The sequence below is a fragment of the Streptomyces sp. NBC_00442 genome, assembly GCF_036014195.1.
Lineage (GTDB): Bacteria > Actinomycetota > Actinomycetes > Streptomycetales > Streptomycetaceae > Streptomyces.
Map to the genome: position 1 here is coordinate 1,597,882 of NZ_CP107918.1, position 57,671 is coordinate 1,655,552.

40 protein-coding genes, 1 tRNA gene and 3 rRNA genes (2 of these 44 only partly in view) are annotated in these 57,671 nt (G+C 69.1%); 12 read left to right on the plus strand and 32 right to left on the minus strand.

What is annotated here, in order from left to right; genetic code table 11:
- Positions 1 to 167 carry the end of a hypothetical protein gene (locus OG432_RS07045; protein WP_328308824.1) on the plus strand. It extends 766 nt beyond the left edge of the window, so only the last 167 of its 933 coding nucleotides appear in the window; the start codon falls outside the window, past its left edge; it ends in the stop codon at positions 165 to 167.
- A 27-nt stretch (positions 168 to 194) separates the two neighbouring features.
- On the opposite strand, the gene OG432_RS07050 is transcribed toward OG432_RS07045, so the two are convergent.
- From OG432_RS07050 to OG432_RS07060, 3 genes are all read right to left on the minus strand, one after another.
- Complete coding sequence (locus OG432_RS07050) at positions 195 to 503, minus strand: AzlD domain-containing protein (RefSeq protein ID WP_328308827.1); 309 nt, start codon at positions 501 to 503, stop codon at positions 195 to 197.
- Positions 500 to 1,318, minus strand: a complete 819-nt coding sequence (locus OG432_RS07055; RefSeq protein WP_328315033.1) for an AzlC family ABC transporter permease — start codon at positions 1,316 to 1,318, stop codon at positions 500 to 502. The genes OG432_RS07050 and OG432_RS07055 overlap by 4 nt, the downstream gene beginning before the upstream one ends.
- 73 nt (positions 1,319 to 1,391) lie before the next feature.
- Positions 1,392 to 2,255, minus strand: coding sequence for an AraC family transcriptional regulator (locus OG432_RS07060; protein ID WP_328308829.1), 864 nt, complete (start codon positions 2,253 to 2,255; stop codon positions 1,392 to 1,394).
- Positions 2,256 to 2,311: 56 nt separating this feature from the next.
- Here OG432_RS07060 and OG432_RS07065 point away from each other — a divergent pair, with 56 nt between their 5' ends.
- The 3 genes from OG432_RS07065 to OG432_RS07075 all read left to right on the plus strand — a co-directional run bounded on the left by OG432_RS07065 (position 2,312) and on the right by OG432_RS07075 (position 8,732).
- Positions 2,312 to 6,937, plus strand: a complete 4,626-nt coding sequence (locus OG432_RS07065; protein WP_328308831.1) for an ATP-dependent helicase — start codon at positions 2,312 to 2,314, stop codon at positions 6,935 to 6,937.
- Positions 6,938 to 7,077: 140 nt separating this feature from the next.
- Positions 7,078 to 7,845 carry an Fpg/Nei family DNA glycosylase gene (locus OG432_RS07070; protein ID WP_328308833.1) on the plus strand — a complete coding sequence of 256 codons (768 nt, stop codon included), beginning with the start codon at positions 7,078 to 7,080 and terminating at the stop codon, positions 7,843 to 7,845.
- A 122-nt stretch (positions 7,846 to 7,967) separates the two neighbouring features.
- Positions 7,968 to 8,732, plus strand: a complete 765-nt coding sequence (locus tag OG432_RS07075; RefSeq protein WP_328308835.1) for an SDR family NAD(P)-dependent oxidoreductase — start codon at positions 7,968 to 7,970, stop codon at positions 8,730 to 8,732.
- On the opposite strand, the gene OG432_RS07080 is transcribed toward OG432_RS07075, so the two are convergent.
- The 10 genes from OG432_RS07080 to OG432_RS07125 all read right to left on the minus strand — a co-directional run bounded on the left by OG432_RS07080 (position 8,680) and on the right by OG432_RS07125 (position 23,534).
- Positions 8,680 to 8,910: a hypothetical protein gene (locus OG432_RS07080; protein WP_328315034.1), complete on the minus strand. Its 231-nt coding sequence runs from the start codon at positions 8,908 to 8,910 to the stop codon at positions 8,680 to 8,682. The genes OG432_RS07075 and OG432_RS07080 overlap by 53 nt on opposite strands.
- Before the next feature lie 168 nt (positions 8,911 to 9,078).
- Entirely contained in the window at positions 9,079 to 9,549 is a 471-nt protein-coding gene (locus OG432_RS07085) for a Dps family protein (protein ID WP_328308837.1), read from the minus strand.
- A 246-nt stretch (positions 9,550 to 9,795) separates the two neighbouring features.
- Complete coding sequence (locus tag OG432_RS07090; protein WP_328308839.1) at positions 9,796 to 10,185, minus strand: helix-turn-helix domain-containing protein; 390 nt, start codon at positions 10,183 to 10,185, stop codon at positions 9,796 to 9,798.
- 109 nt (positions 10,186 to 10,294) lie between these two features.
- Positions 10,295 to 10,804, minus strand: coding sequence for a CinA family protein (locus OG432_RS07095; RefSeq protein ID WP_328308841.1), 510 nt, complete (start codon positions 10,802 to 10,804; stop codon positions 10,295 to 10,297).
- The gene (pgsA, locus tag OG432_RS07100) at positions 10,801 to 11,469 is read right to left on the minus strand and encodes a CDP-diacylglycerol--glycerol-3-phosphate 3-phosphatidyltransferase (protein WP_328308843.1); all 669 of its coding nucleotides are present in this window, start codon (positions 11,467 to 11,469) and stop codon (positions 10,801 to 10,803) included. The genes OG432_RS07095 and pgsA overlap by 4 nt, the downstream gene beginning before the upstream one ends.
- Positions 11,466 to 12,935: a 30S ribosomal protein S12 methylthiotransferase RimO gene (rimO, locus tag OG432_RS07105; RefSeq protein ID WP_328308845.1), complete on the minus strand. Its 1,470-nt coding sequence runs from the start codon at positions 12,933 to 12,935 to the stop codon at positions 11,466 to 11,468. Before rimO ends, pgsA begins: the two co-directional genes overlap by 4 nt.
- A gap of 60 nt (positions 12,936 to 12,995) precedes the next feature.
- The gene (locus tag OG432_RS07110; RefSeq protein WP_328308847.1) at positions 12,996 to 13,850 is read right to left on the minus strand and encodes a helix-turn-helix domain-containing protein; all 855 of its coding nucleotides are present in this window, start codon (positions 13,848 to 13,850) and stop codon (positions 12,996 to 12,998) included.
- 317 nt (positions 13,851 to 14,167) lie between these two features.
- On the minus strand, positions 14,168 to 16,948 hold the full coding sequence (locus OG432_RS07115; protein ID WP_328308848.1) for a DNA translocase FtsK: 2,781 nt from the start codon (positions 16,946 to 16,948) through the stop codon (positions 14,168 to 14,170).
- Positions 16,949 to 17,071: 123 nt separating this feature from the next.
- Positions 17,072 to 17,746, minus strand: coding sequence for a response regulator (locus tag OG432_RS07120; RefSeq protein ID WP_328308850.1), 675 nt, complete (start codon positions 17,744 to 17,746; stop codon positions 17,072 to 17,074).
- A 283-nt stretch (positions 17,747 to 18,029) separates the two neighbouring features.
- Positions 18,030 to 23,534 carry a HAMP domain-containing protein gene (locus OG432_RS07125; RefSeq protein WP_328308852.1) on the minus strand — a complete coding sequence of 1,835 codons (5,505 nt, stop codon included), beginning with the start codon at positions 23,532 to 23,534 and terminating at the stop codon, positions 18,030 to 18,032.
- Between the two features lie 303 nt (positions 23,535 to 23,837).
- On the opposite strand from OG432_RS07125, the gene OG432_RS07130 reads away from it, so the two are divergent.
- Positions 23,838 to 26,540 (plus strand): SpoIIE family protein phosphatase, encoded by a 2,703-nt coding sequence (locus OG432_RS07130; protein ID WP_328308853.1) that lies wholly within the window; start codon positions 23,838 to 23,840, stop codon positions 26,538 to 26,540.
- Positions 26,541 to 26,605: 65 nt separating this feature from the next.
- On the opposite strand, the gene OG432_RS07135 is transcribed toward OG432_RS07130, so the two are convergent.
- The 8 genes from OG432_RS07135 to thyX form a co-directional block, all read right to left on the minus strand.
- Positions 26,606 to 26,678 (minus strand) — tRNA-Thr (locus OG432_RS07135).
- 88 nt (positions 26,679 to 26,766) lie between these two features.
- The gene (locus OG432_RS07140; protein WP_328308854.1) at positions 26,767 to 27,444 is read right to left on the minus strand and encodes a DegT/DnrJ/EryC1/StrS family aminotransferase; all 678 of its coding nucleotides are present in this window, start codon (positions 27,442 to 27,444) and stop codon (positions 26,767 to 26,769) included.
- Between the two features lie 98 nt (positions 27,445 to 27,542).
- Positions 27,543 to 27,659, minus strand: a 5S ribosomal RNA gene (rrf, locus tag OG432_RS07145).
- A 90-nt stretch (positions 27,660 to 27,749) separates the two neighbouring features.
- Positions 27,750 to 30,874: ribosomal RNA gene (locus OG432_RS07150) — 23S ribosomal RNA — on the minus strand.
- A 287-nt stretch (positions 30,875 to 31,161) separates the two neighbouring features.
- Positions 31,162 to 32,687 (minus strand): 16S ribosomal RNA (locus OG432_RS07155).
- The 16S, 23S and 5S rRNA genes sit together here, the layout of an rRNA operon.
- Before the next feature lie 531 nt (positions 32,688 to 33,218).
- Complete coding sequence (locus OG432_RS07160; protein WP_328308855.1) at positions 33,219 to 34,904, minus strand: ribonuclease J; 1,686 nt, start codon at positions 34,902 to 34,904, stop codon at positions 33,219 to 33,221.
- Positions 34,905 to 35,030: 126 nt separating this feature from the next.
- On the minus strand, positions 35,031 to 35,930 hold the full coding sequence (dapA, locus tag OG432_RS07165) for a 4-hydroxy-tetrahydrodipicolinate synthase (protein WP_328308857.1): 900 nt from the start codon (positions 35,928 to 35,930) through the stop codon (positions 35,031 to 35,033).
- Positions 35,931 to 36,151: 221 nt separating this feature from the next.
- Positions 36,152 to 36,892 (minus strand): FAD-dependent thymidylate synthase, encoded by a 741-nt coding sequence (gene thyX / locus OG432_RS07170; RefSeq protein ID WP_328308859.1) that lies wholly within the window; start codon positions 36,890 to 36,892, stop codon positions 36,152 to 36,154.
- Between the two features lie 199 nt (positions 36,893 to 37,091).
- On the opposite strand from thyX, the gene OG432_RS07175 reads away from it, so the two are divergent.
- Both OG432_RS07175 and OG432_RS07180 read left to right on the plus strand, forming a co-directional pair.
- Positions 37,092 to 37,331: a hypothetical protein gene (locus OG432_RS07175; RefSeq protein WP_328308861.1), complete on the plus strand. Its 240-nt coding sequence runs from the start codon at positions 37,092 to 37,094 to the stop codon at positions 37,329 to 37,331.
- 126 nt (positions 37,332 to 37,457) lie between these two features.
- A complete protein-coding gene (locus OG432_RS07180; protein ID WP_328308863.1) occupies positions 37,458 to 38,033 on the plus strand; it encodes a hypothetical protein in 576 nt (191 codons plus the stop codon).
- Between the two features lie 54 nt (positions 38,034 to 38,087).
- Here OG432_RS07180 and OG432_RS07185 read toward each other — a convergent pair whose 3' ends face one another.
- From OG432_RS07185 to eccD, 6 genes are all read right to left on the minus strand, one after another.
- Positions 38,088 to 38,540 carry a hypothetical protein gene (locus OG432_RS07185; RefSeq protein ID WP_328308865.1) on the minus strand — a complete coding sequence of 151 codons (453 nt, stop codon included), beginning with the start codon at positions 38,538 to 38,540 and terminating at the stop codon, positions 38,088 to 38,090.
- Positions 38,541 to 38,557: 17 nt separating this feature from the next.
- Positions 38,558 to 39,310: a 4-hydroxy-tetrahydrodipicolinate reductase gene (gene dapB / locus OG432_RS07190; RefSeq protein WP_328308867.1), complete on the minus strand. Its 753-nt coding sequence runs from the start codon at positions 39,308 to 39,310 to the stop codon at positions 38,558 to 38,560.
- Between the two features lie 33 nt (positions 39,311 to 39,343).
- Positions 39,344 to 40,723, minus strand: coding sequence for a M16 family metallopeptidase (locus OG432_RS07195; protein WP_328308868.1), 1,380 nt, complete (start codon positions 40,721 to 40,723; stop codon positions 39,344 to 39,346).
- Entirely contained in the window at positions 40,720 to 42,939 is a 2,220-nt protein-coding gene (locus OG432_RS07200) for a polyribonucleotide nucleotidyltransferase (protein WP_328308870.1), read from the minus strand. Before OG432_RS07200 ends, OG432_RS07195 begins: the two co-directional genes overlap by 4 nt.
- A gap of 380 nt (positions 42,940 to 43,319) precedes the next feature.
- Entirely contained in the window at positions 43,320 to 43,610 is a 291-nt protein-coding gene (gene rpsO / locus OG432_RS07205; RefSeq protein ID WP_328308872.1) for a 30S ribosomal protein S15, read from the minus strand.
- 213 nt (positions 43,611 to 43,823) lie between these two features.
- Positions 43,824 to 45,323: a type VII secretion integral membrane protein EccD gene (gene eccD / locus OG432_RS07210; RefSeq protein ID WP_328308874.1), complete on the minus strand. Its 1,500-nt coding sequence runs from the start codon at positions 45,321 to 45,323 to the stop codon at positions 43,824 to 43,826.
- A 285-nt stretch (positions 45,324 to 45,608) separates the two neighbouring features.
- On the opposite strand from eccD, the gene eccCa reads away from it, so the two are divergent.
- The 5 genes from eccCa to OG432_RS07235 all read left to right on the plus strand — a co-directional run bounded on the left by eccCa (position 45,609) and on the right by OG432_RS07235 (position 53,660).
- Entirely contained in the window at positions 45,609 to 49,583 is a 3,975-nt protein-coding gene (eccCa, locus tag OG432_RS07215) for a type VII secretion protein EccCa (protein ID WP_328308876.1), read from the plus strand.
- A gap of 162 nt (positions 49,584 to 49,745) precedes the next feature.
- The gene (locus OG432_RS07220; RefSeq protein ID WP_328308877.1) at positions 49,746 to 50,195 is read left to right on the plus strand and encodes a hypothetical protein; all 450 of its coding nucleotides are present in this window, start codon (positions 49,746 to 49,748) and stop codon (positions 50,193 to 50,195) included.
- Positions 50,195 to 52,495: a DUF6571 family protein gene (locus OG432_RS07225; RefSeq protein ID WP_328308879.1), complete on the plus strand. Its 2,301-nt coding sequence runs from the start codon at positions 50,195 to 50,197 to the stop codon at positions 52,493 to 52,495. Before OG432_RS07220 ends, OG432_RS07225 begins: the two co-directional genes overlap by 1 nt.
- A gap of 4 nt (positions 52,496 to 52,499) precedes the next feature.
- Positions 52,500 to 53,213, plus strand: coding sequence for a hypothetical protein (locus OG432_RS07230; RefSeq protein ID WP_328308881.1), 714 nt, complete (start codon positions 52,500 to 52,502; stop codon positions 53,211 to 53,213).
- Positions 53,214 to 53,357: 144 nt separating this feature from the next.
- A complete protein-coding gene (locus OG432_RS07235; RefSeq protein ID WP_100578027.1) occupies positions 53,358 to 53,660 on the plus strand; it encodes a DUF397 domain-containing protein in 303 nt (100 codons plus the stop codon).
- Positions 53,661 to 53,766: 106 nt separating this feature from the next.
- Here OG432_RS07235 and OG432_RS07240 read toward each other — a convergent pair whose 3' ends face one another.
- From OG432_RS07240 to OG432_RS07260, 5 genes are all read right to left on the minus strand, one after another.
- Complete coding sequence (locus tag OG432_RS07240; protein ID WP_328308888.1) at positions 53,767 to 54,069, minus strand: WXG100 family type VII secretion target; 303 nt, start codon at positions 54,067 to 54,069, stop codon at positions 53,767 to 53,769.
- A gap of 76 nt (positions 54,070 to 54,145) precedes the next feature.
- Complete coding sequence (locus tag OG432_RS07245) at positions 54,146 to 54,511, minus strand: WXG100 family type VII secretion target (protein ID WP_328308890.1); 366 nt, start codon at positions 54,509 to 54,511, stop codon at positions 54,146 to 54,148.
- A 49-nt stretch (positions 54,512 to 54,560) separates the two neighbouring features.
- The gene (locus OG432_RS07250) at positions 54,561 to 55,763 is read right to left on the minus strand and encodes a S8 family serine peptidase (protein ID WP_328308892.1); all 1,203 of its coding nucleotides are present in this window, start codon (positions 55,761 to 55,763) and stop codon (positions 54,561 to 54,563) included.
- A gap of 125 nt (positions 55,764 to 55,888) precedes the next feature.
- Positions 55,889 to 57,604, minus strand: a complete 1,716-nt coding sequence (locus tag OG432_RS07255) for a hypothetical protein (protein ID WP_328308894.1) — start codon at positions 57,602 to 57,604, stop codon at positions 55,889 to 55,891.
- Between the two features lie 2 nt (positions 57,605 to 57,606).
- Positions 57,607 to 57,671 carry the 3' portion of a hypothetical protein gene (locus tag OG432_RS07260; protein WP_328308896.1) on the minus strand. 364 nt of this gene lie beyond the right edge of the window, so the window shows 65 of its 429 coding nt (coding positions 365-429); the start codon falls outside the window, past its right edge — the gene reads right to left on this strand; its stop codon occupies positions 57,607 to 57,609.

Sequence of the window (57,671 nt, forward strand, 5' to 3'; positions counted from 1 at the left end):
AGGAGATGGGGCGCTCGCTGGATCATCTGGAGGCGGAGCAGCGGGAGGACGGCGGCTGGCCGATCCGTTGGCGGGCGTGGGCGCCGGGTACGGCTCTGGAGTGCCGTCCCATGGTGACGATCGAGGCGTTGCGTACGCTGCGCGCCTACGGCCGCGGTGTCGGCTGACCGGGGCCGGGCCGCGGCCGGTGGGGGTCATCCGCCCAGGGCCCGTACGCCCGCGGTGACGAGTACGGCGGCGCCGACGATCACGAGGAACGGGGCGCGGATCACGAGGGCGACGGCGGCCGCCGCGAGTCCGGCGGCGCGGGCGTCGAGCTGGACGTGGTGGCCGGTGCTGAAGGTCTGCTGGGCGGTGAGCGCGGCGAGCAGTGCCACGGGCAGCAGCGCGGCGAGTCGTTTGACCAGCGGGCGTTCCAGGGTGCCCGCGGGGATGAGCAGGCCGAGGAGTTTGACGAGGTAGCAGCCGACGGCGGTGGCCGTGATGGCGATCCAGATGGTCAACGTGTGTCTCCCTTGGGCGAGTTCCCGTCCGTGGGGTGGGGGCGCCGGTCGTCGGCGGTGTCCTGGGGTGCGGGGCGGGGGCCGGTCGCGGCTCGGGCGGCGCGGCCTTTGAGGAAGAGCACGGCGGGTGCGGCGAGCGCGGCGGCCAGGACGGGCACTCCGGCGGGCAGCACCGGCACGAGGCCCAGGACGAGGGCGACGGCGAGGGCGGCCGTGACGCGTTCGGTGGTGGTCTTGAGCATGGGTGCGAGCAGGGCGAGGAAGACGGCGGGGCTCGCGGCGTCGAGTCCCCAGGCGCCGGTGTCGCCGAGGGCCCGGGTGCCGAGGGCGCCGGCGAACGTGGTGAGGTTCCACAGCGCGTAGAGGCTGAGGCCGGTGACGGTGAAGCCGATCCGTGCGGCTCTGCGGGTCGGCTGGGCGAGGGTGACCGCGGTGGTTTCGTCGATCACCCATTGGGCGGCGAGGGGGCGCACCATGGGGGGCAGGTTGAGCAGTTGCGACAGGCGCAGTCCGTAGAAGGCGTTGCGTACGCCGAGGAAGAAGGCGCCGGCTGCCGCGGTGTAGGGGTTTCCGCCGGCGGCGAGGGCGCCGACGAGCGCGAACTGGGATGCGCCGGTGAAGACGAGCAGGCTGAGCGCGCACGTCTGGAGGAGGCTGATGCCCGATCCGGCGGAGGTCACGCCGAAGGCGAAGCCGGAGAGGCCGACGGCCACGCCGACGCCGAGGGCGTCGCGGACGACGGCCGCGTCGGGCCGGCCGGCGCTCTCGCCGGCCGCTGCGGTCCCGCCGCTCTCGGCGGTCCCGCCCGCCTCCAGAGGCTCTGCGGCCTCTGCGGTCTCTGCGGATATGTCCGGGGGTGCTGTCTGTTCTGCTGCCACGACGTGGACGTTAGAAGAAGGCGGTGTCGTCGTTCTTGTACGTTCTTGCGCGCTCGCGGCGGTAGGCGCCGGGTGTGACGCCGACGATGCGGGTGAAGTGGCGGTTGAGGTGGGGCTGGTCGCTGAAGCCCACGGCGACGGCGGTCTCGGCGGGCGCGGTCCCGGCGTCCAGGAGGAGCCGGGCGCGGCGTACGCGTTCGCCGGTGAGCCAGGCGTGCGGCGGGAGTCCATACTCCGCTTTGAAGGCGCGCAGCAGCGCGAAGGGGCTCGTGCCGAGTTCGTTGGCGAGTTGTTCGAGGGAGGGCGGGGCGGCGAGGCGCTGCTCCAGGAGGAGTCTGGCCGTGGCGGCCGCGGCGGCGCCCGCCGACCGGGCGGTCCGTTCGGGCAGGGCGCGGCCGTGGCGGCGCAGCAGCCGGGCGACGGCGATGCGGAACACGCTGTCGGCGGCCAGGGCGTTGCCGTGTTCGGCGGCGCGGTGCACTTCCTGGATGAGCAGGGCGGTGTCGGGGTCCTCGACGATGGTCTCGGCGAATCCCGGGGTGCCGCGCAGGGTGGTGGTCTCGGCGGCGATGTCGGTGATCAGCTGGGCCGAGGGGTAGAGCGTGGCGTACGTCCAGCCTTCGGGGGTTCCGGCGTGGGCGGCGTGCGGGACCTCGGGGTTGATCATGACGACGGTGCCGGGTTGTGCCCTGATCGTTTCGCCGGGCAGGACCACGTCCTCGATGCCGGTGCGTACGGCGCCGAAGACGAATCCTTCGTGGGAGTGGCGGGGGAAGGCGTGGCGCACGTATCTGGCGCGGAGCAGGTCGAGGCCGGGCAGCTCGGCGTGCTGCCAGTGCCGTGCCCACTCCTCGATTGCGTCCACACCGTCCACACGTTCATTTTCGCAGCTCCGGGCCATTGTCAGTGGGTGGGTGCACGATGGGGACCATGGCACGGACAGCGCTGGACTCCTTCTCGCCCGCGACGCGCGGCTGGTTCACGGGGGCTTTCACCGCGCCCACCGCGGCTCAGGAGGGGGCCTGGAGGGCGATCGCGGAGGGTTCCGACGTCCTGGTGGTCGCTCCGACGGGCTCCGGCAAGACGCTCGCTGCTTTTCTCGCCGCGCTCGACCGGCTGGCCGCGGTTCCCGCGCCCGCGGAGGCGAAGAAGCGGTGCCGGGTGCTGTATGTGTCTCCGCTGAAGGCTCTCGCGGTCGATGTGGAGCGCAATCTGCGGTCGCCACTGACGGGGATCCGTCAGGAGTCGGTGCGTCTGGGGCTGCCTGAGCCGGAGGTCCGGGTCGGTATCCGCTCGGGTGACACGCCGCCCGCGGAGCGGCGTGCGCTGTCCACGCGGCCGCCGGACATTTTGATCACCACGCCCGAGTCGCTGTTCTTGATGCTGACGTCGGCCGCGCGTGAGGCGCTGGCGGGTGTCGAGACGGTGATCCTGGACGAGGTGCACGCGGTGGCCGGCACCAAGCGGGGCGCTCATCTGGCGCTGTCCTTGGAGCGGTTGGACGAGTTGCTTGCCCGGCCGGCGCGCCGGATCGGGCTGTCGGCGACGGTGCGTCCGGTGGACGAGGTGGCGCGGTATCTCTCTCCGCAGCGCAAGGTCGAGATCGTGCAGCCGCCGTCGGCGAAGGAGTTCGACCTGTCGGTGGTGGTGCCGGTGGAGGACTTGGGTGAGCTGGCCGGTTCTCCGGCGGCCGACGCCGGTGAGGGGGCGGAGAAGCCGTCGATCTGGCCCCATGTCGAGGAGCGCATCGTCGACTTGGTGCAGGCGCACCGCTCCACGATCGTGTTCGCCAACTCGCGTCGTCTCGCGGAGCGTCTGTGCAACCGGCTCAATGAGATCGCCTATGAACGTGCGATGGGCGTGCCGCTGCCCCAGGAGCATTCGCCGGCGGATCTGATGGGTGGTTCGGGTGCGGCGGCCGGGGCGCCCGCGCTGCTCGCCAAGGCGCACCACGGTTCGGTGTCCAAGGAGCAGCGGGCCGTCGTCGAGGAGGATTTGAAGGCGGGCCGCATTCCGGCGGTGGTGGCCACGTCCAGTCTTGAGCTGGGTATCGACATGGGTGCGGTCGATCTGGTGGTGCAGGTCGAGTCGCCGCCGTCGGTGGCCTCCGGGCTGCAGCGGGTGGGGCGGGCGGGCCATCAGGTGGGTGCGGTGTCCACCGGTGTGGTGTTTCCCAAGTACCGGGGGGATCTGGTCCAGTCGGCGGTGGTGACGGAGCGGATGCGGTCGGGGGCGATCGAGTCGTTGCGCGTTCCGTCCAATCCGCTGGATGTGCTGGCTCAGCAGCTGGTCGCGATGACCGCGCTCGACACGTGGCAGGTGGACGATCTGCTGGCGCTGGTGCGGCGGGCCGCGCCGTTCGCCTCGCTTCCCGAGTCGGCGTTCACGGCGGTTCTGGACATGCTGGCGGGCCGCTATCCCTCCGACGCGTTCGCGGAGCTGCGTCCGCGGGTGGTGTGGGACCGGGTGGGGGGCACGGTGACCGGCCGTCCCGGGGCCCAGCGGCTCGCCGTCACGTCGGGCGGCACCATTCCCGACCGTGGCCTGTTCGGCGTGTTCCTGGCGGGGGCGGACCCGAAGAAGGGCGGCGGCCGGGTCGGGGAGCTCGATGAGGAGATGGTGTACGAGTCGCGGGTGGGCGACGTCTTCACGCTGGGCACCACGTCGTGGCGGATCGAGGACATCACCCGTGACCGGGTCCTGGTGTCGCCGGCGCCCGGGGTGCCGGGCCGGCTGCCGTTCTGGAAGGGCGACCAGCTGGGGCGGCCTTTGGAGCTGGGCCGGGCGCTGGGTGCGTTCTTGCGGGAGGTCGGTTCGATGGCTCCCGACGATGCGAGGCTGCGTCTGTCGAGCGCGGGCCTCGACGCGTGGGCGGCGGACAATGTGATCGGCTATCTCGACGAGCAGCGCCGTGCCTGCGGTCACATTCCCGACGACCGGACGATCCTGGTCGAGCGGTTCCGTGACGAGCTCGGTGACTGGCGCGTCGTCATCCACTCCCCTTTCGGGGCGCAGGTGCACGCCCCTTGGGCGCTGGCTCTGGGCGCCCGGCTGGCGGAGCGGTACGGCATGGACGCGCAGGTGATGCACGCGGACGACGGCATCGTGCTGCGGTTGCCGGACGCCGACATGATGGGCCTCGACCTCCTCGATCGCGATCCGGCGCACCTCGATTCCACGTATGACGGCGAGCAGGCCCCGGTGGGGGCCGCGGACACGGTCTTCGACAAGGGGGAGATCGAGCAGATCGTCACCGATCAGGTGGGCAGTTCCGCGTTGTTCGCCTCCCGGTTCCGTGAGTGTGCCGCTCGGGCGCTGCTGTTGCCGCGGCGCAGTCCGGGCAAGCGGACCCCGTTGTGGCAGCAGCGGCAGCGGGCGGCTCAACTGCTGCAGGTGGCGAGCGAGTTCGGGTCGTTCCCGATTGTTCTGGAGGCGGTGCGCGAGTGCCTTCAGGACGTCTTCGACGTGCCTGGTCTGACCGAGCTGATGGGTGATCTGGAGGCGCGCAGGGTGCGCCTGGTGGAGGTCACCACGCCGGAGCCGTCGCCGTTCGCGCGTTCTCTGCTGTTCGGTTATGTCGCGCAGTTCCTGTACGAGGGTGATTCGCCGCTGGCCGAGCGGCGGGCCGCCGCGCTGTCCCTGGACTCGCGTCTGCTGGCCGAGCTGCTCGGCCGGGCGGAGCTGCGTGAGCTGCTGGACGCCGATGTCCTGTCCGAGCTGGAGCGGGAGCTTCAGTGGCTCACCGAGGATCGTCGCATCAAGGACGGTGAGGGTGTCGCCGATCTGCTGCGGGTGCTGGGGCCGCTCACGGACGCCGAGTTGGCGGCCCGTGGCGCCGAGCCGGGCTGGGCGCCCGAGCTGGAGGCCGCGCGCCGCGCGTTGCGGGTGCGGATCGCCGGCTCCGACCACTGGGCGGCGATCGAGGACGCGGGCCGGCTGAGGGACGCGCTCGGCACGGCTCTGCCGGTCGGTGTCCCGGAGGCGTTCACCGAGCCGGTGAAGGATCCGCTGGGCGATCTGCTGTCGCGCCATGCGCGCACGCACGGCCCGTTCACGTCGGCGGACGCCGCGGCCCGGTTCGGCCTCGGCGCGGCGGTCACGGACGGCGCTCTGCAGCGTCTCGCGGCGTCGGGGCGGGTCGTGCAGGGCGAGTTCCATCCGGCGGGCATCGGGCAGGAGTGGTGCGACGCGACGATCCTGCGCAGGCTGCGCCGGCGTTCTCTGGCGGCGCTTCGTCAGGAGCTGGAACCGGTGCCGCCCGCGGCGCTCGCCAGTTTCCTGCCTTCCTGGCAGCACGTGGGCGGCAGTGCGCTGCGTGGCATCGACGGGTTGGCGCGCGCCGTGGAGCAGTTGCAGGGTGCCGCCGTGCCGGCGTCGGCGCTGGAGAAGCTGATCCTGCCGTCGCGGGTGTCCAACTACGGTGCGGCGCTCTTGGACGAGCTCACCACGACGGGCGAGGTCGTGTGGGCGGGGGCGGGCGCGCTGCCCGGCAAGGACGGCTGGATCTCCCTCTACCTCGCCGACACGGCCCCGCTTCTGCTGCCGCCCGCTCATCCGCTGGAACTGACCGCGCTCCACGAGTCGGTGCTGGCCGCGCTGGCGCCCGGTTACGGCCTGTTCTTCCGTCAGCTCGCCGACCAGGTCCGCGCCACCACCCACCCGGAGGCGAGTGATCCTCAACTCGCCGACGCGATCTGGGACTTGACGTGGTCGGGCCGGCTCACCAACGACACGTTGGCGCCGCTGCGCTCGGTGCTGGGGTCCGGACGCACCGCGGGGTCCACCGCGCACCGCGCCAGGCGGCCCGTGCCGCGCGGCCGTTACGGCACTCTGGCGTCCGCGGCCCGCACGGCTTCGCGTAGCGGGCCGCCGACCGTGTCGGGCCGCTGGTCGCTGCTCCCGTCCCGCGAACCCGATCCGACGCACCGCGCCCATGCCCTGGCCCGAGCCCTTCTGGACCGGCACGGTGTGGTCACCCGGGGCGCCGTGCAGGCCGAGGGGGTGGAGGGCGGTTTCTCGGCGACGTACCGGATCCTCGCCGCGTTCGAGGACAGCGGTCAGGCTCGGCGGGGCTATGTGGTCGAGGGGCTCGGCGCCGCCCAGTTCGCGATGGACGGTGCGGTCGACCGGCTGAGGGCGGCCGCCGCCGCGCGGGACCGCGGCAGCGACGCGCAGACCGCTCCGCAGGCGATCGTCCTGGCGGCCGCCGACCCGGCCAATGCGTACGGTGCGGCGCTGCCCTGGCCCGAGCCGCCGGGGGGCGCCGGGCACAAGCCGGGCCGCAAGGCGGGTTCCATGGTCGTTCTCGTCGACGGCGAGCTCGTGCTGTATCTGGAGCGGGGCGGCAAGTCGCTGCTCGCCTGGGCGAGCGAGCCGGACGATCCGGCGCTGACCGCCGCGGCGCAGTCCCTCGCGGGGTCGGCGCGGGCGGGGCGGCTGGGCACCGTCACCGTGGAGCGGGCCAATGGGGATCCCGCGCTGACGTCGCCGATCGCCCGCACCCTGGAGGCGGCCGGCTTCGTCGCGACCCCGAAGGGGCTGCGCCTGCGCCCTTGAGCCCACCGGGCACCGGCCCGCCCGGCGCAGGCACCGGCCACCGGCCACCGGCCACCGGCACCCGCACCCGCACCCGCACCCGCACCCGACATCCCCGGCACAGGCGAGCCCCCCGCCGTCATTCCCGGCACAATTGACCCATGCCCGAAGGCGACACCGTTCATCAGGCCGCGGGGCGACTGCACGCCGCGTTGGCCGGCCAGGTCCTCACCCGCTCCGACCTGCGGGTGCCGCGATTCGCCACGGCGGATCTGACCGGGCGCGGCGTGCTGGACGTGACGCCGCGAGGAAAGCATCTCCTGGCGCGGATCGAGGGCGGTCTCACCCTGCACTCCCACCTCCGGATGGACGGGTCCTGGCGGATCTTCACGCCCGGCGAGCGGTGGAACGGGGGGCCCGCGCACCAGATCCGGGCGATCCTGGGGAACACCGGGCACACCGCGGTCGGCTACCGGCTGCCCGTGCTCGAACTGCTCCGCACCAGGGACGAGGCCAGGGCGGTCGGCCACCTGGGTCCCGATCTGCTCGGCCCCGACTGGGACGCGGACGTCGCCCTGCGCAACCTCCTCCAGGACCCCGCCCGCCCCGTGGGTGAGGCCCTGCTCGACCAGCGCAATCTGGCCGGCGTCGGCAATGTGTTCAAGTCGGAGATCTGTTTCGCGCTGCGGGTGGTGCCGTGGCTGGCGGTCGGCGCGGTCCCCTGCCCCGAGCGCCTGGTGGCGACCGCGAAACAGCTCCTGGAGGCCAACAAGGACCGGCCGGTGCGTCAGACGTACATCTACGGCCGGGCCGGCCGGTCGTGTCCGCGCTGCCGCACCCCGATCCGTACCGCCGCGCAGCGCGACCCGGCCGGCCGCGAACGCCCCACCTACTGGTGCCCCAAGTGCCAGCCCGCGCCCGCCCTTTGACGGTCCGCCGTCGCCGCGGACCCGCGGTGCTCCTCCGCTGCCCCGCCGGCGTCCCGGGCGGCCCCGGGGAGAGCCCCGCACACTTATTGACGGCCCGTCAGATCCGGTCGTACCGTCCCGGCATGGCTCTCACGGCGTACGACCTCAGCGACCGCACGGCCTTCGTCACGGGCGCGGCCAGCGGGATAGGGCGCGCGAGCGCGGTGCTCCTGGCGGAGGCCGGCGCCCGGGTGCACTGTGCGGACCGCGACGAGGTGGGCCTGGCCGAGACCCGCGCCCTGATCGCCAAGGCGGGCGGCACCGCCTACGTCCACCCGCTCGACGTCGCCGACCGCGCCCAGGTCAGGGCCGCCGTGGAGGCGGCCGGCCCGGTCCATGTCCTGGCCGCGATCGCGGGCGTCATGCACACGAGCACGGTCCTCGACACCGAGGACGACGACCTGGACCGGGTGCTCGCCGTCAACTTCCGCGGGGTGCTCCACGCCTGCCAGGAGGCGGCCCGCACGATGATCGCCCACGGTGTCCGGGGCTCCATCGTCACCATGGCCTCGGGAGCCATGGACTCCGCGCGGCCCGGCCTGTTCTGCTACAGCGTCTCCAAGGCAGCGGTGGTGCAGCTGACCAAGACCCTCGCCTCGGAGCTCGGCCCGCACGGGATCCGCGTCAATGCCGTGGCCCCCGGCTGGGTCCGCACCCCGATGACCGACCAGCACGCGGCCGCGCAGCAGGAGCGGGTCGAGTCGATGATGGTGCGCCTCTCCCCGCTCGGCACGCTCGGCCGTCCCGAGGACGTCGCCCACGCCGTGCTGCACCTCGCGGCGGACGCGTCGGCGTTCACGACGGGGCAGATTCTGCGTCCGAACGGCGGCGTCGCGATGCCCTGGTAGGGCGCGGCCGCGTGGCCGGCAGGGCCGCCACATGCACCGGCAGCAGGCTCAGCCCCCATCCGCCGGCGACCATCGCCCCTTCGGCGAATCCGGTCTGGCCGGGCACGAGGACGAGCCGCAGCGCGGCCCACCACCACAGCGCCGCGACCACCAGCGCGGGCACCCAACGCACCACCACCGTCATGGGCCGCCTCCTCGGGCCGACGCTAGACCGCCGGGCAACGCGCCGGGAGGGCGCACCGGGTGCAGGCCCGGCGCGCTCCATGTCCCCTCACGCTTCACTGCGGACGTCCCCGCCCTTGTGCGGTGCGGCCGCCTGCGGCACCGCACGGCCGCGTCCCGCGGCTCAGACGGTCTCGGCCTGGAACATCCAGGCGTGCTTCTCCAGGTCGGCGGTGAGGCCGATGAGGATGTCCTGGGTGATCGGGTCGGGCTCGTCGGTCGCCGCGATGCGTTCGCGCATCCGGCCGATCACCACGCCGAGGGCGTCCACGAGGACCTTCACGGCCTGGGTGTCCTTGGTCCAGCCTTCCGGCACGGTGGTGATCGCGGTCGACTTGGCGACCGTCCCCGACCGTCCGTCGGGGCTGACGCCGATCGCGGAGGCGCGCTCGGCCACGGTGTCCGAGTGGAGCCGCGCGGTGGTGACGACCTCGTCGAGCTGGAGGTGGACGGAGCGGAAACGCGGACCGACCACGTTCCAGTGCACTTGCTTGGCCACCAGCGAGAGGTCGACGAGATCCACCAGCGCACCCTGCAGAGCGTCGCCGACCACCTTGAGGTCGGCGTCGGACAGCGGGCTCTTGATGTAGGACATGCTTTTCCTCCACGTGGACGGGACGCACTCGGACGGAACGCCCGCGACCCCCGCACGAGGGGAAACACCCGTACGGGACATCCGGACGTATGCGCGATCTCCTACCACCCTGCCACAGAAGCCCCGAATCGGGCGCGGCGGGAAGACGACGGGACAGGGGCGGGGAAGGGGCGGGAAAGGGCTGAGCCCCGGCCGGTCACATGGACCGGCCGGGGCTCAGTGCAAGCCTGTGCGCGAACCCGAAGGTCAGGCCGCGACGACGTCCACCGCTTCCGCGGGCGCCTTGATCGTCACCCGCTCGGTCGGCACACCGGTCACCGACGTCACGGAAATCGAATTGAGCATCGGACGTACCGGCGCACGCACCGGCATCGGATCACTCGCTGCCGCAGAGGCAGCGAGCTCGGCGAGTGCCAGCTCGTCGCTCACTTCCCGCATGAGCTCGGACATCCGTACGTCAAGCGCGTCGCAGATCGCGGAGAGCAGCTCGGAGGATGCCTCCTTCTGCCCCCGCTCCACCTCGGAGAGATAGCCGAGTGAGACTCGGGCGGACGAGGAGACTTCGCGCAGAGTACGGCCCTGGCGCTGGCGCTGCCGACGCAGCACGTCACCCAGCAGGCGACGGAGCAGAATCATCGGTGGCTCCCTCCTCGGACCGCGTAGCCGCATCCTTCACGCCCCACCGTACCGCCTCGCGCCGCGGCCGTGCGGGGAGCGATGTCGTGTTCACTCAGGGCTGCAAACATCAAATCCCCCCGTTCTGTTCCGTATCCTGTGCCCGCCCAGCCTTGCGGAGTTCACTGGAGAGCAGTTCGAGCACGCTGCGTACACTCTCTCTACGAATTTCCGCCCGGTCGCCGTTCAACCTCAATGGGACGGTTTTCTTGGCCCCCGCCGGGCCAACGGCCGAAACGTATACCGTCCCGACCGGCTTGCCGTCCTGCGGTTCGGGCCCGGCGACGCCCGTGGTCGCGATGCCCCAGTCCGCGCCGAGCGCCTCGCGCACCCCCGCCGCCATCTGCAGCGCAACGTCGGGATCGACCGCCCCGCGCTCGTCGAGCAGGGCCGCGTGCACGCCCAGGACGTTCGCCTTGAGCTCGGTGGCGTACGCCGTCACGGACCCGCGGAAGGCGCGCGAGGCGCCGGGCACCGAGGTGAGCTCGGCCGCCACGAGGCCGCCCGTGAGGGACTCCGCGACCGCCAGCGTCTGGTCACGCTCCGTGAGCAGTCGCAGGATCCGGGGCGCTTCGCTCACGACGCCGGTCCTCCGTCGGCGCGCTGCGCGGCGAGCCCCTGGCGCCTCAGGACGATCGCCTGGCGCACGTAGTCGAGCCCCGTGACGACCGTGAGGACCACGGCGAGGGCCATCACCCAGAACCGGAGGGTGGCCAGGGGGCCGGTCAGGGCGAGGACGTACATGCCGGTCGCGGTGCCCTGGGCCAGGGTCTTGAGCTTGCCGCCGCGGCTGGCCGGAATCACACCGTGCCGAATGACCCAGAAACGCATGAGCGTGATGCCCAGTTCCCGGAAGAGGATGATGCCGGTGACCCACCAGGGCAGGTCGCCGAGGAGGGAGAGGCAGATCAACGCGGCGCCCATGATCGCCTTGTCGGCGATCGGGTCGGCGATCTTCCCGAAGTCGGTGACCAGGTTGTACGTGCGCGCCAGGTGTCCGTCGAAGATGTCCGTGATCATGGCGACGGCGAAGGCCGCCCAGGCCCAGGCCCGCATCCCCGGGTCGTATCCGCCGTCCGCGAGGAGCAGCATCACGAAGCCGGGCACCAGGACGAGCCGGATCATGGTGAGGATGTTGGCGATGTTCCAGAGGCTGGCCTGGTTGACGGCCGCAGCACCCAGCTTGCCGCCGGGCGCCGGCGCACGGCCGGTACCGCCCGCCGTCGACGCCGGGACTCCGGTCATCTGCCCGCCTCCTCAGCCCCGTCAAGCAACTCGACCACGAGGTCGACACCTTCGGTAGCGACCACCTTGGCCTCGACGATACGGCCGGGTGCAAGTCCCGCGCTCCCGGTGAAGATCACTTGGCCGTCGGTCTCGGGTGCCTGGTGCTCGGCGCGGCCGACCGCACCGTCCTCGTCGTCGATGCTTTCGACCAGGACGCGCACGGTGTCGCCGATGCGTTCCTCGGCGCGCTGCGCGGTGAGCTCCTCGGCCAGGCGCGACAGGTGGGCGAGTCGCTCGGCGATGGTGTCCTCGTCGAGCTTGTCGTCGTAACCGAGCGCTTCGGTGCCCTCTTCGTCGGAATAGCCGAAGACGCCGATCGCGTCGAGGCGGGCCGAGGTGAGGAAGCGTTCCAGCTCCTTGAAGTCCTCCTCGGTCTCTCCGGGGAAGCCGACGATGAAGTTGGAGCGCACGCCGGCGGTGGGGGCCTTGGCGCGGATCGTGTCGAGCAGTTCGAGGAACCGCTCGGTGTCGCCGAAGCGGCGCATCGCGCGCAGCACGGCGGGCGCCGAGTGCTGGAAGGAGAGGTCGAAGTAGGGCACGACCTTGTCGGTGGAGGTCAGCACGTCGATGAGGCCGGGCCGCATTTCGGCGGGCTGGAGGTAGCTGACCCGTACACGCTCGATGCCGTCGACGGCGGCGAGCTCGGGCAGCAGGGTCTCCAGGAGCCGGATGTCGCCGAGGTCCTTGCCGTAGGAGGTGTTGTTCTCGGAGACCAGCATGACCTCCTTGACGCCCTGCTCGGCCAGCCAGCGGGTCTCGCCGAGCACGTCGCTGGGGCGGCGCGAAATGAACGAGCCGCGGAAGGAGGGGATCGCGCAGAACGAGCAGCGGCGGTCGCAGCCGGAGGCGAGCTTCACGGAGGCGACGGGGCTGGTGTCGAGCCTGCGGCGCAGCGGGGCGCGCGGCCCGGAGGCGGGTGCGAGGCCTTCGGGGAGGTCCTCGGGCGGGGTGTCCTGCGCGTGTCCGGGCAGCGCCACGTCGGGGGCGCTCTGGCGGTCGGCGGGGCTGATGGGGAGCAGTTTGCGCCGGTCGCGCGGGGTGTGCGAGGCGTGGATGCCGCCGTTGAGGATGGTCTGGAGGCGGTCGGAGATGTCGGCGTAGTCGTCGAAGCCGAGGATGGCGTCGGCCTCGGGGAGCGCCTCGGCGAGGTCCTTGCCGTAGCGCTCGGCCATGCAGCCGACGGCGACGACGGCCTGGGTCTTGCCGTGATCCTTCAGATCGTTGGCTTCGAGGAGGGCGTCGACGGAGTCCTTCTTGGCGGCTTCGACGAATCCACAGGTGTTGACGACGGCGACGTCCGCGTCCGATGCGTCCTCGACGAGCTCCCAGCCGTCCGCTGCCAAGCGGCCTGCGAGCTCCTCCGAGTCCACCTCGTTACGGGCGCAGCCAAGAGTGACAAGGGCGACGGTGCGGCGTTCGGGCATGGACTCAAGACTACTTTGTCCTGGCCCACGCCCCCGCCGCGAGGGTCGTGGGCCCGTGGATCAGCCGGCCTGGGGGTCGCCCTTGGTGTAGCTGAGGCGCTCGACCTGGCCGTCGTCGAACTTGCTGTCGATCTTCTTGCCGTTGACGTAGAGCTCGATCGCTCCGGCGTTGCCGAGGATCAGGTCGACCTTGTCGGCGTCCTGGAACGTCTGGGCCTCGCCCTTCTGGAGCAGGCCGTCGAAGAGCATCTTGCCGGTGTGGTCCTTGGCGGAGATCCAGCTCTTGTCGTTGACCGCGGTGACCTTGACGGTGACCTTGTCGGCGGGGACGGCTGCGATCGCGCTGTCGGAGGGGGTCGGGGAGGGCGGGGGGACGGCGGGCTTGGAGGGGGTGGCGGCCGCCGATTTGCTGGGCTTTTGCTGGGCGGGGCCTTCGGCGACCGAGGGGTGGCCCTTGCCGTGGTCGTTGCCGCTGAACATGGTGAAGCCGACGAAGCCGACGACCACGACGATCGCGGCGACCATGGCGGCGGTCCAGTTGGGCCGCCGGGCCTCGGGGCGGATCCGCTCCGCCTCGAACAGGGGCGCGGCGGGGGTGGGCTCGGGCCGGCCGCCGTGTTCGTCGTCGTACTGGGCGACGAGGGGGGCGGGGTCGAGGCCGACGGCCTGGGCGAACGTGCGGATGTGGCCGCGCGCGTACACATCACCGCCGCACCGCGAGAAATCGTCCTGTTCGATCCCGTGCACGATGGGGATGCGCACCCGGGTGGAGGAGCTGACCTCGTCGACCGTCAGTCCCGCGGCGATGCGGGCCTGCTGGAGTACACGACCGATCGAGGGCCCGTCGTTGGCGATCGCCGGCCCGTCGTCTTCGATCGGAGGCCGGTCGTCTTCGGGAGAGTTGCCGATGGACACGGGGGCGCCTTTCGAGCGTGAGCCACCTGCTGGGTGTTCAGTCTAGGGGGGGTACGAAAGAGTGGGGCAACCGGGAGCGCGGACTTTGTACGCCATCGGTATGGCCGGTGCCCCTGACAGCGGGGCGTCGGCCGCACGTGCTTCCACGTCTCCCTCAACTTGACGTACGGCCAGGGGAAACGGTTGCTCGGTCATCCCGTACGAGTGCTGTTTGGGCCGGCCGGCCCACAGCCGGCCGGGTCGGTGCGGCTGCGGCCCGCGCGTCGGGGCCGTCCGCCGGCCGGTCCGCTCCACCGCTGGGTCTTCGCCGCACACACTCAGGGAGTCTCCCCGCGGATCACGGCGAGCACTCCGTCGAGTTCGTCCGGCTTGACCAGGACGTCGCGGGCCTTGGAGCCCTCGCTGGGCCCGACGATGCCGCGCGACTCCATCAGGTCCATCAGCCGGCCCGCCTTGGCGAAGCCGACGCGGAGTTTGCGCTGGAGCATCGACGTCGAGCCGAACTGGGTGGACACCACCAGTTCGGCGGCCTGGCACAGCAGGTCCAGGTCGTCGCCGATCTCCTCGTCGATCTCCTTCTTCTGTTTGGTGCCGACGGTGACGTCGTCCCGGAAGACCGGGGCCATCTGGTCCTTGCAGTGCTGGACGACGGCCTGGATCTCGGCCTCGGTGACGAAGGCGCCCTGCAGGCGGGTCGGCTTGTTCGCGCCCATCGGCAGGAAAAGACCGTCGCCCTTGCCGATGAGTTTCTCGGCGCCCGGCTGGTCGAGGATGACGCGGCTGTCGGCGAGCGAGGACGTCGCGAACGCGAGCCGCGAGGGCACGTTCGCCTTGATGAGGCCGGTGACGACGTCGACCGAGGGCCGCTGGGTGGCGAGCACGAGGTGGATGCCGGCGGCGCGGGCCAGCTGGGTGATGCGGACGATGGCGTCCTCGACGTCGCGCGGCGCGACCATCATGAGGTCGGCGAGCTCGTCGACGATCACCAGGAGGTACGGATACGGCGTCAGTTCGCGCTCGCTGCCCTCGGGCAGTTTCACCTTGCCGTTGCGGATGGCCTCGTTGAAGTCGTCGATGTGGCGGAAGCCGAACGCCGCCAGGTCGTCGTAGCGCAGGTCCATCTCGCGCACGACCCACTGGAGGGCTTCGGCGGCCCGCTTCGGGTTGGTGATGATCGGCGTGATGAGGTGCGGGATGCCCTCGTAGGCGGTGAGTTCCACCCGCTTGGGGTCGACGAGCACCATGCGGACGTCCTCGGGCGTGGCCCGCACCATGACCGAGGTGATGAGGCAGTTGATGCAGGAGGACTTTCCGGAGCCGGTGGCTCCGGCGACCAGGACGTGGGGCATCTTGGCGAGGTTGGCCATCACGTAGCCGCCCTCGACGTCCTTGCCGAGCGCCACCAGCATCGGGTGGTCGTCCTCGGCGGCGTCCGCGAGGCGCAGCACATCACCGAGGTTGACCATTTCGCGGTCGGTGTTGGGGATCTCGATGCCGACCGCGGACTTTCCGGGGATCGGCGAGATGATCCGCACGTCGGGGCTGGCGACGGCGTACGCGATGTTCTTGGCGAGGGCGGTGATCCGCTCGACCTTGACGGCCGGGCCGAGCTCGACCTCGTAGCGCGTGACCGTCGGGCCGCGGGTGAAGCCGGTGACGTTGGCGTCGACCTTGAACTCCATGAAGACGTTCTGCAGCGAGGCGACGACGGCGTCGTTGGCGGCGCTGCGCGTCTTGCCGGGTCCGCCCTTCTCCAGGAGGTCGAGCGAGGGCAGCGCGTACGTGATGTCGCCGGCGAGCTGGAGCTGTTCGGCGCGCGGCGGGAGCGCTTCGGTGGCCTCGCGCGGGGGCTTCGTCAGGTCGGGTACGACGGGGGGCGCGCCCGGTGTGGCCTTGGGCGCCGCCGGGCTCTGGGCCCTGGCCCCGGCCTGGGGGGCCTGGGCGGTGCGGGCGGTCGGCAGCGGGGTGGCCGGGGTCTGTTCGGGTTCCCGGTCGGTGGAGACGCCCTGGGTGAGGTCGGCGACGACGGGCGAGGGGGGCAGCCCGTTCATGACGGCGCCGTCGAGGGCGGCTGCCGCCGCTGCGGCCACGTCGACCGGGTCGAGCCCGTTGTCGAAGGCCGGCTGCACGGAGCCGCGCCGGGGCCGCCGGCGCCGCGTCAGGGCCTCGTGCTCGGCGCTCTCGGGGTCCTGCTCGAACGCGGTGGCGGGGCGGCGCCGCGAGCGCGGGGCGGGCTCGGCCTCGCGCCATTCGTCGTCGTAGGGCTCCTCGTCGGCGAGTTCGCCGGGGAGCGGTTCGAGGATGCCGAGCCTGACGCCCAGCAGCCGCAGTCGCTGCGGGATGGCGTTGACCGGTGTCGCGGTGACCACGAGCAGGCCGAAGACGGTGAGCAGCACGAGCATCGGCACGGCCAGGACGTCGCCGAGGGTGAATTCGAGCGGTTTGGAGGAGGCCCAGCCGATCAGGCCGCCCGCGTCCTGCATGGCGTCGGTGCCGGCGTCCCGGCCGGGTGAGCCGCACGCGATGTGGACCTGCCCGAGCACGCCGAGCACGAGCGCGGACAGGCCGATGACGATGCGCCCGTTGGTCTCGGGCTTTTCGGGATAGAGGATGAGCCGGATCGCGACGGCGCCGAGCAGCAGCGGCACCACCACGTCGAGGCGGCCGAACGCGCCGGTCACCAGCATCTGTACGAGGTCGCCGACGGGGCCGCGCAGGTTGGACCACGTGCCGGCGGCGACGATCAGGGCGATGCCGAGCAGCAGCAGGGCGACGCCGTCCTTGCGGTGGGCGGGGTCGAGTCCCTTGGCGCCGCGTCCTATGCCGCGGAACACCGCGCCCACGCCGTGGGCCGCGCCGAGCCAGACGGCGCGCGCGAGCCGGTACAGGCCGCCGGTCGGGGACGCGGCGGCTCTGGGGACGGGCCTGGGGGCCGCCGCCTTCTTCGCGGGCGCCCGCTTGGCCGCGGTCTTCTTCGCGGGCGCCTTGGGAGCCGCGGCTTTCTTCGCGGGCGCGGCGTTCCTCGCCGGGGTACGGCCGGTGCGCTTCGCGGTGCCCGCCGTGCCCTGGGAACCCTTGCCGGACGTACGTGAGGCCATGGTGCTGAGGTTACCTGGGTCGGCGGCGGTGGACACGTGTGCCTACGCCTTCACCCGTCCGTGTCGTATGCCGCACGGCTGCTGACGCCGCGTCAGCCGGACGCGGCGTCAGGCGGGGGGCCGTCAGTTCTGCGACGGCAGGGTGGGCGCGCCGCCGGTGCCGGGCTCCAGGGCGTCCAGGGCCCGCCGCAGGCCGGTGAGCTTGCGCTCCAGGTGGGCGGCGGTGGCGACCGCGGCGGCGTCGGCGGATTCGTCGTCGAGCTGCTTGGACAGGGCCTCCGCCTGCTCCTCAACTGCCGCGAGCCGTGCGGACAGTTCGGCCAGCAGGCCGGCGGACTCCTTGGCCGGGCCGCCCTGCGGGCCGCCTTCCAACTGGAGCCGCAGCAGCGCCGCCTGCTCGCGCAGCTGGCAGTTCTTCATGTAGAGCTCGACGAAGACCGACACCTTGGCGCGCAGCACCCAGGGGTCGAACGGCTTCGAGATGTAGTCCACGGCGCCCGCCGCGTAGCCCCGGAAGGTGTGGTGGGGGCCGTGGTTGATGGCCGTGAGGAAGATGATCGGGATGTCCCGTGTCCGTTCACGCCTCTTGATGTGCGCCGCGGTCTCGAACCCGTCCATTCCGGGCATCTGGACGTCCAGCAGAATGACCGCGAAATCGTCCGTAAGCAGCGCTTTGAGCGCTTCCTCCCCTGACGATGCCCGCACCAGTGTCTGATCGAGCGCAGAGAGGATGGCCTCCAGCGCCAGCAGATTCTCCGGCCGGTCATCGACCAGGAGGATCTTGGCCTTCTGCACCATGGCCCGTCCTCCTCGCCCCGGCAGTGCACCGGGCGCCGCCCCAGGGGACGACTCCCTTGCGTCGCCCGTCCTTGTGCCGGTCATGGTAGCCGCACCCCGCCTGTCGCCACACCCTGTCACCGCGATGTCACTGTGCACGTAGCAGAAACGTAGTGGGAGACCAGAAGGTTCCCCGAATACCGCTCTCCCACACGCCCTCGGCCACCGTCAGTCATCCCGGGTCCGCATCCCGGGCCCGGGATGCGGACCCGGGAACGACCCGGGATGCGGACCCGGCCGGCGATCACTTGCCCCGCATCCACTGCTCCATCACGGAGAGCAGGTGATCGGGGTCGACCGGCTTCGTCACGTAGTCGGAGGCGCCCGACTCGATGGCCTTCTCGCGGTCTCCCTTCATCGCCTTCGCGGTGAGCGCGACGATCGGCAGACCGGCGAACTGCGGCATCCTGCGGATCGCCGACGTCGTCGCGTAGCCGTCCATCTCCGGCATCATGATGTCCATCAGGACGACCGCGGTGTCCTCGTGCTGTTCGAGGACCTCGATGCCCTCCCGCCCGTTCTCCGCGTACAGCACCGAAAGCCCGTGCTGTTCGAGGACGCTGGTGAGCGCGAAGACGTTGCGTACGTCGTCGTCGACGATCAGGACCTTCTCGCCGGCGAAGTGGAAACTCCTCGTGGGAGCCCGCTCCGGTTCGGCCGAGGCCCAGTCCTCGTCGGCCCCGGACGGCTGCCCCGGGGCGGGGGTTTCCTGCCGGCCGGCCGCCTCGAGTGCCTTGCGGCGCCGCCGGAACAGCCCTGCCGCCCCGGACTGCGATCCCTGGGAGGCGCCGCGCTGCCCGCCGTCGTGCTGCGTGACGTCGGGGTGGTGGACTGCCGCGTCGATCGCGAGACCCGCGGCGCCCTCGGCGCCGCCGGGGGCAAGCTGCGGATAGCCCTGCGGCGGCAACTCGCTCAGGTGCAGCGGGAGGTAGAGCGTGAACGTGGACCCGCGGCCCGGCTCGCTGGCCGCGTGGATCTCGCCGCCGAGCAGCCGCGCGATCTCGCGGCTGATGGACAGGCCGAGACCCGTTCCGCCGTACTTGCGGCTCGTCGTGCCGTCCGCCTGCTTGAACGCCTCGAAGATGACCCGCATCTTGCTGGCCGCGATGCCGATGCCGGTGTCGGTGACCGAGAACGCGATCAGGCCCGCGTCCGCGTCGCGCAGCGAACCGGCCTCCAGGAGCTGTTCCCGGATGGCGTGCGGCACGTCGGTGCCGGCCGGGCGGATCACCAGCTCGACGGCGCCGCTGTCGGTGAACTTCACCGCGTTGGACAGCAGGTTGCGCAGCACCTGAAGGAGGCGCTGCTCGTCGGTGTGGAGCGTGGCGGGCAGCTCGGGCGAGACCCGTACCGAGAAGTCGAGCCCCTTCTCCGCGGTCAGCGGGCGGAAGGTGGCCTCCACGTAGTCGACCAGCTGGACCAGGGCGATCCGGGTCGGCGACACGTCCATCTTGCCGGCCTCGACCTTCGACAGGTCGAGGATGTCGTTGATCAGCTGGAGCAGGTCGGAGCCCGCCCCGTGGATCGTTTCGGCGAACTCGACCTGCTTGGGCGAGAGGTTTCCCTCCGCGTTGTCGGCCAGCAACTTGGCGAGGATCAAAAGGGAGTTGAGCGGGGTCCGCAGTTCGTGCGACATGTTCGCGAGGAACTCGGACTTGTAGCGCATGGAGACGGCGAGCTGTTCGGCGCGCTCCTCCAGGACCTGCCGGGCCTCCTCGATCTCGGTGTTCTTCACCTCGATGTCGCGGTTCTGCTGGGCCAGGAGCTCGGCCTTCTCCTCCAGTTCGGCGTTGGAGGCCTGAAGCGCGCTCTGGCGGTTCTCCAACTCGGCCGACCGCTCGCGCAGTTGCTCGGTGAGTTCCTGCGACTGCTTGAGCAGCACCTCGGTCTTGGAGTTGACGGAGATGGTGTTGACGCTGGTCGCGATCATCTCGGCGATCTGGTTGAGGAAGTCCTTCTGGATGTGCGTGAACGGCTGGAACGACGCCAGTTCGATCACTCCGAGCACCTTGCCCTCGAAGAGCACCGGCAGCACGATCACATGGGCGGGCGGTGCCTCGCCGAGGCCGGAGGAGATCCTCAGATAGCCCGGCGGCACGTTCTCGACCAGGATCGTCCGCTTCTCCTCGGCGGCCGTGCCGATCAGGGTCTCGCCGGGCCGGAAGGACGTGGGCATCGAGCCGGCCGAGTAGCCGTAACTCCCGCGCATCCGCAGCTCGTACGAGGCGTCGCGGTCCGCGCCGACCTCGGCGGCGCCGCCCGTGGGCAGCGCCAGGAAGAACGCGCCGTGCTGCGCCGAGACGACCGGCGTCAGCTCCGTCATGATCAGCGAGGCCACGTCGTCGAGGTCGCGGCGGCCCTGCATCAGGCCGGAGATGCGGGCCAGGTTGCCCTTGAGCCAGTCCTGCTCCTTGTTGGCGACGGTGGTGTCGCGCAGGTTGGCGATCATCGTGTTGATGTTGTCCTGGAGGGCCTGGATCTCGCCCGCCGCGTCCACGTCGATCTTCAGGTTGAGGTCGCCGCGCGTCACTGCGGTCGCGACGGCCGCGATGGCGCGGACCTGGCGGGTCAGGTTCCCGGCCATCTCGTTCACCGATTCGGTGAGGTCGCGCCAGGTCCCGTCGACGTCCCGCACCCGGGCGTGGCCGCCCAACTGGCCCTCGGTGCCCACTTCCCGGGCGACGCGGGTGACTTCCTGGCCGAAGGAGGACAGCTGGTCGACCATCGTGTTGATGGTGTTCTTCAGCTCCTGGATCTCGCCCCGCGCATCGATGTCGATCTTCTTGGTGAGGTCGCCCTGCGCGATGGCGGTGGTGACGGTGGCGATCTGGCGGACCTGGCCGGTGAGGTTGTCGGCCATGGAGTTCACCGACTCGGTGAGGTCCTTCCAGGTGCCCGAGACGCCGGGCACACGGGCCTGGCCGCCCAGGATGCCGTCGGTGCCCACCTCGCGGGCGACCTTGGTGACCTGCTCGGCGAAGGAGGACAGCGTCGTCACCATGGTGTTGACGGTGTCGGCGAGTTCGGCGACCTCGCCGCGGGCCTCGACCGTCACCTTCTTGGTGAGGTCTCCGTTGGCGACCGCCGCCGAGACCCGGGAGATGTTGCGGACCTGGGTCGTCAGGTTCGCCGCCATCAGGTTGACGTTGTCGCTGAGGTCCTTCCAGATGCCGGTGACGCCCCGGACCCTGGCCTGACCGCCCAGGATGCCTTCCGTGCCCACCTCGCGGGCGACGCGCGTGACCTCGTCGGCGAAGTTGGACAGCTGGTCGACCATGGTGTTGACGGTCGTGACCAGCTCCAGGATCTCGCCCTTGGAGTCGACGGTGATCTTCTTGGAGAGGTCGCCCTCGGCGACCGCCGTCGTGACCTCGGCGATGTTGCGCACCTGGGACGTCAGGTTGTTGGCCATGAAGTTGACGGACTGGGTGAGGTCCTTCCAGGTGCCGGAGACGCCCTGCACCTCGGCCTGGCCGCCCAGGATGCCCTCGGTACCCACCTCGCGGGCGACCCGGGTGACCTGCTCGGCGAAGTTGGACAGCTGGTCGACCATCGTGTTGAGGGTGTTCTTGAGTTCCAGGATCTCGCCGCGCGCGTCCACGTCGATCTTCTGCGACAGGTCGCCGCGGGCCACCGCCGTGGCGACCTGGGCGATGTTGCGGACCTGCGCGGTGAGGTTGCCGGCCATGCCGTTCACCGAGTCGGTCAGGTCGCGCCAGACACCGGCGACGCCGGGCACCTGGGCCTGGCCGCCGAGCCGTCCGTCGGTGCCGACCTCGCGGGCGACGCGGGTGACCTGCTCGGCGAAGGCGGACAACTGGTCGACCATCGTGTTGATGGTGTTCTTCAGCTCCAGCATCTCGCCGCGCGCGTCCACGTCGATCTTCTGCGACAGGTCACCGCGGGCCACGGCCGTGGTCACCTGGGCGATCTGACGCACCTGTGAGGTGAGGTTGCCCGCCATGAAGTTGACGGAGTCGGTGAGTTCCTTCCAGGTGCCGGAGACGCCGTCGACCCGGGCCTGCCCGCCGAGCCGGCCCTCGGTGCCCACGTCCCGCGCCATCCGCGTGACCTGGTCGGCGAAGGAGGACAGCTGCGCCACCATCGTGTTGACGGTGTTCTTCAGCTCCAGCATCTCGCCGGCCACGTCCACGGTGACCTTCTGGGACAGGTCACCGTTGGCGACCGCCGTGGTCACCTGCGCGATGTCGCGCACCTGACCGGTCAGGTTGCGGAAGGCCGTGTTGACGGAATCCGTCAGGTCCTTCCACGTGCCGGCCGCGCCGGGCACCTGCGCCTGCCCGCCGAGCCGGCCCTCGATGCCGACCTCGCGGGCGACACGGGTCACCTCGGAGCCGAACGACTGGAGCTGGTCCACCATCGTGTTGACGGTGTTCTTCAGCTCCAGCATCTCGCCGGCCACGTCCACGGTGACCTTCTGCGTCATGTCACCGCTGGCGACCGCCGTCGTCACCTGCGCGATGTCACGTACCTGGGTCGTCAGGTTGCGGAAGACGGTGTTGACGGAATCCGTCAGGTCCTTCCACGTGCCGGCCGCGCCGGGCACCTGCGCCTGCCCGCCGAGCAGCCCCTCGGCGCCGACCTCGTTGGCGACCCGGGTCACTTCGTCGGCGAACGTACGCAGCGTCTCGGTCATCTGGTTGATGGTCTCGGCGAGCTGCGCGACCTCGCCGCGCGCGTTGACCGTGACCTTCTGCGAGAGGTCACCGCTCGCCACGGCCGTGGTCACCTGCGCGATTCCGCGCACCTGGGCGGTCAGGTTCGTCGCCATCACGTTGACGGAGTCGGTGAGGTCCTTCCACACCCCGGCCACGCCCGGCACCTGCGCCTGCCCGCCGAGCTCGCCCTCGGTGCCGACCTCGCGGGCGACGCGGGTCACCTCCGAAGAGAAGGAGGACAGCTGGTCGACCATCGTGTTGACGGTGTTCTTCAGCTGGAGCATCTCGCCGGCCACGTGAACGGTGACCTTGCGCGACAGATCGCCCTTGGCGACGGCCGTGGTGACGAGAGCAATGTCACGTACCTGGGCCGTCAGCCGGTACGCCATCGTGTTGACCGAATCCGTCAGATCCTTCCAGGAACCGGACATTCCGCGCACCTGGGCCTGACCGCCGAGCTTGCCCTCGGTGCCGACCTCCAGCGCGACCCGGGTCACCTCGTCGGTGAAGGCCGACAGCTGGTCGACGAGGTTGTTGACGGTCCGCCCGACCTTGAGGAACTCCCCGCGCAGCGGCCTCTCGGCGCCGTCGCTGCCGTGCGAACGCAGATCCATCCGCTGTTCCAGATCACCCTCGGCGACCGCCGAGAGCACCCGGCCGACCTCCGAGACCGGGCGCGCGAGATCGTCGACCAGCGCGTTGGAGGCGTCGATCGCGGCCGCCCAGGAGCCTTCGCAGGCGCCGTTCTCCAGGCGTTCGGTCAGCTTGCCCTCGCGGCCCACCATCCTGCGCACCCGGGCGATCTCGCCGGTCAGATGCAGGTTGCGGTCCGCGACCTCGTTGAAGACGGCGGCGATCTCCGCCATCACCCCGTCGCCGGAGACCGTCAGGCGCTTGCGGAAGTTTCCGTCCCGCATCGACGCGAGCGCCGCGAGCAGGCGCTGCAGCGCCGCCGTGTCCACCTCGGTCGTGCCGCCACTCCCCCGCTGCTTGTTCCGGGCCTGTTGAGTCCGGGGCTGATCGTCTTTCGCGCGCGTGCTTGCGCCCCGCGCCGCTGCGCCAGACTCCACCGTGTCCCTCCCGCAAGGGTTGACCGCACTGCCCGGGGTGTCTCCGGAAGCATGCCCAGTGTTTCACCATGGCCGAACCAGGCCATAACAGTTCGGCAGCTTCGCATATCCGTCCCCGCCCACGGAGGGCGGAAACACTGCTGACCGGCATCCGCTCGGACCGCGAAGGTAAGTAACCTGGCTCCCGGCTGTCCAGCCGCCCCGGTCCGCCCGGCAAGAGGGCGGTTTCATGCCCTTTGCCCGAAAAGGTGCGGGGAGGGCGGCACAAAGGACGACCAGGGGGCACCGGAGGGGGCGGCCGGCATGGGACTGTTGGTTCCCGGAGGGCACGTTCCGGAGCCCCGGCAAGGAAATCCGGGCGTCGAGACGCGTACGAGGAGTTCTGTGATCACCGCGCGGGCGGCAGCCAGCTTCGACCCTGTCGGGCGGTCGGTCGCGACCGCCCGCGCCTTCGTCCGGGACACCCTCCAGGGATGGGGGTACGCCGACGTCGTGGACGACGCCGTGGTCCTCACCAGTGAGCTCGTCACCAACGCGGTGGTCCACGCCGGCACCAAGGCGGACGTCCTGTGTCTGCGCTCCGAGGACGGCGTACGCGTGGAGGTGGCCGACCGCTACCCCGAACGTGAGGTTCCGCTCCTCGGCTCCCCCACCGACATCGCGAGCCCCGACCGCGAGAACGGCCGGGGCCTGCTGCTGTGCGCCGCCCTCGCCTCCCGCTGGGGCGTCGAGTACACCCCGGCCAGAAAGAACGTCTGGTTCCAACTCGACCTGCCCAACCGGCCGGTGGGCACTCGCTCGGCCGGCCCGGCCCTGCCCACCGCGCTCCTTCCCGTCACCGACGGAAGGGTCCGTGTCGCGGTCGTGCAGATCGACCGGGCGGGCGCCGTCCGCGCCTGGAACGAGGACGCCGAGGACCTCTTCGGCTACCCCGCCGAACAGGTCACCGGCAAGGCACTCACCGATTTCGCGGCCTGGCCGCACACCCCCGGCACCTCCACCGGCATCGTCGAAGCCCTCCAACTGTCGCGCTGGGAAGGCACGTACGGGATAAGGGGCGCCGACGGCCGCGTCGTCCCCGTGTACGCCTCGCACCTGAGGGTCCGTGACACCGAGGGCGAACCCTCCACGGTCTGTCTGCTGGTACGCGACGACGAGCGGGCCGTGCTCCAGACGCCCGCCCGCCAGCCCGTCACCGAAGCCGCGGCGCTGGGCGACAACCGCAACGTGGACCCCTTCGAGGTCTTCATCGGTTCCCCCGCCCCCGACGACCTCGACGGTCTGCTCCAGCGCACCGTCGAGCGCGCCCGCGACATGCTGGACGGCGACTCCGCGTTCCTGCTGCTCGCCACCGACGACGAGACCGAGCTGGAGGTCCGCGCCACCACCGGCCTCCCCTCCGCCCGCCAGCGGTTCGCCCGCGTCCCCGTCGAGGCCGGAACGGGCCGGTACGGATCGGCACGGATGCCCGCCGTCCACGAGGATCTCGCGGCCGTGCCCGGCGCCGTCCCGCTCCTGGAGAGCACCGGCATGCGCTCGGTCGTCACCGTCCCGCTCAAGGTCGAGGGACGCCTGACCGGATCGCTCGGCGTCGCCGCCGAATCCCCCGGCCGCTACTCCAACGAGGAGGCCCTGCGCCTCCAGTTCGCCGCCGACCGCATCGCGCTGGCCGTCGAATCGGCCCGCCTGGGAGAGCTGGAGCGCCTGCGCAGGGGCTCGCTCAGCTTCCTCGTCGAGGCCTCCGACCTCCTCGCCGGCACCCTGGACCGCGACCAGACGCTGGCCCTCATGGCGCAGATGACCGTGCCCACCCTCGCCACCTGGTGCGCCGTCTACACGATCGCCGACCAGTCGTCGGACCCGTACCTCTCCTACGTGCTGCACGAGGACGAGGAGCGCATCGACGGCCTCAAGGCCCTCCTGTCCAAGATCAGCCCGCCGGAGCCGGTCCCCACCCCGGGCGCCCGAGTGTGGACCGCCCCCGGCGAAGCCGCGCACCAGGCCGCGCTCCGCGTCTCCATGCGCGACTTCGGCCGCTCCCCCGCCCCGCACACCGGCGGCGGCCTCGGCACCACGCTGTCGACCGCGGCCGCGGTGGGCGGCGAGACCGTCGTCCTTCCCCTGGTCGCCCGCAACCGCGTCATCGGCATGCTGACCCTGGGCAAGCCGTCGGACGACCATTTCCGCCAGGAAATCCTCGAACTCGCCGAAGACCTCTCCCGGCGGGCCGCCCTCGCCCTGGACAACGCACGTCTCTACTCCGAGCGCATGGCCATCAGCCGCTCGCTCCAGCGCTCCCTGCTGCCGCCGGGCCTGCCGCAGATCCCCGGTGTCGAGGTCGAGGTGATCTACCGCGCGGCCGGCGAGGGCAACGAGGTGGGCGGCGACTTCTACGATCTCTTCCCCATCCGCGACGGCGCGTACGGCTTCGCCATCGGCGACGTCTGCGGCACGGGCCCGGAGGCCGCCGCGGTCACCGGACTCGCCCGGCACGCGCTGCGCCTGCTCGCCCGCGAGGGTTTCGGCGGCCCCGCCGTCCTGGAGCGGCTGAACGCGGCGATCCTCGACGAGGGCGCCCGCAGCCGCTTCCTGACCCTCCTGTACGGGGAGTTGTGGCCCCAGGAGGACGGCAGCGCCATCCTGAAGATCGTCTGCGCGGGCCATCCGCTCCCCCTGCGCCTGCGCCAGGACGGCTCGGTCGAGCCGGCCGCGGACCCGCAGCCCCTCCTGGGTGTGATGGAGGATCTGGAACTGTACGAGCAGACCATCACCCTCGACCCGGGCGATGTCCTGCTCTGCGTGACGGACGGCATCACCGAGCGCCGCGAGGGCACGCGCATGCTGGGCGACGACGGCCTCACCGACGTCCTCGCCAGCTGCACGGGGCTGACCGCGGGGGCGGTCGCCGCGCGCGTGCTGCGGGCGGTCGAACGTTTCGCAGCCGAACCGGCTTCGGACGACATGGCGATTCTGACGATGCGCATCCCGGAAGAGGCCAAGCGATAGCCCCGGGAGGGGCCAGTGGATACGCGAAAGGCCCCGCCCAATGGGCGGGGCCTTTCGATGTGCTGAGCCCCCATGCGGAATCGAACCGCAGACCTTCTCCTTACCATGGAGACGCTCTACCGACTGAGCTATAGGGGCCGGTTGTTGTCTCGGGGTTTCCCCCTCGCCAACGAGATAAAGCATACCCCGAATCAGACGGTGTTCCGAACCATGGTCACCGTTCCGGCTATGCGGGTTGCAGCAGTCCGCCCAACGCGTTGCAGGCGGACACCAATCGCCGCAATTCCGCCGGCGACAGCCCGTCGAGCGGGGGCAGCGCGAGCGTTTCGTCCGCGGCCCGCTCGGTCGCGGCGAGCGCCCACTCACCCCGCCGGAACTCCCGCATCCGGTGTACGGGAATGGGCACGGGGACGTCGCACGCGACCCCGCGCCGCCGCAACAGCCGCGCGAACGCGTCCCGGTCGGGCCGGCCGTTGCCGGGTACCCGCACGACGTAGCGCTGGTATCGATGGCCGTCCGCCGGCGCGGGTGTCCTCACTCCGAGGAGCCGTCGGTCCAAGTACCGTGCCCGTTCGCGGCGTTGGGCCACATCACCGCCGAGCCCCTCACGGTCCTCCTCCTCGATGAGCAACACGCCGTTCCCCGCGGTCAGTTCGGCGAACGGCGCCGTATCGGCCGGGTATCCGAAGCGGCGTACGAGTACGACGGCCGCGGTCCTGGTCGTGATCGCCCGGCCGACGGCATCGGGGGACAGGCAGTAGGTACCTGGGTCTATGTCGGCGAACACCGGAGTCGCTCCGGCGGCGGCCACGGACCGGACCAACTCGCCGGTGTCGTAGGCCGGCACGATCACCTCGTCGCCGCTCACGACACCGGCAGATGTGAGCGCTCCCGTCATCCTCATGTCAGGAGATCGTGGTCCTGACAGATGAACGCCAGGTGAGCGGACACAAAAAAACGCTGGCCCCCGAACCGAAGTTCAGGGACCAGCGTTGAAGATTTGTTCGGCGGCGTCCTACTCTCCCACAGGGTCCCCCCTGCAGTACCATCGGCGCTGAAAGGCTTAGCTTCCGGGTTCGGAATGTAACCGGGCGTTTCCCTAACGCTATGACCACCGAAACACTATGAAGTTGAACTCGACCAGCACACACCCAAAGAGGCATGCGGGAGTTCATTGCTTCAGAACAAACACAGTGGACGCGAGCAACTGAGGACAAGCCCTCGGCCTATTAGTACCAGTCAGCTCCACCCGTTACCGGGCTTCCACATCTGGCCTATCAACCCAGTCGTCTACTGGGAGCCTTACCCTCTCAAGGAGGTGGGAACACTCATCTCGAAGCAGGCTTCCCGCTTAGATGCTTTCAGCGGTTATCCTTTCCGAACGTAGCCAACCAGCCATGCCCTTGGCAGGACAACTGGCACACCAGAGGTTCGTCCGTCCCGGTCCTCTCGTACTAGGGACAGCCCTTCTCAATGTTCCTGCGCGCGCAGCGGATAGGGACCGAACTGTCTCACGACGTTCTAAACCCAGCTCGCGTACCGCTTTAATGGGCGAACAGCCCAACCCTTGGGACCGACTCCAGCCCCAGGATGCGACGAGCCGACATCGAGGTGCCAAACCATCCCGTCGATATGGACTCTTGGGGAAGATCAGCCTGTTATCCCCGGGGTACCTTTTATCCGTTGAGCGACGGCGCTTCCACAAGCCACCGCCGGATCACTAGTCCCGACTTTCGTCCCTGCTCGACCCGTCGGTCTCACAGTCAAGCTCCCTTGTGCACTTACACTCAACACCTGATTGCCAACCAGGCTGAGGGAACCTTTGGGCGCCTCCGTTACTCTTTAGGAGGCAACCGCCCCAGTTAAACTACCCATCAGACACTGTCCCTGATCCGGATCACGGACCGAGGTTAGACATCCAGCACGACCAGAGTGGTATTTCAACGACGACTCCACAACCACTGGCGTGGCCGCTTCAAAGTCTCCCACCTATCCTACACAAGCCGAACCGAACACCAATATCAAACTGTAGTAAAGGTCCCGGGGTCTTTCCGTCCTGCTGCGCGAAACGAGCATCTTTACTCGTAGTGCAATTTCACCGGGCCTATGGTTGAGACAGTCGAGAAGTCGTTACGCCATTCGTGCAGGTCGGAACTTACCCGACAAGGAATTTCGCTACCTTAGGATGGTTATAGTTACCACCGCCGTTTACTGGCGCTTAAGTTCTCAGCTTCGCAACCCCGAAAGGTCACTAACCGGTCCCCTTAACGTTCCAGCACCGGGCAGGCGTCAGTCCGTATACATCGCCTTACGGCTTCGCACGGACCTGTGTTTTTAGTAAACAGTCGCTTCTCGCTGGTCTCTGCGGCCACCCCCAGCTCAGAGAGTAAATCTCATCACCGGTGATGGCCCCCCTTCTCCCGAAGTTACGGGGGCATTTTGCCGAGTTCCTTAACCATAGTTCACCCGAACGCCTCGGTATTCTCTACCTGACCACCTGAGTCGGTTTAGGGTACGGGCCGCCATGAAACTCGCTAGAGGCTTTTCTCGACAGCATAGGATCATCCACTTCACCACAATCGGCTCGGCATCAGGTCTCAGCCTTAATGTGCGACGGATTTGCCTACCGCACGGCCTACACCCTTACCCCGGGACAACCACCGCCCGGGTTGGACTACCTTCCTGCGTCACCCCATCGCTTACCTACTACCACCTTGGGTCAGCGGCTCCACCACTCCCCTCAACTCCGAAGAGATCAGGGCGGCTTCACGGCCTTAGCATTAATGGGCTCGATATTGGGCGTTTCAAAGCGGGTACCGGAATATCAACCGGTTGTCCATCGACTACGCCTGTCGGCCTCGCCTTAGGTCCCGACTTACCCTGGGCAGATCAGCTTGACCCAGGAACCCTTAGTCAATCGGCGCACACGTTTCTCACGTGTGTATCGCTACTCATGCCTGCATTCTCACTCGTGAACCGTCCACCACTAGCTTCCGCTGCAGCTTCACCCGGCACACGACGCTCCCCTACCCATCCCAGCCCCCGTTGGGGGTATGTGCTGGAATGACACGACTTCGGCGGTACGCTTGAGCCCCGCTACATTGTCGGCGCGGAATCACTTGACCAGTGAGCTATTACGCACTCTTTCAAGGGTGGCTGCTTCTAAGCCAACCTCCTGGTTGTCTCTGCGACTCCACATCCTTTCCCACTTAGCGTACGCTTAGGGGCCTTAGTCGATGCTCTGGGCTGTTTCCCTCTCGACCATGGAGCTTATCCCCCACAGTCTCACTGCCGTGCTCTCACTTACCGGCATTCGGAGTTTGGCTAAGGTCAGTAACCCGGTAGGGCCCATCGCCTATCCAGTGCTCTACCTCCGGCAAGAAACACACGACGCTGCACCTAAATGCATTTCGGGGAGAACCAGCTATCACGGAGTTTGATTGGCCTTTCACCCCTAACCACAGGTCATCCCCCAGGTTTTCAACCCTGGTGGGTTCGGTCCTCCACGACCTCTTACAGCCGCTTCAACCTGCCCATGGCTAGATCACTCCGCTTCGGGTCTAGAGCGTGCAACTCAATCGCCCTGTTCGGACTCGCTTTCGCTACGGCTTCCCCACACGGGTTAACCTCGCTACACACCGCTAACTCGCAGGCTCATTCTTCAAAAGGCACGCAGTCACGACTGTATGTGCAAGCACATACAGCGACGCTCCCACGGCTTGTAGGCACACGGTTTCAGGTACTATTTCACTCCGCTCCCGCGGTACTTTTCACCATTCCCTCACGGTACTATCCGCTATCGGTCACCAGGGAATATTTAGGCTTAGCGGGTGGTCCCGCCAGATTCACACGGGATTTCTCGGGCCCCGTGCTACTTGGGTGTCTCTCAAACGAGCCGTTGATGTTTCAGCTACGGGGGTCTTACCCTCTACGCCGGACCTTTCGCATGTCCTTCGCCTACACCAACGGTTTCTGACTCGCCTCACAGCCGGCAGACTGTGAAAGAGAGATCCCACAACCCCGCATGCGCAACCCCTGCCGGGTATCACACGCATACGGTTTGGCCTCATCCGGTTTCGCTCGCCACTACTCCCGGAATCACGGTTGTTTTCTCTTCCTGAGGGTACTGAGATGTTTCACTTCCCCTCGTTCCCTCCACATACCCTATGTGTTCAGGTATGGGTGACAGCCCATGACGACTGCCGGGTTTCCCCATTCGGAAACCCCCGGATCAAAGCCTGGTTGACGGCTCCCCGGGGACTATCGTGGCCTCCCACGTCCTTCATCGGTTCCTGGTGCCAAGGCATCCACCGTGCGCCCTTAAAAACTTGGCCACAGATGCTCGCGTCCACTGTGCAGTTCTCAAACAACGACCAACCACCCATCACCCCCACCATTCAGTGGAGTTCACTGGGGCCGGCGACCGAAGACACAACCATGACGGCCGTACCTTCAGATACCCAACAGCGTGCCCGGCCCTCTCCGTCGCACCGACCCGCGTTCCACGCTCCGAAGAGCAGTACTAGCGGCCCGAATTGACCAAGAGTGCCGAATAGTCAACGTTCCACCCATGAGCTGACCGTGCAGAACATTTGTCTGCAGACGGTGCTGTGCTCCTTAGAAAGGAGGTGATCCAGCCGCACCTTCCGGTACGGCTACCTTGTTACGACTTCGTCCCAATCGCCAGTCCCACCTTCGACAGCTCCCTCCCACAAGGGGTTGGGCCACCGGCTTCGGGTGTTACCGACTTTCGTGACGTGACGGGCGGTGTGTACAAGGCCCGGGAACGTATTCACCGCAGCAATGCTGATCTGCGATTACTAGCAACTCCGACTTCATGGGGTCGAGTTGCAGACCCCAATCCGAACTGAGACCGGCTTTTTGAGATTCGCTCCGCCTCGCGGCATCGCAGCTCTTTGTACCGGCCATTGTAGCACGTGTGCAGCCCAAGACATAAGGGGCATGATGACTTGACGTCGTCCCCACCTTCCTCCGAGTTGACCCCGGCAGTCTCCTGTGAGTCCCCATCACCCCGAAGGGCATGCTGGCAACACAGAACAAGGGTTGCGCTCGTTGCGGGACTTAACCCAACATCTCACGACACGAGCTGACGACAGCCATGCACCACCTGTATACCGACCACAAGGGGGGCACCATCTCTGATGCTTTCCGGTATATGTCAAGCCTTGGTAAGGTTCTTCGCGTTGCGTCGAATTAAGCCACATGCTCCGCTGCTTGTGCGGGCCCCCGTCAATTCCTTTGAGTTTTAGCCTTGCGGCCGTACTCCCCAGGCGGGGAACTTAATGCGTTAGCTGCGGCACCGACGACGTGGAATGTCGCCAACACCTAGTTCCCAACGTTTACGGCGTGGACTACCAGGGTATCTAATCCTGTTCGCTCCCCACGCTTTCGCTCCTCAGCGTCAGTAATGGCCCAGAGATCCGCCTTCGCCACCGGTGTTCCTCCTGATATCTGCGCATTTCACCGCTACACCAGGAATTCCGATCTCCCCTACCACACTCTAGCTAGCCCGTATCGAATGCAGACCCGGGGTTAAGCCCCGGGCTTTCACATCCGACGTGACAAGCCGCCTACGAGCTCTTTACGCCCAATAATTCCGGACAACGCTTGCGCCCTACGTATTACCGCGGCTGCTGGCACGTAGTTAGCCGGCGCTTCTTCTGCAGGTACCGTCACTTTCGCTTCTTCCCTGCTGAAAGAGGTTTACAACCCGAAGGCCGTCATCCCTCACGCGGCGTCGCTGCATCAGGCTTTCGCCCATTGTGCAATATTCCCCACTGCTGCCTCCCGTAGGAGTCTGGGCCGTGTCTCAGTCCCAGTGTGGCCGGTCGCCCTCTCAGGCCGGCTACCCGTCGTCGCCTTGGTAGGCCATTACCCCACCAACAAGCTGATAGGCCGCGGGCTCATCCTTCACCGCCGGAGCTTTTAACCCCTCAAAATGCTTTGAGGAGTGTTATCCGGTATTAGACCCCGTTTCCAGGGCTTGTCCCAGAGTGAAGGGCAGATTGCCCACGTGTTACTCACCCGTTCGCCACTAATCCACCCCGAAGGGCTTCATCGTTCGACTTGCATGTGTTAAGCACGCCGCCAGCGTTCGTCCTGAGCCAGGATCAAACTCTCCATGAATGTTTACCCGTAATCGGGTGCACACATCACGTAAGAGCGGGACGGAACCACCGGAATAAGGCGGCCCGTCCACAGCGTCCTCGCTGTGTAATCGCCTGCCGGCCACAAGGACCGACAGGACTTTTCAAAGGAACCTCGCTCCACCGAAATGGAGACGGGGTTGTCAATCTGGCGTTGACTTTTGGCACGCTGTTGAGTTCTCAAGGAACGGACGCTTCCTTTGTACTCACCCTCTCGGGCTTTCCTCCGGGCGCTTCCCTTCGGTATTTCGTGTTTCCGACTCTACCAGACGCTTTCGTGTCCGATTCCCCGTCAAATTGGGTTCGCCTCGGGTTCTTCGCTTTCGCGTTTTCCCTTTCGGCGGGCCCGACTTTATCAGAGATTCTGAAGCCGGATTTCCGTCCCGGTTCGGGTGTCCCTCTGCGGTGCTTGACCGTAGCGGGTTCCCCGTGGGCGGAGACGTAAACGTACTGGAGCGGGGCGCCTCGATGCAAATCGAGGCGCCCCGCTCCGGCCCAACTGCCGTGGCTGTCAGACCTCGACGACCACGGGAAGGATCATCGGACGCCTGCGGTAGGTGTCCGAGACCCACTTGCCGACCGAGCGGCGGATCAGCTGCTGGAGCTGGTGGGGCTCCACGACGCCGTCCTGCGCGGACCGGTTGAGCGCTTCCTCGATCTTCGAGACCACCGGGCCGAACGCCGAGTCCTCGATGCCGGAACCGCGGGCCTGGATGTGCGGGCCGCTGGTGATCTTGCCGCTGCTGGAGTCCACCACCACGTACACCGAGATGATGCCCTCGTCGCCGAGGATGCGGCGGTCCTTGAGGGAGGACTCCGTCACGTCGCCGACCGAGGAACCGTCGACGTAGACGTAACCCGCCTGGACCTTGCCGACGATGCGCGCGGTGCCGTCGACCAGGTCGACGACCACGCCGTCCTCGGCGATGACGATGTGGTTCTTCGGGACGCCGGTGAGCGCTCCGAGCTCCGCGTTCGCCCGCAGGTGGCGCCATTCGCCGTGGACCGGCATCAGGTTCTTCGGCTTGCAGATGTTGTAGAAGTACAGCAGCTCGCCGGCCGAGGCGTGGCCCGAGACGTGCACCTTGGCGTTGCCCTTGTGGACGACGTTGGCGCCCCAGCGGGTCAGGCCGTTGATGACGCGGTAGACCGCGTTCTCGTTGCCCGGGATGAGCGACGACGCGAGGATCACGGTGTCGCCCTGGACGATCCGGATCTGGTGGTCGCGGTTGGCCATGCGGGAGAGCGCGGCCATCGGCTCGCCCTGCGAGCCGGTGCAGACCAGGACGACCTCGTCGTCCGGCAGGTCGTCGAGGGTCTTGACGTCGACGACGAGCCCGGCCGGGACCTTCAGGTAGCCGAGGTCGCGCGCGATGCCCATGTTGCGGACCATCGAGCGGCCGACGAAGGCGACGCGGCGGCCGTACTCGTGCGCGGCGTCCAGGATCTGCTGGATGCGGTGGACGTGGCTGGCGAAGCTGGCCACGATGATGCGCTTGTCGGCGTTGGCGAAGACGGTGCGCAGGACGTTGGAGATGTCCCGCTCCGGCGGCACGAACCCGGGGACCTCGGCGTTGGTCGAGTCCGACAGGAGGAGGTCGATGCCCTCTTCGCTGAGGCGCGCGAACGCGTGCAGGTCGGTGAGCCGGCCGTCCAGCGGGAGCTGGTCCATCTTGAAGTCGCCGGTGGCGACGGCCATGCCCGCGGGGGTGCGGATGGCGACCGCGAGGGCGTCCGGGATGGAGTGGTTGACCGCGATGAACTCGCAGTCGAAGGGGCCCAGGCGCTCGCGGTCGCCCTCGGCGACCTCCAGCGTGTACGGGCGGATGCGGTGCTCCTGGAGCTTGGCCTCGATCAGCGCGAGGGTCAGCTTGGAGCCGATCAGCGGGATGTCCGGCTTCTCGCGGAGCAGGTACGGGACGCCGCCGATGTGGTCCTCGTGGCCGTGCGTCAGGACGATGCCCTCGATGTCGTCGAGGCGGTCCCGGATCGAGCTGAAGTCCGGCAGGATCAGGTCGATGCCGGGCTGCTCCTCCTCGGGGAAGAGGACGCCGCAGTCGACGATGAGCAGGCGGCCGTTGAACTCGAAGACGGTCATGTTCCGGCCGATTTCGCCGAGACCGCCGAGCGGTGTGACGCGCAGGCCGTTCTTGGGAAGCTTCGGCGGGATGCCGAGTTCGGGATGCGGATGACTCAAAAGACTCTCCTCACCACACGCGCCACGTACCTGAGGGCACGTGGCGCGTATGTCATTCGTGCACTTGCTGTTGTGTGGGTTTTTTCGCGCGCTTGTCCGGCGCGTATTCAGTTGTGAAGTCTGTGGTTAGAGCTGTACCCCACCGGCTGCCAGATCGAGCGCCAGCTGGCTTGATTCTTCTGCCGTGAGTTCGACCATGGGGAGCCGGAGCGGCCCGGCGGGGAGGCCCTTGCGGGCGAGGGCGGCCTTGGTGGTCATGACGCCCTGGGTGCGGAACATGCCGGTGTAGACGGGGAGCAGGCGCTGGTGGATCTCGGTGGCCTTGGTCACGTCGCCGGCGAGGTAGGCCTCGAGGAGTGCGCGGAGCTCGGGGGTGACCAGGTGGCCGACGACGGAGACGAATCCGCAGGCGCCGACCGAGAGCAGGGGCAGGTTGAGCATGTCGTCGCCGGAGTACCAGGCGAGGCCGGAGCGGGCGATGGCCCAGCTGGCGCGGCCGAGGTCGCCCTTGGCGTCCTTGTTGGCGACGATCCTGGGGTGCTCGGCGAGTCGGACGAGGGTCTCGGTGTCGATCGGGACGCCGCTGCGGCCGGGGATGTCGTAGAGCATCACCGGGAGCTCGGTGGCGTCGGCGATGGCCGAGAAGTGCCGGAGCAGGCCCTCCTGGGAGGGCTTGTTGTAGTACGGGGTCACCGCGAGCAGGCCGTGTGCGCCGGAGCGTGCGGCCGTACGGGCGAGTTCGAGGGTGTGGCGGGTGTCGTTGGTTCCGATGCCGGCCACGACGTGGGCCCGGTCTCCGACGGCCTCGAGGACGGCTCGTACGAGCTGGTCTTTCTCCGCGTCGCTGGTGGTCGGGGACTCGCCGGTGGTGCCGTTGACGATGAGTCCGTCGTTGCCTGCGTCGACCAGATGGGCCGCCAGTCGCTGGGCGCCGTCGAGGTCGAGTGCGCCGTCCGCCGTGAAGGGCGTGATCATGGCGGTGAGGACCCGCCCGAAGGGGGTCTGCGGAGTGGAGATCGGAGCCATGGGTAACACGCTACTCGCTGCTCAGCGCCGGGTGCTCCCTCGGGGGCAGGTGGCTAAGGGAGCCCGGCACTGCCTGCTCGGGGGTTCAAGCAGTGCCGGGTCCGTTTGATCAGCCTAGATGAACTTCACGAAACGCCGCAATACGGACACTTTGCGCGGCGTATCCGCACATGTGTGCCGGTATGGGCCCTTCGGCCGTGGGCGGGGCGAGGAGGGGGCGGTTACGGCGCCACCCGGCCATTGGTGTTGAAGGCCGCATGGGTGAGCGGCATCAGCGCGGCCCACTCGCGCTCCATCTTCTCGCCGACCATCTCGATCTCCCGCTGCGGGAAGGACGGCACCTTCGCCAGCTCGTGCTGGGTGCGCAGGCCGAGGAAGTGCATCAGCGACCGCGCGTTGCACGTCGCGTACATCGAGGAGAAGAGGCCGACCGGGAGCGTGGCGCGGGCGACCTCGCGGGCCACTCCGGCCGCCAGCATCTCCTGGTACGCCTCGTACGAGCGGCGGTAGGAGTCCTCCATGACGCGGGCGGTCAGCTCCTGCTGCTCCGGCGAGCCCTCGACGAACTCGTACTTGCCGGGGCGGCCCTGCTGGACCAGCTTGCGGTCGGCGCCCGGGACGTAGAAGACCGGCTGGAGCTCCCTATAGCGGCCCGATTCCTCGTTGTAGGACCAGCCCACGCGGTGCCGCATGAACTCGCGGAAGACGAAGATCGGCGCGCTGATGAAGAAGGTCATCGAGTTGTGCTCGAAGGGGCTGCCGTGCCGGTCCCGCATCAGGTAGTTGATGAGGCCCTTGGAGCGCTCGGGGTCCTTCTGGAGCTCTTCGAGGGACTGCTCGCCGGCCGTGGACACCCGGGCTGCCCAGAGCACGTCGGAGTCGGACGCCGCGTGCTTGACCAGCTCGACGGTGACGTCGGTGCGGAAGCTGGGCTTGAGATCAGGGGCGGGGGTGTCGGTCACCGGCGGGTCCTTCCAATTGCGTCGCTCGGGCGGCGCCCACTCTACGGGCCGGCACTGACAACTCCGTCCCTGACGGTTCGTCACCACATTCTTCGGCCAATTCGGGGAATTCGGGCACCAATCGGCACTGCCGTGCGTCTGTACCAGTAGGCAGCAACCAGTTCGACAGCCCCTCGAGTTTCCCAGGAGATGTGCCCCCATGTTCCGCCGGCGTGAGCCCGTTCCGTTCGCATTCGTCGCCGAGGCCGACCGCTACCGCAGCAACGTCGAGCCGCCGCCGCGCCAGCGCGCGAGCGCAGGTCAGCTCCTTGGCAGGACGCTGGTGGGGCTGACCGTCATAGCCGGGCTCGCCGGTGGGCTGCTCTTCGGGATGCCGGCGATGGACAGCCCCCAGTCCCCCGGGCACAGCCAGCAGTCCGAGGCTTCCCAGGGGCGCTGACCACCGCTGAACGGCGCCGGACGCGCCGACGCGCGCCCGGACCCCCGGAGGTGGCCGCACGGTGACCTCCTGGGTAGCCTCACCCCGCACAGCCCAATCGAGCGTGCTTGTGAGTGAGGATCAGTCGTGCCCCTGCCCTTCCTGACGGCCGACCGCGCAGTCGACGCACCCGGTGAGTACTACTCCGACGAGGTCGCGGACGAGGTCGCGCTGCCGTTCGACGACCACGACCGTTGGCGGCGGCCCTACCGGCCGGGTCCGTGGCGGGTCGCCGCCGGAGCCATGCTGCTGCTGCTCGCCTCGTTCGTGCTGCTCGCCGCCGTGATCATCGCGGCGGCCGGGGAACCGGCCGGGGCGCTCGCCGTCCTCGGCATCGCCGTTCTCGTGATCGCCTCGTCGCTGCGGCTGCTGCGGGTCGGTGTCTGGGTCAGCAGGGCCGGACTGCGCAGGGTCGCCTTCTTCTCCACGACGACGGTGGCGTGGTCGCGGATCGGCGCGGTGCACACCGTTCAGCAGCCCGTGCGCTGGCTCGGGCTTCCCCGGACCGTCCAGGGGCAGGCCCTGATCGCCGAGCGGCCGGGGGCCGGGGCGCCGGCGCCCCTGCTCACCGACCACAACGCGGACTTCCTGGGGCGCGGCGAGGCCTTCGACCGGGCGGCGGATCTGGTGGAGGCCTGGGGCGACGAGTACCGGCGCGGCTGACCGCCGCCCGTCCCGGCCGGAACAGGGGAACCGGTACGGGGGGGCAGGGGCGGGCTAGACCCCGGCCGGCTTCCGCTCGTGCAGGGCGATCGCCCGCTGCATCGCCTTGCGCGCCCGGGGTGTGTCGCGGGCGTCCTGGTAGGCGACGGCGAGGCGGAACCAGCACCGCCAGTCGTCGGGCGTGTCCTCCGTCTCGGCCTTGCGGCGGGCGAAGACGGCGTCGGCGCAGTCGCGGTCGATGCGGCCGCCCTCGGTGCGGGTCAACTCGTCCACGGGGAGGCCGCCTTCGGCCTCGAGGACGACGGCGAGCTTGTTGGCCTTCGTCACGAAGCGGGTGTTGGCCCACAGGAACCAGATGCCGACCAGCGGCAGGATCAGCACCGCCACGCCCAGGGGGACGGTGATCCAGGTGCCCGCTTCGAGGAGCCACACGCCACGGCTGCCGGCGAGGACGAAGTAGAAGACCAGGACGGCGGCCGTGATGAGATAGGTGATTTTCGCGCGCATGAGGCCGACGGTGCCGCTCAGTTGAGGTCGAGGAAGTGTTCCAGGCCGAAGGTGAGGCCCGGGGTGGTCACCACGCGGCGGGCGCCGAGCAGGATGCCCGGCATGAAGCTGCTGTGGTGGAGGGAGTCGTGGCGCACGGTCAGGGTCTCGCCCTCGGCGCCGAGCAGCACTTCCTGGTGGGCCAGGAGCCCGCGCAGGCGTACCGCGTGCACGGGGATGCCGTCCACGTCGGCGCCGCGGGCGCCGTCGAGCGCCGTGGTGGTGGCGTCGGGCGCGGGGCCGACCCCGGCTTCGGCGCGGGCCGCGGCGATGAGCTGGGCGGTGCGCGTGGCGGTGCCGGAGGGGGCGTCGACCTTGTTGGGGTGGTGCAGTTCGACGACCTCGACGGATTCGAAGTACGGGGCCGCGAGCTGGGCGAACTTCATGGTCAGGACGGCGCCGATGGAGAAGTTCGGAGCGATGAGCACGCCGGTCGCCGGGGACGCGGCGAGCCAGGTGTTCAGCTGCGCGAGGCGGTCCTCGGTCCAGCCCGTGGTGCCGACGACGGCGTGGATTCCGTGGCGTACACAGAACTCCAGGTTGTCCATCACCGAGGCGGGGGTGGTCAGTTCGACGGCGACCTGGGCGCCGCTCTCGGCGAGCGTCTCCAGGTCGTCGCCGCGGCCGAGGGCCGCGACCAGTTCCATGTCCTCGGCGGCCTCCACGGCTCGTACCGCTTCGGAACCGATCCGGCCCTTGGCTCCGAGGACCGCCACGCGCAGCTTGCTCATTCGCTTGCTTCCTTCAGGGTTACGCGACAGGGGTTACGCGACCGCTTCGTGGAGGCGGTCGGCCTGCTTGTCCTTCAGCGGGCCGATGACGGACAGCGAGGGACGCTGCCCCAGGACATCACGGGCCACCTCGCGGACGTCGTCCGGGGTGACCTCGGCCATCCGGGCCAGCATGTCGTCGACCGACATCTGCTCGCCCCAGCACAGTTCGCTCTTGCCGATGCGGTTCATCAGGGCGCCGGTGTCCTCGAGGCCGAGGACGGTGGAGCCGGAGAGCTGGCCTACGGCGCGGCCGATCTCGTCGTCCGAGAGGCCATCGGCTGCGACCCGGTCCAGTTCGTCGCGGCAGATCTTCAGGACGTCGTGGACCTGGCTGGGGCGGCAGCCCGCGTACACGCCGAACAGGCCGCAGTCGGCGAAGCCCGAGGTGTAGGAGTACACGCTGTAGGCCAGGCCGCGCTTCTCGCGGACCTCCTGGAACAGGCGGGACGACATGCCGCCGCCCAGTGCCGTGTTCAGGACGCCAAGGGCCCAGCGGCGCTCGTCGGTGCGGGCGAGGCCCGGCATGCCGAGGACCACGTGGGCCTGTTCCGTGCGGCGGTTGAGGAGCTCCATGCGGCCGGCGGCCTTCAGGGTGCGGGAGCCGCCGCGCGGGGCGAGGGGGGCGGCGTCCGTGCGGGACAGCGCGCCGGCCTTCTCGAAGGCCTTGCGGACCTGGCGTACGACGGTGGCGTGGTCGACGTTGCCGGCGGCCGCGACGACCAGGTGGCGCGGGTCGTAGTGCTTCTTGTAGAAGCGGGAGATCTGCGCCTGGGTGAGGGCGTTGATGGTGTCGACGGTGCCGAGGACCGGGCGGCCGAGGGGGGTGTCGCCGAGCATGGTGTGCGCGAACAGGTCGTGCACGCAGTCGCCCGGGTCGTCCTCGGTCATCGCGATCTCTTCGAGGATGACGCCGCGTTCGGCGTCGATGTCCTCGGCGAGGATCAGCGAGTCGGTGAGCATGTCGCACACGACGTCGATGGCGAGCGGCAGGTCGGTGTCGAGGACCCGCGCGTAGTAGCAGGTGTACTCCTTCGCCGTGAAGGCGTTCATCTCGCCGCCGACCGCGTCGAGGGCGGAGGAGATGTCGAGGGCACTGCGCTTGCTGGTGCCCTTGAACAGGAGGTGTTCCAGGTAGTGGGTGGCCCCGTTCAGCGTCGGCGTCTCGTCGCGCGAACCCACCTGGACCCAGATGCCGAAGGTCGCGGACCGTACGGAGGGAAGGGTTTCGGTGACGACCCGCAGGCCGCCGGGGAGGGTCGTGCGGCGGACGGTGCCGATGCCGTTCCGACCCTTCAGGAGCGTTTGGGTACGGGCGACGGCCCGCCCCTCCGAAGAGGTGCGGGCCGTCGTCGCGGAACTACGGGACGTCACTTGGCCGCGTCGTCCTTGTCAGCGTCGTCGGCCGTCTCGCCCTCGATCACGGGGACCAGGGAGAGCTTGCCGCGGGAGTCGATCTCGGCGATCTCGACCTGGACCTTGGCGCCCACGCCGAGCACGTCCTCGACGTTCTCGACGCGCTTGCCACCGGCGAGCTTGCGGATCTGCGAGATGTGCAGCAGACCGTCCTTGCCGGGCATCAGGGACACGAACGCACCGAAGGTGGTGGTCTTGACGACCGTACCCAGGTAGCGCTCGCCGACCTCGGGCATCGTCGGGTTGGCGATGCTGTTGATCGTGGCGCGGGCGGCCTCGGCCTGCGAGCCGACCTGCGCACCGATGTAGATGGTGCCGTCGTCCTCGATCGTGATCTCGGCGCCGGTGTCCTCCTGGATCTGGTTGATCATCTTGCCCTTGGGGCCGATGACCTCGCCGATCTTGTCCACGGGGATCTTGACGGTGATGATCCGCGGGGCGTTGGGGGACATCTCGTCCGGCGTGTCGATCGCTTCCATCATCACGTCGAGGATGTGGAGGCGGGCGTCACGGGCCTGCTTGAGGGCGGCGGCCAGGACGGAGGCCGGGATGCCGTCGAGCTTGGTGTCGAGCTGGAGCGCGGTGACGAACTCCTTGGTGCCGGCGACCTTGAAGTCCATGTCGCCGAACGCGTCCTCGGCACCGAGGATGTCGGTGAGGGCGACGTAGTGCGTCTTGCCGTCGATCTCCTGCGAGATGAGGCCCATGGCGATACCGGCGACGGGGGCCTTGAGCGGCACACCGGCGTTCAGGAGCGACATGGTGGAGGCGCAGACCGAGCCCATGGACGTCGAGCCGTTGGAGCCGAGGGCCTCGGACACCTGACGGATCGCGTAGGGGAACTCCTCGCGCGTCGGCAGCACCGGCACGATGGCGCGCTCGGCGAGCGCGCCGTGGCCGATCTCGCGGCGCTTGGGCGAGCCCACGCGGCCGGTCTCGCCGACCGAGTACGGCGGGAAGTTGTAGTTGTGCATGTAGCGCTTGCGGGTCACCGGGGAGAGGGTGTCCAGCTGCTGCTCCATGCGGAGCATGTTGAGGGTGGTGACGCCCAGGATCTGGGTCTCGCCACGCTCGAACAGCGCCGAGCCGTGCACGCGCGGGATGGCCTCGACCTCGGCGGCGAGCGTACGGATGTCCGTGATGCCGCGGCCGTCGATGCGGACCTTGTCCTTGATGACGCGCTCGCGGACCAGCTTCTTGGTCAGCGCGCGGTACGCGGCGGAGATCTCCTTCTCGCGGCCTTCGAACTGCGGGAGCAGCTTGTCGGCGGCGATCTCCTTGACGCGGTCCAGCTCGGCCTCGCGGTCCTGCTTGCCGGCGATGGTGAGCGCCTGGGCGAGCTCGCCCTTGACGGCGGCGGTGAGCGCCTCCAGGACGTCGTCCTGGTAGTCGAGGAAGACGGGGAACTCGCCGGTGGGCTTCGCGGCCTTGGCGGCGAGGTCGGCCTGGGCCTTGCAGAGGACCTTGATGAAGGGCTTCGCGGCGTCCAGACCGGAGGCGACGACCTCTTCGGTCGGCGCCTCGGCGCCGCCCTTGACCAGCTGGATGGTCTTCTCGGTGGCCTCGGCCTCGACCATCATGATCGCGACGTCGCCGTCCTCGAGGGCGCGACCGGCGACGACCATGTCGAAGACGGCGTCCTCGAGCTCGGTGTGCGTCGGGAAGGCGACCCACTGGCCGTTGATCAGCGCGACGCGGACGCCGCCGATCGGGCCGGAGAAGGGCAGACCGGCCAGCTGGGTGGACGCGGACGCGGCGTTGATCGCGACGACGTCGTACAGGTGGTCGGGGTTGAGCGCCATGATCGTGGCGACGACCTGGATCTCGTTGCGCAGGCCCTTCTTGAAGGACGGGCGCAGCGGGCGGTCGATCAGGCGGCAGGTGAGGATCGCGTCCTCGGAGGGGCGGCCCTCGCGGCGGAAGAAGGAGCCGGGGATCTTGCCGGCCGCGTACTGCCGCTCCTCGACGTCCACCGTCAGGGGGAAGAAGTCGAGCTGGTCCTTGGGCTTCTTGGACGCGGTGGTCGCCGAGAGGACCATGGTGTCGTCGTCCAGGTACGCCACGGCGGAGCCGGCGGCCTGCTTGGCCAGGCGGCCCGTCTCGAAGCGGATGGTGCGGGTGCCGAAGGTGCCGTTGTCGATGACGGCCTCGGCGTAGTGGGTCTCGTTCTCCACTAGCGTTTTCTCCATTTGCTTGTCGTCTTTTCGTCCGCCGGGCCCGTGTGGCTCGGGGACGGTGGGGTGACGGCGGAGAAGCGCTCCTGGGGGCGGGCCGGTCTTCGATCGAAGCGCCCGGGGTGCCTTGCGGTCCGGGGGCCACTACCGAGGACCGGCGGCGGAGGAGGGCTTCTGCTCGCTCGTCGTGGTGTTGCGTCTTCGGTGCTGCTTGGTGCGTCGTGCTTGTCGTGCGTCGTGCTTGTTCTTGCGTCGTGCTTGTCGTGCGTCGTGCTTGTTCTGTTGTGCGTACCAGACTACTGAGCGTTCGGTACGTCGCGCATGTACAGCAAAGGGAGCGGCCCCCTAATCAGGTGGGAACCGCTCCCTCAACAGCGTACTCAGCGGGCGCCGCCGGCCGCACCGCGACGGATGCCCAGGCGGTCGACCAGCGTACGGAAGCGCTGGATGTCCTTCTTGGCCAGGTACTGCAGAAGGCGACGGCGCTGGCCGACGAGGATCAGCAGGCCACGACGGGAGTGGTGGTCGTGCTTGTGCGTCTTGAGGTGCTCCGTCAGGTCGGAGATGCGGCGCGAGAGCATGGCGACCTGGACCTCGGGGGAGCCGGTGTCGCCCTCCTTCTGGCCGAACTCGGACATGATCTGCTTCTTCGTAGCGGCGTCGAGCGGCACGCTTACTCCTCATTGTTGTTCGAAGCGCCCACGAGTGCCCCAGGTCTTGATCTCTGGGGATCTTCCGTGACTCACGGGCGAGGGTCCGATGAGCGCAGCTTCCAGACAACTCCGGAAGCGCGTACACAAACGGCCGTCACACAGCGTACCAGTACCCCGGGTGGCGGTTGACCCGGCGACGGGTGGGTGGCGTGGGGCGGGCGGCGGCGTGGGTCAGCCGGTCAGGGCGCGGGCTCGGGCGTACACGTTGAAGACGGCCAGGGTCAGCGGCAGCAGCGTGAGCAGGACGAAGCCTTCGGCGATCTCCAGGAAGCGGCCCCAGAACGGGGTGACGCCCCGGTTCGGCACGATCAGGGCGATGGCGGTGACCAGTGCCGCGGCGACGGCGATCGCGGCGACCAGCCACAGCGTGTGGATGTCGAGGCCCGCGGTGTTGCCCTTGAGGGCGTCCTTCATCAGGTCGCGCGGCGCGTTGACGCACAGGCCGAGACCGAGCAGGACCAGGGCCCCGAGCCCGGCGGCGAGGGTCGCGGCGACCTGGGCGGTGTAGCGGAAGAGGTGGGCGCGCATCAGCAGGGCGATGCCGGTGGCCAGGGCGAGCAGGCGGCCCCACATGTCGTCGCTGAAGCCGAGGACGGCGGCGCCGGTGACGGCGAGGACGGCGCAGCCGCCGACCAGCCCGACGAGCAGCTCGTGGCCGCGCCGGGCCTGGGCGGCGATGCGCTCGGCGTCGACGGGCTGCGCGGTGGCGTCGTCGTCGGCGTCGCGCTGGGAGCCGTGGGGTGCGTCGAAGCCGATGGGCAGCCGGGCGAAGCGCATGGAGAGGCCGGGCAGGAAGGCGAGCGCGCCGACGGCGAGCTGGGCGGCGACCGCGGCGGTCTCGGTGGGGGTCATGTCGGTGAGGATCGCCGCGAACACGACGAGCGCGCCGACCGCGGAGGCGAGCACGAACGCGACGAAGGGCCCGTCGCCGCGGGGCGAGAGCAGGGTGAGCACCAGCGAGGCGATGAGGACGGCGGCGCAGGCGAGCAGCATCTGGAGGCGGCCGATGCCGTGGTGGGCGGCGAGCGGCAGGAGCCCGGAGCCGGCCACGGCGATGTTGGGCAGCGCGCCGAGACCGAGGGCGACGGCGGAGAGCTGGTCGTCGTAGATGCGGGCGCGGACGGCGCCGAGGGTGAGCAGGAGCACTCCGGCGACGGCGGCGAGGACGCCTGGCAGGCCGTGCATGTCGTGCCGCGGGTCGCCGCTCCAGGCCGCGAAGGCGAGCAGTGCGGGCAGGACGCCGCCGCCGATGAGGCCGGCGGCGCGCGTCAGGTCGCTGTTCCACAGGGTGCGGTCGTGGGTGACCGCGGAGGCGACCGCCTCGGACACGTCGTCGAAGACGGCGGGGGGCAGCGATTCGGAGAACGGGCGCAGGGTGAGCAGTTCGCCGTCGAGGATCGACTGGGCGGCGAACGAGCGGGCGCTGTCGAGGACGGTGCCGTCGCGGCGCACGAGGGAGTAGCCCACGGGGGCGCCCTCGACGGGGCTCTGCTGGGCGAGCCGCAGGATCTCGGGGTAGATGTCGGCGACCGGGATGTCGTCGGGCAGTGCCACGTCGATGCGGCCGTCCGGTGCGACGATCGTCACCCGGCAGAATCCGAGTCCCGCCCCGGTTGCCCGGTCCGGCCGGTTCGGCTCGGCGGCCGTCGTCGCGGTGGTCGTCGTGCTCACCCTCGGCTCCCCCTGCTGTCGTGTGCGCGTGCGTTGCTGTCGTGTAGGCGTGCGTTGCTGTCGTGCGCGGGCGTTTGCGATGCGTACGTTCCCACGGCCCCGGTGCGGCCCCGGAGGTGCCAATTGCCCGGTTTCGTCGCTCGGTTCGCGGGTGCTGGCGCCCCGGACGGCACCCTATCTCCAGCCGGTCACATCGGATGTCAGTAGGATCCCAGCGCGGTCGGCGTTCGCCGGACACGGGGCGGCGAGCTGAACTTCTACGACTGCCAAGGGAATTGGTGCGTTGTGAGTCACATCATCGTCAAGCGCCCGCCACGAGCGCTGCCTTCCGAGGTGCCGACGGAGGAGGTCGTTCTCCAGCCTCCGCCGGAGCTGCCGCGCGGACAGCAGGAGGGTGCGCTGATGCAACTCCTGCCCATGCTGGGCATGGGGGGCTCCGTGGTGTTCTTCTTCATGCCGAACAGCCAGCCGTTCATGAAGATCATGGGCATGGTGATGGTCGCCTCGACGGTGGCCATGGCGGTGGGGATGCTCATCCGTTACCGCAAGGGTTCGCAGGGGCAGTTGGCGGACATGCGCCGCGACTACCTGCGCTACCTCGGCCAGACGCGCCGTGCGGCGGCGCAGGCGGCGCACAAGCAGCGCGACGCGCAGTACTACCTGCACCCCTCCCCCGAGCAGCTGTGGGCGCTGGTCGCCGAGGGCAGCCGGGTGTGGGAGCGCCGGGCGGGCGACGAGGACTTCGGGCAGGTCCGCGTCGGTCTCGGGCCGCAGACGCTGGCGACCGCGCTCGTGCCTCCGCAGACCGCGCCGGTCGACCAGTTGGAGCCGCTGACGGCCGGCGCCATGCAGCGGTTCCTCGCCACGCACCAGACGGTCGAGGACCTGCCGATGGCGGTGTCGCTGCGCGCCTTCTACCACATGACGGTCAGCGGGGAGGCGCAGACGGTACGCGCCGCCGCGCGCGCCCTGACCGCGTCGCTCGCCGCCCTGCACTCCCCCGAGGACCTGGTGATCGCGGTCGCCGCGTCCGCGTCCGCGTCGGCGCACTGGGAGTGGACGAAGTGGCTTCCGCACACCCAGGCGCCAGGCCTGAGCGACGGTGCGGGCAGCAGGCGTCTGATCAGCCGCAGTGCGGTCGAACTCGAGGAGCTGCTCGCGCCGCGCCTCACCGGCCGCCCGCGCTTCCATCCCGAGGGCGCGCCCCTGCCGGAGGAGCCGCACATCGTCGTCGTCCTCGACGGGGTGTCACCGCCCCCGATGTCGGTCCTCGCCTCGGCCGAGGGACTTCAGGGCGTCACCGTCGTCGAGGTCGTCCCCGGTGAGCTGACGGGCGCCCGCGGCGATCTGGCCGTCGTCGTGCATCCGCGCGCGCTGCGCCTGGAGTCGGGCCACGGTCTCGTGTACGAGGGCACGCCCGACCTCCTGTCGTACGAGTCGGCCGACGCGCTGGCCCGTCAGCTCGCCCCGCTGCGCATGGCATCGGGTGGCGACGACGACGAGCCGCTGCTCGCCAATCTGGAGTTCACCGATCTGCTGAGCCTGGGCGACGCGGCGTCGGTGGACACCGCCCGTACCTGGCGGCCGCGCTCGGCGTCCGAGCGGCTGCGGGTGCCCATCGGTGTGGGTGAGGACGGGCGGCCCGTCATGCTCGACCTGAAGGAGGCCGCGCAGGACGGCATGGGCCCGCACGGCCTGTGCGTGGGCGCGACCGGTTCCGGAAAGTCGGAACTGCTGCGCACCCTGGTGCTCGGCCTCGCGGTGACGCACTCGTCGGAGACCCTGAACTTCGTCCTCGCCGACTTCAAGGGCGGTGCGACCTTCGCCGGCATGGCGCAGATGCCGCACGTGGCGGCCGTCATCACCAACCTCGCCGACGACCTGACCCTCGTCGACCGCATGGGCGACTCCATCCGCGGCGAGCTGAACCGCCGCCAGGAGATGCTGCGCGACGCCGGCAACTACGCCAACATCCACGACTACGAGCGGGCCCGGCTGGCCGGCGCCCCGCTGCAGCCCGTGCCGTCGCTGGTGCTGGTCATCGACGAGTTCAGCGAACTGCTCACCGCCAAGCCCGACTTCATCGAGATGTTCGTGCAGATCGGCCGCATCGGCCGCTCGCTCGGCGTCCATCTGCTGCTCGCCTCGCAGCGCCTGGAGGAGGGCAGGCTGCGCGGCCTGGAGACGTACCTCTCCTACCGGATCGGTCTGCGCACCTTCTCGGCCGCCGAATCGCGCGCCGCGCTCGGCGTTCCCGACGCCTATCACCTGCCGAGCGTCCCGGGCTCCGGCTATCTGAAGTTCGGCACCGACGAGATGACCCGCTTCAAGGCGGCGTACGTCTCGGGCGTGTACCGCACGGGCGCCGACCGTTCCGCCGAGCTCGGCGGCCCTGTGCCCGTGGACCGGCGCCCGGTGCTGTTCACCGCCGCCGAAGTGCCCGTGACGTACGCCCCGCCGACCGTGCCGGGGCCGCGCGGGGAGAGCGGGCCGCGGACCGACGACGCGCTCGCCGACACCGTGCTCGACGTCATCGTGCGCCGTCTCGAAGCGCGCGGCCCCGCCGCCCACCAGGTGTGGCTGCCGCCCCTGGACAGCCCGCCGGCGCTCGACTTCCTGCTGCCGGGCCTCGCACCGGTGCCGGGTCGCGGACTGACGCAGCCCGACTACGAGGGCGCGGGGCGCCTGGTGGTGCCGGTCGGCCTGGTCGACAAGCCGTACGAGCAGCGCCGCGACCCGCTGTGGTGCGACTTCTCGGGCGCGGCGGGTCACCTGCAGATCCTGGGCGGACCGCAGTCGGGCAAGTCGACGCTGGTGCGGACGCTGCTCGCGTCGTTCGCGCTGACCCACACCCCGCAGGAGGTCCAGTTCTACGGGCTCGACTTCGGTGGCGGCGGCATGTCCGCGGTCGCCGGGCTCCCGCACGTCGGCGGGGTCGCCTCCCGTCTGGATCCCGAGCGGGTGCGGCGCACGGTCGCCGAGGTGTACGGGGTGCTGACCCGCCGCGAGGAGTATTTCCGCTCGGCCGGCATCGCCTCGATCGCCGACTTCCGGTCCCGCCGGGCGCGCGGCACCATCTCGCTCACGGACCAGCCCTGGGGCGATGTGTTCCTCGTCATCGACGGCTGGGGCAACTTCCGTACCGAGTACGAGGGTCTCGAACAGGTCATCCTGGACATCGCGGCCCGCGGGCTCGGTTACGGGGTCCACCTGGTGGTGACCGCGTCGCGTTCCATGGAGGTCCGGGCCAACCTCAAGGACCATTTGGTGAACCGCCTCGAACTGCGGCTCGGCGACACCATGGACTCCGAGTTCGACCGCAAGGTCGCGGCCAACGTTCCCGTCGGGGTGCCCGGCCGTGGCCAGTCGCCGCAGAAGATGCACTTCATGGCGGCCGTGCCGCGCATCGACGGCCTCCAGTCCGACACCGACATCGCCGAGGCGACGCGCGCGCTGGCCACGGAGGTCACCCGGCACTGGACCGCCCCGGGCGCGCCCGCGGTCCGGCTCCTTCCGCGCGAGCTTCCCGCGGCGCAGCTGCCGGCCGGTCATGTCTTTCCCGACCGCGGTATCGCCTTCGCGCTCGACGAGAACAACCTGGAGCCGGTGTTCGTCGACTTCGAGCAGGACCCGTTCTTCCTCGTCTTCGGCGAGGGCGAGTCCGGCAAGTCGAATTTGCTGCGCCTCCTGATCACCCAGCTCACGCAGCGGTACGAGGGGGACGCGTGCAAGCTGTTCGTGGTGGACAACCGGCGCGCGTTGCTGGACGTGACTCCGGCGTCCCACCTGGCCGAGTACATCCCCATGTCGAACGCCATGGACCATCACATGGACGCGCTGGCCGACCTCATGCGGCGGCGGGCGCCCAGCGCGGACGTGACCGCGCAGCAGTTGCGCGACCGCAGCTGGTGGCGGGGGCCCACGGTGTTCGTCGTGGTCGACGACTACGACCTGGTGTCGACGTCCAGCGGCAACCCGCTGGGCAAGCTCACCGAGCTGCTGCCGTTCGCGCGTGACGTGGGCGTCCGCTTCATCATCGCCCGCTCCACGGCGGGCGCGGGCCGCGCCGCGTTCGAGCCGTTCATCCAGCGCATCAAGGAGCTCGGCGCCCAGGGCGTGGTGCTGGCCGGCGACCCGGGCGAGGGCGACGTCCTCGCGGGCGTCCGGCCCCGGCCGATGCCGGTGGGCCGCGGCACGTTCGTCTCGCGCAGGCGGGGCAAGCCGCTGGTGCAGACGGGTCTGATGGAGGACGGAAGCTGACGGGACGGGTCCGGCCGGGGTCCACGAAGCAGAAGGAGTGGATCTCGGCCATACGGCGGGCATGAGACGCAACTCACTTGATATAACGGCGCCTTGTCGAATTGAGCCGCTGCCTCCTCGGAGACATCCGGGGCGGGGGCGGGCCACGGGGAGGCAGCGCACATGTCCTGGGACGAGTGGGAGCAGCTCAAGAAGGAGGCGTCGGGCCGGAGTTCGACGGCCATGCGGCTCAACCAGCTGCCGGCGGAGCCGACCGATGCCTCGGGCGGGCAGGGCGACCTGCGCGTCGACCAGAAGGACCTGGCGGCCATCGGCGACGCGGCGTTCCGGCTGCACCAGGATCTGGACCGGTCCGGCGACCATGCCCGTGTCGCGTCTCTGTCCGCCGCCTCCGGGCTCACCAGCCAGGGGTTCGCGCTCGGCAAGGCCCTCGACCATGTCGCGGGGCACTGGGTCGACCAGGTCCAGAGCCTGCTCGACGCCTGCGCCCACATCTCCAACCACCTCGACTACACCAAGGGCGCCCACGCGGGCGACGAGTTCCACATTTACGGAACCGTCAGCAGCATCGCCGATCTCGACAAGGGATTCGACGAGAGGGCCGGCCGCTGATGCACCTCGACACGCTGCGCTTCGCGAACTTCTCCGGGCTCGACGCCGCCATCACCGACTGGGAACAGATGGCGGGGCAGCTCGCGCACGTGCAGACGGCCGCCCACCAGGACCTCAAGACCAAGGCGGACAAGGCGAACTGGGCCGGGGCCAATGCCACGGTGACCCGCGAGTTCATCGCCAAGACCGCCGGGGAATTCGACGACGCCCACACCGAGGCGAGCACCGTCGCCCGGATCCTGGGCGACACCCGCAGTGAACTCAAGGAATATCAGCGGCAGTTGCTGGCGGCCATCGACCGCGGCCTGAAGAGCAATCTGACCGTGATGGACCTGGGCAACGGCTCGTTCACCGTCACCATGAACATCCACCCCGACCGTGCGGGCCGGGGAACCACCGTCCCCGAGCACAGCCAGCACGACGTCGACGCCCTGCGCGACGAGGTGGAGCGCATCCTCGGCAGGGCCGCGGAGAGCGACACCACCGCCGCCGAGGCTCTGCAGCTCATCGTCGACCAGGCCAAGTACGGCTTCTCCGACGCCATGTACGCGGACCGGGACTCGGCGGCCAAGGCCATCAAGGCCGCGAAGACCGCGGCGGCCCTCATGAAGAAGGACCCCCACAAGGTCACGACGACCGAACTCAACGAGCTCAACGCCACTTTGAGTCAATTCCAGCAGGATCCCCTCTTCGCCGAGGAGCTGGCGACGTCCGTCGGCCCGAAGGGAACGCTCACCTTCTACGCCGGGATCGCCGACCCGTACCTGGCGGGCTACGACCCGGGGCGCGCCGCGGCGGCCAAGCAGTTCCAGAAGAACCTCGGCATCACCCTGGGCAGGGCGACGCTGTCCGACAGCACGGCCATGGACGCGTGGGAGGGCGGGATGGTGAAGCTCGGCTCGGAGCCGCTCGGCATCGACGACGCCGGCAACCCCCGCGGCTTCGCCGTGATGAGCAACCTCATGCGGTTCGGCGACTACGACGACCAGTTCCTGAACCAGTACGGCGATGCCCTCCTGACCTTCGACAAGGAGAACAACGTCAAGGGCCGGAGCCCGTGGATCAACAACTGGAACCAGGCGGACCTCAACTTCTGGGGCGACGAGGACCGCGGCCGCGACCCGATGACCGGCTTCCTCGAGGCGCTCGGCCACAACCCCGACGCCTCGACCCAGTTCTTCGCCCAGCCCGAGGACTCGGGCGACACGGTGGACAAGGACTCCGAGGTCAACGAACACCTGCAGTACCTGACCAAGGACCGCATCTGGCTCCCGGACGGCCCCGCGATGGGCGACGCCCCCAAGGAGATCGCGGGCCGCGACGCCTTGGGCCACGCGCTGGAGGCGGCGACCACGGGCTATGCCTACGACGCGACGGCCGCGGTGGGCAAGGACCATTCCACGGCCGCGGGTAGCGCGGACCACCGCACGGTGGCGACAGCCGGGGTCATGGAACAGGTGGCCTACCTCTACGGCGGCGAGGACGGCCCGAAGATGCTCCACGAACAACCCGAACTGGCGGACAGCCTGGGCAAGATGGGCTCCGCGTACATCGATGACATCGACTACGCGGTGTCGGGCATCGGTGACCACGCCCAGGACTCGACCACCTTCCCGGGCCATTATCCCGGCCGCGCGCAATTCGGCAGCCAGGGCGCCATCGATTTCCTCAGCGTGCTGGGCCAGAACGAAACGTCGCACGGATTGATTACGTCGGGGCAGCACTTGTACACGCTGAGTCATCTGGATGCTTTTCCTGCCACCAGCGACGCGAACTTCAACCATGGACGGAACGCTCTCATCACTGAGGCCCAAGTCCGCGGAATCCTGGATCATTCCCATGTACAGCAGGCCGAGAGTGATTACAAGGACGACACCGAACAACTCAACAAGTCCAACGGCCGCGCGGCGGAGTGGGGGAAGTTCGCCGTGGGAGCAGCGGTCGGAGGGGGCGTTGCGATGATCCCCTTGCCCGGCACGACGGTCGCGGGCATCGCCATTGCCCCGGTCGTCTCCGACTTGGCCGGCGATGCGCTGAATACGTATATCGGCCAGGAGACGGACAAAGCCATGGACAAGGATGAGGCGGACCCCACGGAGAAGTCGCAGATGACGAGCCGCGAGTTCTACCTCAGAGGCGAGGACGACCTCGGCTCCAGTTATGAGCGGTACCTCAAGGGTCATACCGGAGGCGGGTCGAGCACCGAGAACGACACGTTCAAAGTGATGCTGAGAAACGCTTACGAGGCCACTGGCCCGAGCGTTGACGACCATCTCGGCCGCGCACCCTACAAGGACTGACAGCGTGAGCTTTATTTCCGCACGCGAGCGCACCCGGATCCGGACCCGGTGTCGGCGGTCGCGTGCGGCGATGCTCGCCATGGCACTCGCCATCGTTGTGTGCTGCGGTTGCTCCGACAATTCCGAGCCGGAGCCGAAAAGCACCCCAGCACCCGATCTGTGCGCCGGCACGCTGGACACGGCCGCCGTAGCGGCACTGCGTCGTCTTGCCGACACGGACCAATTCATTGAGGACAGTGGAGGCGGCAAACATGGCCAACCGCGGCTGTTCTCCTTGCCGTGGACGGCCGCCCACCTTCACGACCCCGGAATTCGCCTCGCGGAATGCGGAATCGACAAGGCTAAACATGACGGAACATATTGGGGACTCAACCTGGACTTCACCGCGGCGTCCGCTGTCCCGACGCGGGACCAGATAGCGAATGATTTCCCCGTGGCCCGATATGGTCGACTGACCTACTTCCCCACAGGTGAAACCGCATACGTACAGGGCGACAGCATCGCCACTCTCTACTTCGCATGCAGGACACGAGGAAACGACCGCGAAACCCCATACGTAAGAGCAGGCTCGATCACGAACGGCCACCTCGAGGGCGACTCGAAGGCCAAGGACCACATGGCGATCGTCAGCTCCGTCTCCCGCCGCCTCGCTGCAGAACTCGGCTGTGCAGACGAAGCCAACCTCCCCACGACCGTGCCCAACCCCGAAGGCAGCTGACCCGACGCTCCCCTCCGGAGTCCCGTTCCCGTGATTCTCGCTGGCTCGCCACCCCCGCCGCGACCTGCCAAGTAGGCTGATCGGACGGCCGGTTGGCAGGCGGCCCGTCGCACCGTCGCTACGTCTGGAAGGAATCGCTCCGTCATGGCTGAGGAACAGGACACGGAACTGCGGGAGCGCAAGGAGCGCGAAAAGAACGAGCTGTACGCCCTCGACATCTCCGGGGTCGAATGGCACAGCGCTCCCGGTACCTCCGAGGACGAAGAGCGGGTCGAGATCGCCTATCTGCCGGCCGGGGCCGTTGCGATGCGGTCCTCCGTGGACCCGGACACAGTGCTGCGGTACACCGAGGCGGAGTGGCAGGCGTTCGTACTGGGCGCACGGGACGGCGAGTTCGACCTGGAGCCGTCCGTGCGCAACGGGGGGCTCGAAGCGCCGTCGGAGTAGCGCGGCGAAGGAGCGGGCCCGGACCTCGGCGCGCGCACGGACGCCGAACGGGGTGGACGCCTCCCGCGCGCGCCCACCCCGTTCCGGCCCTTCGGCCTGGTGCTTCCTACTGGAAGTAGCCGGCCGCCTTGTGGTCGCCGGCCTTGTAGGTCGGGCCCGCCTCAGCAACGGCGTTGGCGATCTGCTCCAGCGAGGTCTTGACGCTCAGGGCCCTCCTGTCCCAGTCCTGCTGCACCGCTGCGTAGGCCGTGTGGGCTTCGCCGTGCCAGTGATCGGCGGCCCGACCGACCAGCGTCTTGATCTCTCGCAGGGTGTCGTCGAGCGCGGCTGCCTGCGTCTTGATGGACTGGGCCGCCTCGTCGAGACTGCCGTACGTTACTCCGAGGGTGTCGCCGCTGTAATCGGGCATGGCTTCCCTTGTCTCCCTGGTGAATGAATTCGTGCTGGACTGTGCTGCGGGCCCGGCGCGGGGCCCGTTCGGGCTGCTAGTACGTGCTGAGGTTCGAGGTGATCGCGGCCGTGGCTGCCGCGTCACCGCTGTAACCGTCCACGACGTCGACACCCATGAGCGCCTGGTGCACCTGGTGATCGATGTCGCCCTTGCCGGTGCGCGTCGCCTTCATCGCTTCCAGGAAGTCCAACAGCTTCTTGCCGATGTGGACCATCTGGTCGTTGATGTCTCGCTGCTTGCCATTGAACGCACCGGCACCAATGCCGTCCCAGGAGCCTTCGAGCGAGTCGATGACAGCCTGCAGACGGCTGAGCTGACCCTTCACGTCATCGAATTTGAGCAGGACCTGGGTCTCCAGGTGTGCCATCTGGCTATCGATTACCTGCTGGTCCTTCGCCATGAGCGGGTTCCCTTCGTTTCGTGGATGGTGCTGATGCGGATGGCTGTGGCTATGGCTTGTGGTGGTGCGGCTGTACGTCGCGCCGCCGGCTTCTGATCGCGGCGAACACGCCTCCGCCGATCGCGATGAGCCCGGCGACGACTCCGCCGATGACCCACGAGGTGTTCCCGCCCCCGCCGTCGGCCTGCTCGATGCCCTTTTCCTTGGCGACCGGCTCGCCCTTCGGGGGCGCCTTCGAGCCGGGCGCGGCGGGGGTGGCCGGGGCGGCGTTGCTTGCGCCCTGGTCCAGCGAGACGGGGTCGACGTCGGCGGGGCCGGGGTCGATGTCCGGCTTCTCCAGCACCAGGCGGGGCCGGATGAGACCGTAACCGAGGTATTTGCTGGGCGTGTTCTTGTCCCAGGACCGCCCGGCGGTGTCGATCATCGTCCGGAGCACCTGGTCGGCGGTCCAGGAGGGGTGGGCGGACCAGATGAGGGCGGCGGAGGCGGAGGCGATGGCGGAGGCTTGGCTGGTGCCCTGGCTTGGGCAGTACTTCTGGAAGTTGGTGTCACACCAGACGGGCACGTTCAGTCCCGGGGACGCCAGGTCGACGTGGTTGCCCGACTGGGAGAAGTCTCCGACGGTGCCGCCCTTGTCGGCGGCGCTGACACCGACGACGCCGGGATACGCGGCGGGGAACTCACGGGCGAAGTCGTTGGTTGCTCCGTCGTTGCCTGTGCCCGCAAACAACAACTTGCCCTTGGCGAGGGCGTACTTCACCGCGCTCTCCTCCTCGGGCCGAGGGCTGGCGCTCGCGTACGAGAGGTTGATGATCTTCGCATCCGAGTCTGCGGCGGCACGGATGCCTGCTGCTGACGACTGAGTCAACTTCTGCTGTGCTGGGTCCTTCAAGGACTCAAGTGAAATGCGCAGTGGAACAATCTTGGCATCCGGGGCCAGCCCTTTGAGGCCGCCCCCCTCCCCCGTGCCCGCGATCAACTCGGCCATCGTTGTGCCGTGCCCGTCGTAGTCCTGGGTTGCTCCGTAGGAAGCGTTTTTCGGGACGTCCTGTGCCAGCACCTGGCCCTTCAAGGCATGGGTGTCGGGATTGACTCCCGTGTCCACCACAGCGACCTTGATCCCTTTGCCCGTACTGACCTTCCACATCTCCGCTGCTTGCATGGCCGTCAGGTACCACTGGTTCGGCGCGGTTTCGTCCGCGAAGGCATGCGGCGCCAGGGCACCCGCCACGACCACCCACGTGCCGAGCACCGCTGCGGCACGTCTCCGACTTGTTGCCCTGGCCGTGGAGCTGCCCTGGTTCGGTCGGCGGATTCCTGACCTCATGCGTTCTTACGTCCTCGCCTGCGCTGGTCGATCACGTGTTGTACGAGCCCCTACCGGCTGGGCAGGTCGTTTCCCTCATCATTGCCGAGCTCGTCGGGGACCAGTGCCGTCTCATCCTCTCCATCGTCCGAGCCCTCGTGATCGCTTGCTCCCCTGGCCAGCCCGGAGCCGCCCGTGGTGAACTCGCCACGCTTTCCACGCTTACCGGTTGGGCGCCCCTTCGGCACTCCGACCACCCCGTCCGCATTGCCCCTGACGCGCCCGCCTGTTCGCGCCTGGCCGGTCGGGGACGACTCGCCAGCGCCGACCACGCCCCGCAGGTTCGGACGACCGACCGAAGCGGCTTGAGCGGACGCTGCCCTGGCGCCGACAACGGTGGACTTCGAAGTACGAGGCGCGGCGGAGCCCGGCGCTCCCGTGCTCGGCCGTCCGCCAACAATTCCGTTGCGTCCCTCGCCGGCCGTTCCCGCCGCTCCCGCGCGCGAGGGCGCCTTTCCCTCGACTCGTGGGGTCCCTCCCGAGACGCCTCGTCCCATCGGCGACTGGCCGATCGTGGAGGACTGCTCGCCGCTTCTGCCCTCCGGTACTGAAGGCCCCAGGCGCCCCACGGGATTCGTGGTGTTCCGTCCCGTGGTGCCCCCTCCCGTCGCGTCGGCCCTGCCTCCAGCGTGCTCAGTCGCGACGGGCCCATGCCCGGCCTCGAAAGCCCGTGCCGAGCCGTTCGCCGTCGGTTTCGAGAAAACACTGCCAGGAGGGAACGCAGGGATCGGACCAGGGCCGGCCACGGTTACTGGTGAAGTCGGCGTCGCCACGGCCTGGTTCTGAGCAGGCATAGGCATGGGAGCAGCATCGTTGATCTCCGTACTCACCGGCCCATGGGCAGAGCCACCCCCCGGAAGCGTGGAGTGGGCTGTCGTTCCCGTTGCCGTAGGGCTGCCGGTGATCTCCATTCGAGTGTGGTTCCCGCTCGGATGGAGATCTGCTGAGTGACGCACTCCAGACGCGTCCTGCGACGCGTGTCGGGTCGCTCCTCCCGGAAAGGGGTGCTCGGGATCCTCGATGGTGCGCCCTTTCTCCGGCGGCACCCCCACCTCCGGCATCGGCTGAAAGACAGGCGGCTGCTGCGCAGCCAGCGTCTGCTCGGAGACGGAATAGAACGACGACAGACGGTTCATCTGGTTGATCGCCTCCTGGCGATCCTGCTCCACCTTCACCGCCGCCTCGTACTCCGCGTTCCCCGCGACCCGCTTCGTCGCCGGAAGGTCCGTCGCCTTCACCGGCTCGGCGCGGTGGTCCCGTGGCGGCATCGCGTGGCGGACGGACGCCAGGCCCGTGCCGGCCGCGCTGATCTGGACGCCGGCCGTGCCGGCGAAGTCGCCCAGGCTCCTGGCGTGGTTGGCGAGGTTCTTGCCCCAGTCGCGGAAGGCGTTGCCGGACTCGCCCTCCCAGTCGACGCGCGCGACGTCCTTGTCGAGCGCGCCGGCGGCCTCGGTGATCGCTTCGTGGGCGGCGAACAGTGCCTCACCGGCACTGGTCAGGTGCTCCGGGTTGGTGTTCTCCACCAGGTCGATCATCTGGTTGAGCTGGTGGCCCTCGAAATCGGTGGTTCCGAAGAAACGCGGTGCCGCGCCGAAGGGGAACATGCCGGACAGCGCCTGCGACGCCGCCGAGGTCATGTCGGTGACACTCACTTGCCGGCTGACGCGCTGCTCGTCCGTGAGCGGCGGCGCCTGCGGCGGGGAGGCCTGCGGTTTCTTGTCGGTCATCGCTACCACCCCGTCCCGGATGTCCTGTCGTCGGTGCGCTGCGCGTCCGGATGGCCGGCCTTCGCGC

Bases quoted from the DNA above. Each gene is read 5' to 3' on its own strand.
- OG432_RS07065 (WP_328308831.1), top strand. From the start codon at position 2,312: ATGGCACGGACAGCGCTGGACTCCTTCTCGCCCGCGACGCGCGGCTGG.
- OG432_RS07070 (WP_328308833.1), top strand. From the start codon at position 7,078: ATGCCCGAAGGCGACACCGTTCATCAGGCCGCGGGGCGACTGCACGCC.
- OG432_RS07075 (WP_328308835.1), top strand. From the start codon at position 7,968: ATGGCTCTCACGGCGTACGACCTCAGCGACCGCACGGCCTTCGTCACG.
- OG432_RS07085 (WP_328308837.1), bottom strand. From the start codon at position 9,549: ATGTCCTACATCAAGAGCCCGCTGTCCGACGCCGACCTCAAGGTGGTC.
- OG432_RS07090 (WP_328308839.1), bottom strand. From the start codon at position 10,185: ATGATTCTGCTCCGTCGCCTGCTGGGTGACGTGCTGCGTCGGCAGCGC.
- pgsA (WP_328308843.1), bottom strand. From the start codon at position 11,469: ATGACCGGAGTCCCGGCGTCGACGGCGGGCGGTACCGGCCGTGCGCCG.
- rimO (WP_328308845.1), bottom strand. From the start codon at position 12,935: ATGCCCGAACGCCGCACCGTCGCCCTTGTCACTCTTGGCTGCGCCCGT.
- OG432_RS07115 (WP_328308848.1), bottom strand. From the start codon at position 16,948: ATGGCCTCACGTACGTCCGGCAAGGGTTCCCAGGGCACGGCGGGCACC.
- OG432_RS07120 (WP_328308850.1), bottom strand. From the start codon at position 17,746: ATGGTGCAGAAGGCCAAGATCCTCCTGGTCGATGACCGGCCGGAGAAT.
- OG432_RS07130 (WP_328308853.1), top strand. From the start codon at position 23,838: ATGGGACTGTTGGTTCCCGGAGGGCACGTTCCGGAGCCCCGGCAAGGA.
- OG432_RS07140 (WP_328308854.1), bottom strand. From the start codon at position 27,444: ATGAGGATGACGGGAGCGCTCACATCTGCCGGTGTCGTGAGCGGCGAC.
- dapA (WP_328308857.1), bottom strand. From the start codon at position 35,930: ATGGCTCCGATCTCCACTCCGCAGACCCCCTTCGGGCGGGTCCTCACC.
- OG432_RS07175 (WP_328308861.1), top strand. From the start codon at position 37,092: ATGTTCCGCCGGCGTGAGCCCGTTCCGTTCGCATTCGTCGCCGAGGCC.
- OG432_RS07185 (WP_328308865.1), bottom strand. From the start codon at position 38,540: ATGCGCGCGAAAATCACCTATCTCATCACGGCCGCCGTCCTGGTCTTC.
- dapB (WP_328308867.1), bottom strand. From the start codon at position 39,310: ATGAGCAAGCTGCGCGTGGCGGTCCTCGGAGCCAAGGGCCGGATCGGT.
- OG432_RS07220 (WP_328308877.1), top strand. From the start codon at position 49,746: ATGTCCTGGGACGAGTGGGAGCAGCTCAAGAAGGAGGCGTCGGGCCGG.
- OG432_RS07225 (WP_328308879.1), top strand. From the start codon at position 50,195: ATGCACCTCGACACGCTGCGCTTCGCGAACTTCTCCGGGCTCGACGCC.
- OG432_RS07235 (WP_100578027.1), top strand. From the start codon at position 53,358: ATGGCTGAGGAACAGGACACGGAACTGCGGGAGCGCAAGGAGCGCGAA.
- OG432_RS07240 (WP_328308888.1), bottom strand. From the start codon at position 54,069: ATGCCCGATTACAGCGGCGACACCCTCGGAGTAACGTACGGCAGTCTC.
- OG432_RS07245 (WP_328308890.1), bottom strand. From the start codon at position 54,511: ATGGCGAAGGACCAGCAGGTAATCGATAGCCAGATGGCACACCTGGAG.
- OG432_RS07255 (WP_328308894.1), bottom strand. From the start codon at position 57,604: ATGACCGACAAGAAACCGCAGGCCTCCCCGCCGCAGGCGCCGCCGCTC.